This window comes from Nocardia sp. Tas62D01 (genome assembly GCF_055232035.1).
Genome location: NZ_JBUYUZ010000001.1, coordinates 7,885,924 through 7,941,370, shown reverse-complemented (window position 1 = coordinate 7,941,370; position 55,447 = coordinate 7,885,924). Strand labels below are relative to the sequence as shown.

The window sequence follows — 55,447 nt, the reverse complement described above, 5'->3', positions numbered from 1 at the left end:
CTTGCCCTGCGTGGAGGAGTAGTTGAGCGTGGCGACTGACGAGGCGTGGTAGGTACCGTACGCGTACTCGACCATCTTCTTGGCCTGGTCCTTGGCGTTCATCAGCATCGCGAAGGAATACGGCGCCACCTCCGGCGTGATCTCGCTGCCCGAGCCGTTGATGGAGGCGATCTTGGCCTTCGTCGTCATGGGCAGCGTAGCCAACGTCTCGTCGCTGGTCATCGGGCCGATGATGAGGTCGACCTTGTCCTGGTTGACGAGCCGGTTCACCACGGTGACAGCCTTCGTCGGGTTGAGCTCGGTGTCAGTGTAGATCGCCTGGACCTGGCGTCCGCCGATGCCACCGGCCTCGTTGATCTGCTTGACCGAGAGCTCGACGCCCATACGCGCCCAGTCAGCGGTGGCCGCAGCTGGGCCCGTCAGCGCCAGCGGTACACCCAGCTTGATGGGACCTTCGCCCTTGACACTCGAGGATCCACAGGCCGCAGTCAGCGCCAGCACACTGGCAAGGCCCACTGCGACCGCCGCTTGGCGGAGTCGACGATTCGTCCCCACGTTCTCACTCCCTCGTCAGGCAAATAACTAGCCATGAAGGCAATGTTAGCTATGAATGCTACAGATAATGTGAGTGACGTCAAGCACTTGTACGGGCCTTCTGTGGCGGGCGACACGTGCGCCGCCGCGGGCTACTTCAGTGCGAGCGCGTTAGCCGGCGAGCCGACGCCATGAAGGTTCCAGGGCGCCTCAACGCCGATCTCGGCGCGCTCGACCCTGGCCCAGGATCGCCGTCGACCCGAGCTCCTCGACGGAGACGGGACGGCGTCGACGCCAGTGCAGGTCCTCGCCCTGCGTCGACAGCCACCGCTCGACGTCGATCAGGACGCCGCGGCCGGCGATCCCGCGCTGCGCCCATGACACGATCCCAACCTGTTGCGACTCCAGGTGGTTGTACGAGCCGATCTCGGGATCGCCGATGTGCAGGAACCCATCCCACTGGGATGAGTTCCGGGGGAAGAGCCGGTCGACGTAGTCGTCCCGGTTGCCGAGGGCCTTCTGGTGATGTGGTGCTCGTACGGCTCGCGGTCGAACAGCGGCGGGTCCGGCCAGTTCGACGGCACCTGCATCACGATCCTTGCCTCTGCTCCGAATTGAGGCAAAGATAGAAATGAATGACGAAAGGTCAACCACGATCCCGCGGGACGATCGGCTCCGTGTCGAGCCCGTGCTCGCGCAGGTAGAAGCCATACGTCTCGATGTGTCGGTGCATGGCCTTCTCGGCACCTCGGGCGTCGCCCGCCGCGATCGCCGCCGCAATCTTGAGGTGAGCGAGGGCGGTCTCCGCCTGGTTCTCCGGCGTGATGAGGTCGTAGCGGAAGTGTCCGGCCAGCGAGCTGTGCATTGACTTCACAACGAACTCGAAGACGTCGTTGCCGCAGGCGTCTGCGATGAGGCTGTGCATGTCGGCCGTCCGAGCTGTATCCTGCTCGGACTCCGCCGCACGCACCAACGCCGCACGCTGCTCGTCGGACGCGTTCACCGCGGCCAGGTAGGCCACCCGCGGCTCGACGAGCTGGCGGAAGTCGGCGAACTCGCCCAGCGTGGTGTCGCGGAGGCTGAACAATAGCGCCAACGCCTCGCTCACCTGGCGGATATCGGCGTGCCGCACGAAGATGCCTCCGCTCGGCCCGCGGCGAACCTCGACTAGCCCCTGCCGCTCCAGGATTCGCAACGCCTCGCGGACGGTGACCCGTCCGAGGCCGTTCTCCTCCATGAGTTCGACCTCGGACGGCAGACGCGTCCCGACCGGCAACCGTTCGAAGAGGATCTTGTTACGGATCGAACTGACCACCAAGTCAGATGCTTTGGGGATTCTCGAACCGGCCGCGCCCATCACTCTCCGCATCGATTAGTACTATCATTGTCAGGATAGTGGTCTACGGTACCGGAACGGATCGGGACCGGCTAATTCATCTGTGGCCGAGGACGGGCGTTACAGCAGCTCGACGGGGTACGGGAATCGGATCCCGAGGCCTCCGTCGATAACTATTGTCTGCCCTGTGACGTGCCGAGCCATGTCCGTGCTCAGGAACGAGACGACGGAGGCGACGTCGCTCGGCTCCCCTAGCCGACCCAGAGGCGTGCCGCCGACGAACTCGTCGCGGCGCTTCTCACCGATGGCGCCACCGATGCGTTCGGTCCAGATGACGCCCGGGGCCACGGCGTTGACGCGCACGCCACGCGGACCGAGCTCCACCGCAGAGGTCTTGACCAGTGAGATAAGCGCCGCCTTGTGGGCGCCGTACGCGGCGTGCCGCTGCGCGGCGAACATGCCGCTGACCGAGGCGATGTAGACCAGGGACCCCCCACCGGCGCTCGCGAGCGCCGGTCCCCCCATCTCGGCGAGGAGAACGGCGTGGCGGACGTTGATCCGCTCGCTTCGAGCCCACAGGTCGTCGTCGTGCTCCGCCAGCGAGGCGAACGTCGACGCACCGATGATGTCGACGATCACCGCGAGGGGCTCGTCCCACGCGTCGACGGCATCCAGGATCTGCTGGACGCCCTCGCGCTCGCACGCGTCGGCGACGAGGGCGATCCCGTCGAGCTCCGCCGCGACCGCCTCGGCTCGCTGCTGGTCGGAGTCGACGCACAGGACGCGCGCCCCAGCCGCGCGCAGGGCGTGAGCACTCTGGCGACCGATCCCGTTGCCTGCCCCGACCACGATGGCGGCGCGGCCGTCCAGCGAGGCGAGGGAGCGGAAATCAGCGATCGGACTCGTGTCGATGGTCATATTTTTCCCTTCTTGCAAGAAGTAGATGATCAGTAGGTGGTCCGGCCGCCGCTGGCGTCGAAGACGGCACCCGTCGAGAATCCGCACCGCGGGCACGCCAGCCAGTAGATGAGCTCGGCGACCTCGCGCGGCTCCCCGGGACGACCCATGGGGATCTTGGCGGTGAGGCGTTGGATGTGCTCAGGCGTGGCGGCCCCGAGGAGCGGGGTCCGGATCACGCCGGGCGTCACGGCGTTGACGAGCACGCCGGAGGTCGCCAACTCCTTGCCAAGGGACTTGGTCAGCCCAATCGCCGCGGCCTTGGCCGAGGAGTAGGCGCTGCTGCCTGCGTTGCCCTCCTTGCCCGCGACGCTCGCCACGTTGACGATGCGGCCGTAGCCGGCGTCGATCATGTGGGGGACGACTTCGCGGCAGTACAGGTAGGTGGCGAACAGGTGGACGCGCCACATCTGCTCGAAGACCTCCGGGGGCGTCTCCCAGAGCGTCGTCGACGGGACGGTCGTCCCCGCGTTGTTGACCAGGATATCGATCTTGCCGTGCACGTCGATGGTCGACCGCACGGTGTCGGCGACGTCCTGCGCGGAGGTCACGTCGCCGACGCTCGCGGAGACCGAGAGGCCCTCGGCCTCCATATCGGCCACGGTGAGGTCGGCAGCGTCACGGTCCCGGTCGACGACGACGACGTGCGCGCCGGAGCTCGCGAGCAGCTCGACCGTAGTAAGCCCGATGCCGCTGGCGCCTCCCGTGACGACCGCTACCTGGCCGTCCAGCTCCGGGGCCATCACGACCACGACCACTCGGGCCGGCGCTTCTCGATGAACGCTCTCATCGCCTCGCGCGAGTCGTTGAGCCCGCGAAGCCTGTTCGTGTAGTCCCACTCGGTGCGGTACTGCTGCTCCATTTCGTCGCCCTCGATACGGACGATGGACTCCTTGGCGAGGCGGATGGCCAGCGGGCTCTTGGTGGCGATGTCGCGGGCGATGTCCTGGGCGGCCGACACGGCCTGTCCAGGCTCTACCACCCGCTCGACAGCACCCAGCCGGTACATTTCCTCGGCGCTCTGTGAACTGCCCGTGTACATCATCATGCGGGCCTTCTGCGGGCCGAGCAGCCGCAGCGCCTTGCTCGCGCCACCCAGCAGTCCCACGTTGATCTCGGTCAGTGCGAACGTGGCCGTCTGCGAGGCGATGACGAGGTCGCACACGCCAATCAGGCCGAATCCCGCGCCGATCGCGGGGCGCTCGACCGCGGCGATCACCGGGACTGCGCAGTGGCGGATGACGTGCTGGGTCAGGCGCCACTCCCAGCCGGGGTTGGTCAGCGTCCGGATCGAGGTGGCCGCCTCCTTGTCGTCGGCGACCTCCTTCAGGTCGATGCCGCCGCAGAACGCTCGATCGCCAGCGCCCGCGAGGACGACGGCACCGACGGTGCGGTCCTCGGCGAAGCTCTCGAAGGTGGTCCGCAGCTCACGCTGCATCTCCAGGTTCACCGCGTTGACCGGCGGACGGTCGAGCGTGACGACGGCGATGCCGTCCTCACGCACAACGCTCAAAGTGTTCATGCTTGCTCGGGCTCCTTTCGGGATATCCGTGCGGCGGCTGGTCACTGAAACTCGTAGTCGTCGGGGTTCAGCTGCTGTACGAGCTCGAAGTAGTGCTCGTTGCGCCAGGGCCAGTTGACGTTCTGGCGGCCGTGTTCGTTGATGTAGTAGTTGCGGTTGGCGGGGGCCTCGCGCTCCCAGATCAGGCCCTTGGTCGCATCGTCGAGCCGCTCGTTGTAGTCGGCGAAGACTCCCTCGCGCACAGCCATGGATCGGTAGCCGTGCTCGAGGAGGTACACGATGCCCTGCGCGGCGTACCGCGACCAGATCTCGATCCACGAGAGGAAAGCACCGGACCGTGCCTGCGCGTTGGGCCCGTAGAAGATAAACAGGTTCGGGAAATGCGGGACTGTCATGCCCAAGTAGGCTCGCGGCCCGTCCTTGGACCACGCGGAGTCCATCGTCACGCCGTCCCGGCCTGTGTACTTGGCGGGGAACAGGTACTTGCTGACGTCGAATCCGCCCGCGAACGCGACGGCGTCGAGTTCGATCTCGCGGTCGTCGCCGGTGCGGATACCCGAGGTGGTGAACCGCTCGATGCCCGTGGTGACGAGCTCGACGTTGTCACGCAGGAGAGCGTCGTACCAGCCGTTGTCCACGACGAGGCGTCGCGCCAGCGGGGCATAGTCCGGCACCAGCTTCGACAGCAGGTCCGGACGATGGCCGACCTTGCTTTCGATGTAGTCGGTGAGGTTCTCGCGCAGGCCGTCGTTGCGCTCGCTGATCTGGCCACCGGCCTCCTGCCACGCGGGGTCGTACTCCTGCGCGAGCTGCATGCCCGACGTCGCGACCTGGGTGTGGTAGCAGTACCAGTTCCAGTAGTGGGGCATGTTGTCGAACAACCACCGGATCTCGGGGCTGATCAACTCACGGTAGCGCTCCATGGGCGAGATCCACTGCGGCGTCCGCTGGAACGCATAGACGTGGGACGCGGACTGCGCGAGCTTCGGCATCAGCTGCACACCGGTCGAGCCGTTGCCGATCACGGCGATGCGTTTGCCGGCAAAGTCGTAGTCATCGTCCCACGCCGTTGTATGGAAGAAGGCGCCCTCGTAGTCGTCGATGCGAGGGATGTTCGGGCGGCGCGGGGTGCTGAACTGTCCGGCAGCGCTGATCACCACGTTGGCGGACACCGCCTCGCGGCGGCCGGCTTGGTCCTGGAGCTCGAGCTCCCAGCTCTGGTCGACGTCACAGAACCGAGCGCTCTCGAGCTCAATGTCGAACACGATGTGCTCGTAGATGCCGAAAGTTTTTGCCACGTGCTCGAGGTACTTCTGGACCTCTTTCTGCGAGGCGAAGTACTCGGGCCATGGGTAGTTCTTCACGAACTTGAACTGGTACAGGAAGCTGCTGGTGTCGACGCGCGCGTCGGGGTAGTGGTTCAGGTGCCACGTGCCGCCAATTCCGGACTGGCGCTCGTAGATGATGTAGGGAATGCCGAGGCGCTCGAACTGGATCGCCGCCGCGATGCCGCTGGCGCCGGCGCCGATGATCGCGACGCGGAACCCATCGGGGACCGACGGGTCGGCGACCGTCCAGTTGGCCTCACGCGGGAACTCATCGAAGGCGAGCTCTTCGCGACCGAACCGGAAATCGCGGTCGCTGAGCGGCTCGCCGGTCATCAGCGACATCAAGTGCCTCAGATCCTCGTCGCTGGGCGAGCCCGGCGCAGGCGCAGGGGCACCCGAGAGCAGAAAGTCGGCCGCCTTGCGACGGATGGTGTCAGCGTGCCGGTCGTCGACGATGTAGCCGTAGAACGCGCCGCCGCGCATCGGCACTTTGTTCACGTCCATGTTTGCGAGCTCGGGATCGCGGGTGACCTGGTACAGCGCCATCCGAAGGACACTGAGATTTGCCTGCGCCAAGGCCCCCTCGACGGTGACACGATCGCGACGAGTGTTTTCCAGCAACAAGCTCTCCCTCAATAGATAGCATTCTTAGTTATTATTACCATGAGCAGTGTCACCGTCAAGGAGATCGAATCGGATCAATCTCCCGCCCGTCGCACGACTTCGACGTTCGGGTCGCAGTCCAGATATTCACTCTGGCGATGGCCCGGAGAAGGTACGCATATGGAGATGCCGATGACGATCGGTGATTCGTCCGGCCCGTTCATCGACCCACACACCGTGCACCATGTATTCACCGCCGACAGCGGAGACGTCGAAGAAACCCGGATCGCTACGCGCCGCCAAAGGATGCTTCGCCGACTGCTGGAAGACTCCGCGTTGCTCTACGGCGACCTGTACAGCACCGCAACACCACTGATCAGGACCTTGTCGTTCCTGACCCCGGGCAACTATCCCGACGACGACCCCTACGCCGGGCTCGAGGACACGCTGCAGCTGTTCGAGTACGGCGAGGGCCTTGGTTTCGACGGTGCGTGGATCCGGCAACGTCACCTCGAGCACGCCGTCGGGTCAGCAGCGGTGTTCCTGGCCACCGCCAGCCAACGTTTGCGGCCAAATCGGCTGCGAGAACAACCGCGTCTTCCAGACTGGCCAGGTCGAACCGCCGGTTCGATCCGGGTGGCGTAGGGGCCGAAGACCGCCCGAGACGCGGGCTGTTCAGCGGCGGCTGCGTAGTCTGCCGTCGCGGGTGGGGTCTACTTCCTGCTGGCGATGTGCCTGTTCCCCGAGGTCGGGTATCGGCTGGTGTGTGCCAAGATGACCGCGGCGCTGGGCGGGCTCGCACCGGCGTGCCCGACGCCCAAAGCGCTGTGTGACCTGCGCCGCAGGGTCGGTGCCTCCCCGATGCGCGCATTGTTCGAAGTGCTTGCCGGTCCGCTGGCCCAACCGAGAACTCCGGGGGCGAGGTTCGGCCGCTATCGGAGGAGTGTCCTTCGACGGCTGCACCTCGCAGAAGGTGCCCGACACCGAACGCAACCGGGCCTGGCTCGGCCGTTCGGCCCGTGCCGGGTATCCGATGCTGGAGCTGATGACGCTGGTGGAGACCGGTACCCGGGGAATACTGGGTGCGGTGTTCGGGCCCACCGCCGCAGGCGAGACCGACTATGCCCGACGTCTGCTGCACCTGCTGAAACCGGACATGCTGGTGTTGTGGGACAAAGGCTTTGACTCCAACACCTTTCTCGCCGACGTCGTCGCCACCGGCGCTGGAGGTGCTGGGCCGGATCAAGAACAGTCGCCGCCCACCGATGCTCGAGCGACTGTCCGACGGCTCCCACCGGTCGCGGATCGGCATCGTGGCGGTGCGGATCATCCAGGCCCACATCACAGTTCTTCCAAGCCGCGCGCGACCAGTTGGTCACGGCCGCCGCCGTGGTCACCGATACCGCCGACCTCGTCGGCGCCATCGGACGCCGCCTGTTGAGTGACCTACTCGAGGCCCGCTGGCCGCGGGTCAGCACCCGCAAGGTCAAATCACCGATCTCCCGCTACCACACCCGCCAAGACGACGACAGGCCCTCCACCAGCCAAAACATCACGGCTCTCGACATCACCATCGAAGAAGCCGAACCGGAAACGGCCGGTCCACGCCTCTCGCCCACACCGGACCGCGACACCGAGCCCACACCGCCGAGCGCCGCGCCAGCGGCCCGTCCCAGCGGCACACCGCCCGAAACGCCGCTGCCACCGCCTACGGCGACCGGACGCAAGGAACGTGTCGTGGCCCTGCTCAACACCGACCCCCAACGCCACTGGCACGGACGGGAAATCGCCCAGCACCTCGGACTGACCAACATCAACAGCATGTGCGTGCAACTGTCGCAACTGTTCCACCGTGGACTGCTCCATAAGACCGGCCTCGCAACCTACACGCTCGCAACCTGAAAATCCCTCTCCCCCTTGACAAACCGCCTCAGAGCTTAACTACCCGGCATTGGGCTATGCCGACACCCCACGCGAAAGTGATGTCAGACATAGACCTTCGAGGATTATCGCTACACAGGCGACGACCTCCGCCGCAAACTCCGCCCGCCGAGCCACCCCAGCTCAAACGCAACACGAACCCGACCGCACACGGTCACTGCGGGCACAAGGCACAGCGCGGCCCCCCTGCGTGTCAGGCTGAGTTGAGTCCACTGGTTAACAGCAAATCGGCCTGACACGCAGGGCGAGATACGGATCAACTTCTTCATGACCACCAGCACGAGGACCTCAACGATCGGGGGCCACAATGGACGGATGGATTCACCGGGGCCACGAGCCGACGAGCCCAAGCGGCGCCGCGCGTTCAGCGCGGCCGAGAAGCTCGCTCATCTTCGGGCCTACGAGGCCGCTGTCGAGCACGGCGACGGCGGTGGGTATCTGCGGCGTGAGGGCCTGTACTCGTCGTTGATCAGCGAGTGGCGCAAGCAGCGTGACGCCGGGGTGCTCGCGGGCCGCAAGCCCAGCGACAAGATCGGCAAGCTGACCGCCGAGCAATCCGAGATCGCCCGGTTGACGCGGGAGAACGCCCGGCTGAACAAGCGCCTGTCGACCACCGAGGCCGCCCTGGATATTATGGGAAAAGCGCACGCTCTCTTGGAAAACCTTTCCGAGAGAGCGGATTCCGACGAGCAGCGCAAGAAGCGTTGACCGCCGCGTATACGGCGTTGACCGCCGTGGGGGTGCCCACCCGGCAAGCGGCGTCGTTGACCGGGCTGGTGCGTTCAACCGCGATCCGCCGGGGCAAGGCCGCCGCCGCGCTCACTGTGGCGATGTCCACGACACCGCCTCCGGACCCGGTTAACAAGCTGACCATCCTGGAACGAGCGGGCATTCTGGCGGTGCTCACCAGCGACCGGTTCGTCGACCTGGCGCCGCTGCAGATTTACGCCCAGCTGCTCGATGAGGGTGTCTACCTGTGTTCGGTGTCCACGATGTATCGGGTGCTGCGAGAAAACCGGCAAGTCGGCGAACGCCGACGACTGGCGCGACACCCTGCGAAGGTGTGTCCGGAGCTGGTCGCCACCGCGCCCCGGCAGGTGTATTCGTGGGACATCACCAAGCTCGCCGGCCCGATCAAAGGCCAATATTTCGATGCCTACGTGATGATCGACATCTACTCCCGCTACATCGTCGGTGTCCATGTCCATACTCACGAATCCGGTGTTCTGGCAACGGAATTGATGAAGGAGATCTTCGGTGTCCACGCCCGTCCCGCAGGTCGTGCACGCCGACCGCGGCACCTCGATGACATCCAAGACCGTCGCAGCGCTGCTCGCAGACCTCGAGGTCACCCGGTCGCATTCCCGGCCGCGGGTGTCAAACGACAACCCCTTTTCCGAGGCGCTGTTCAAAACCTTGAAATACGGGCCGGAATTCCCTGAACGCTTCGGAACACTCACCGAGGCAAGACAATTCATGGATTCATTCGCCCAGTGGTACAACCACGAACACCGCCACACCGGCATCGGCTTACACACACCCGCCGATGTCCACTACGGGCTGGCCACCGGCAAAGCAGCCGACCGGCGCACCGTGCTCGACGCGGCCCGCGCCCGACACCCGCACCGCTTCGCCACCACAACACCGCCGAAGATCCTCGACCTGCCCCACACCGTCTGGATCAACCGACCCGCCGACGACAACACCCAGGAGACCGATACCTCAGCCGCATAACACACCCAGCGGTCTCATTCGGCTTGACAAATTCCGCCCCACCGAATGGCCGCCGATCCCGAGTTGCCGCTGACGCATGTCCAGGCCGTGCTCGGCCACGCCGCGTTGACCACGACGCAGTGGTACACCCTCCCCGGCCAAGACGAGATGATCGAGCAGGTCCTAGCGGGAGTTTCCGGGCTAGCTTGAGACAGACTCCCGTTATGGCAGGTCGGAGGTGGTCTTCGTGGCGTTCGGGTGTATGACCTAACTCTTGGGGGCGATGCGGTTGAGGTCGAAGATTTCGATGAGTTTGTCCTGGGTGGTTGTTGTTTCGGTGAGCATGCGGCGGGCTTTGGGGCGGCCGCCGGTGGAGGCGTAGATCAGGACCGTTTCCTGGATGCCGGCGAGGTGGTCGAGCAGTTCGCGTACCGACATGTCGAGTCCGGCCTGGTGGGCGTGGCGGCGCATGAGGTGGGCCAGTTGCAGGGCTAGGGCGCAGGTGAACAGGTGGACGCGGATGTTGTGGTCGGTCCAGTGGTGCATCGGTGAGAACGACACGGCGTGAGGGTCTTTGAGTTGACGGAACGCGAACTCGGCGTCGGACTGGGATCGGTAGGCGGCGACCACGGCGGCGACCGGCCAGTCGTCGCGGCCGGTGATCAGAACGCGTTTGCCGAAGATCTCGGTTTCCAGTTCGTCGCGGGCGGTGGTGTTGATCTGCCAGCTCAGGTGGTGCTCGGCGGGGGTGTCGCCGGTCAGGTCCCAGTCGATGACCCGGCGCAACCACGCGTTAGCGAGGATCCGGGTGATCTCGGTGGTGACCTGGTCGCGGTCGCGGCGGGTTTTGCCGCGTGCGAGGGTGTCGGCCAGGTCGGTGAGTTTCGCTTCGGCTTTGGCGATCGTCTGGTCGAGTCCGCGTGTTTGCGCGGCGTGCAGCGTGGGTGAGTGGGTCAGGATCGTGCGGCGTTGGGTGCCGTATACAGTGCGGTGTGTCTGCAGGGCGGTCAGACCGGCGAACCGGTCGGCGTCCACGATCGTGCGGTCGGTCGCAGGCAGTGCGAGCAGGTCGGCGCAGTCCGAGGGCGGGACCGATCCGACGTAGGCCAGGCCGGATCGGTCCAGGTGGGTGAAGTTGGCGGTCGAGTTCTCCTCCGGCGTCGAACACCACGGTGATCTCGGGGGCAGTCGGGGTGCCGAGGTGGTCGGCGATCGCGGCGTGGCGGGCGGTGAGCAGGTCGATCATGGTGGCGAACTGGGTGACGTCGGGGCGGTTGCCGGGGTAGGCGTGTGAGACCAGTGGGATTCCGCCGTCGCGGGTGACGACCAGACCGAGCCCGACCAGGCGCAGGTCGGTGCGTTTCTGTTTGGCCTTGCCGCGCTGCGCGATCGGGGCTTTGTCGTTGCCGGTGTCGATGTAGGTGGCGAAGTTGGTCATGCCCAACGCCAACGCCGAGATATCCACCCCGAACTGCTCGACTATCCTTGCCGCCAAACGTCTTTCGATGACGGCGAGGTCATCGAGGTCGACGGTGTGCATCGCGTCCCAGAATCTGCGGTGATCCAACACGGCGGTCGGGATCCGGGTGAACCGGTCGGCGGCGGTGGTCTTCCACCAGTCCGCGAACCCGAGCTTCGAACACGGGTCCACCAGCCGATTCATCGCAGCCAGCAGCAGATAGGTGCCGACCGAGGCGGCCGCGTCCGACCGGCGGGTACCGACGACCTCGTCGATCGTCTCGGCGACGCCGAGCCGCCGCGCGAACGTCCATGCCGCGTATTTGGTGTGAAAGACCGGCCTGACACGCGGGTAATCCGCAGATCAGGCCGGTGTCATCGCTGATATCAAACCGTCAGGTTTCAAATAGCCCGGAAACTCCCGCTAGGGCATATGCCTTGCCATGAGCGCAGCGAGGAAACATGTGCCAGCGCGCCGCATATATGCATATAACGGAGCCGAGCGCTAATGACGCGTAGGAATGAGCGGCCTTTGGGCCCTGCGGTTCGGGACCAACGCCAGGCGTGCCGGAGGGCCTCGGATTCCTAATCTTCAGGTAGCTGATTTATCGGAACCGGAAGAGACACCGCTCATGAGCATCCAGCACCACGATGATCCACACCGGCTGGCGTCGGCCGAGATAGTGGTCGGTATCGACGGCTCGGAAGCGACCGACCTGGCCGTCTGATGGGCTGCGCTGCTCGGCTCCACTAGCAGCGCGCTCGTGCAAACCGCGCACTGCCCGGTCATGGTCGTCCACCCGCAGTAAGCATCAACCCAGCCACCCAGAAGGGCAACGAATTATATGTCCGCCAACACCATCAATCCCCCCGTACTCGTCGGCATCGACGGCTCCGAGGCCGCCGCCGAGGCCGTGCGCTGGGCCGCCGTCGACGCCGTCCACCACCGCGCGCCCCTGCACATCGTGTACGGCATCGGCGTCCCGATGGACTTCGGTCCCGGAATCGCCTTCAACCAGATCGACTACGACACCTATCGAACAGCCGGTGCCGCGGCCGTCGCCGCCGCCAGCGAATTCGCCACGGCCGCAGCCGCACCCGTCGGCGACCTCGACATCACCACCTATGTAGTCGAGGCACCACCGATCCCAGTGCTGCTCGACCGCTCCAAAGACGCGCGCCTGCTGGTCGTCGGCGCACGCGGCCTCGGCGCCTTCCGCCGCGGCCTCCTCGGCTCGGTGAGCACCGCCGTGGCCCGGCACGCGCACTGCCCGGTCGCGGTCATCCCCGAACCCGAGCACTACACACCGGACCGGGTGCTCGGGCCCGTGCTGGTCGGCGTCGACGGCTCCCCCACCAGCGTCCGCGCCATCGAGATCGCCTTCGACGAAGCCGTTCATCGCGATGTCACCCTGCGCGCGGTGCTCGCTTGGTCCGAATTCAACCGCTTCATCTCCCGTGCCGATATGCAGAAAGAAGCCGAGGGACTGCTGTCCGAGAGCCTGGCCGGTTACGCGGAGAAATATCCGGACCTCGAGGTGCAGCGCGTGATCGTCGAGGACCGACCGGCCCGACGCCTACTCGCCGAATCCACGGACGCGCAACTGATCGTGGTCGGCAGCCACGGCCGTGGCGGCTTCGCGGGCATGACCCTCGGCTCGGTCAGCCAAACCGTCCTACACGCCACCGACTGCCCCCTCATCATCGCCCGCCCCTGAATCCGACGCCGCCCCGCACTGTCCGGCCACACCTGTCGTGACCGGGCAGCTGCCCGAAGAATCCACCGGTGGCGCGTTCGCATGGGTCGGTACCGCACCGGAGACCGATCCGAACGAACGCGCGACACCACGCCTGACGTTTGCCGACATTCTTGAGATGCGGCCCCTCAGCTGAGTTCAGCTGTAGGGCCGCAGCCCTACCGGCAAAGGTTCTCCATATCGACGCCACGGCGACCCCGAGCACCGCCACCGTCCAGCGCAAGCACCCATCGGATCCGCAACCGTTCCGGGTTACTGGGTTATCGGATTACCGGTCTCCGAGGCGCAGCAGCGTCATCGGGACCAGATCGAAATGCATGCGCATCGCGCTACTCGCAGAGTCCCGCCCGAACACGATCCGGCCGGTACCGATGCCGAAGGGGTGAGGTCGACCCGAAACACCCATGGATCGGTGGGGTCGTCGGGGTACAGCGGCAATCCGCGCAGCAGGCTCGGGATGGGGGTCAACAGCCGCAGCACCGGCCTACCGGCATGGATCCGGACCTGCACGCCGATCATGGAACGGGTACGAAGATCGGTGAGCGCGCCGGGCAGGCGGTAGTAGCTGCAGATCTCGTTCCAGATCTCGGGATGGTGACCGACGTCGGTTCGAATCGCCTCAGCACACACCCCCAGGAGGTCGTTCATCAGCTCGGAAACCTCCGCGGGCAGCCACAACATCGCGCGGTGCGCGCCGTTGGTGCAGGCGAAGATCGCGAGCCCGTCGTCGGGCGCGACCCAGATCTGGGAGTCGAACCCGGGCAGGATGCCGTGATGTTCGACGATTCGACGACCGCCAGCAATACCCCTGAAAAAGGCCAGTCCCATCCCCGGGATCCGCCGGTCCGGCTGATACTGCGGCTCGAACATCGTTGCCAGCGTCCCGGGTTCGAGCACCGCGCCGAATTCGTTGGCCGCGCCGCCGGACAGCGCCGCCAGGTAGCGGCCCATGTCGCGAGGCGTCGAGTAGGCCGACGCGGCTCCGGCGGTCACCATCTCGCACAGTGCGATGACGCGCGGTCCGTTGCCGCGCAGGTGGCAGCCGGTCGCCAAGCGGGCGCGCATGCTCGGCGTGAGCTCGAGGTCGGTATCGGTCATGCCGAGTGGCCGGAAGATGTTCTCGCGCAGGTACTGCGCCAACGGGATGCCGCTGACGTCCTCGATGATCTGCCCGAGCGTGGCGAATCCGTGGTTGGAGTAGGTCCACCGGGTTCCGGGCTGCGCCCACCGCAGGCGCAGGCCGTCTCGGTAGTAGTCCGCCAGAGCTGACATCTGCGTGCTCGGATCCACGCTCTCGCCGAAATCCGGCCGCAAAACTCGTGCGGGATGGGCTGTTTCACCGATCCCCGCGGTGTGGGTCAGCAGATGGCGCACGGTGGCGGGCCGAAAATCAGGGTCGGCGGGCACGAGAGGGAATGCGCGCAAGTACCTTTCGGCCGGAGGTCGAGCTCGATCAGGCCACGCTGCACCAGCTGCATAACCCCGATCGCGGTGAACGTCTTGGTGATCGACGCGACCCGCAACACCGTGTGCTCCGACATCGGCGTTCGTGAGTCGAGGTCGGCAAAGCCGTTGCCGGAGAAGAACTCCAACTCTCCCGCTCGCACCACCGTCAAGGCCGAGCCGACCATCGGCCTGCGAGCCAGTAGCTCGTCGACTCGGTCCGCCACGGCATTTCGCTCGATTACCGACACAGCAACTTCATTCGACGACCTCGAGTACGTGGCATCAGCTTGCGACCGCCGCTGTCATCAGTGTTTTATGGCTGTGACCCCGCGCCATGCGCGTGTAGCGTCTCGAGCCGACTCACGTATTCCTTCTCATCGATCTCGCCGCGTGCGAAGCGTTCCGCCAGCAGGTGCTCCGCCGTCGGTAGCGCCGGGCCGGTCGACGCTGGGTGATCGGAGCGGGTGATCAGGCGCACGACCACCACGAACGCGGCGATCAGCAGACCCCAGAACAACACCATTCCGATGCTCATCCAGGCGTAGCCCCACCCATTGAGATCGTGGTCGTACCAATACATCATCTCGGGCATCTCCTTAAATCACGAACCGGCGCATGCTGCGGACCGGTTCGGCAGGTAGCAACACTGTCCGCTCGCGGACACCGCGTCGACAGGGCCGATCGCCCTGTCTTACGGGTACAAACGGCCCAGAAGCCGCAGCTGACGCAACAACTCCGCGAGATCGTGCCCGGCCCGGCGTCCGGCATAGGCCTCCAGCACCCGCCCGGTCGCGGCCATCAGTGCGATCAGCGAGCCCGCGAAGAACTCACTGACCGCTGCCCCTCCGACCAGCGCCACCACCGCGAGCAGATCGGCGCCGTAGCGCCCTTGCGCAGACCCGCGGCCACCCACACCAGTGCCGGAATCACCGCGACCACCACGGCCGCAAGCCACAGCAGGTCGGCGGCGGGCGCGCTGAACAGCCGCGCTATCAGCATGAAGACCCTGATACTCGAGGTCTTTCGTATTCCAGAGCCGGGCCACACACGACCTTCGGCCCATCCGCGGCACACACCGAGCGATTCCAGATCCGGCGACTCCCGGTGGACCAGGTGCGACCGTCGCAAACACAGGACTATCGCCCCGGCGGGCGGCAACCTTCGGCCCTGTGGACAGCACCATCTACATCGCAGACTGAGCGGTACGAGATCCGGAGTGCATCCAGGAGGACCAGCCATGCCGCACAACGACGATCCCTTCGCATCCGTCGTACAGACCGCGCACGAATGGGTGCGCGCGGTCGCCGACAGCCTCGACACCGACGATCGCGTCTTCGCCTACCGCGCGTTGCGCGCCTGGCTGCACACCGTGCGCGACCGCATCAGCGTCAGCAGCTCGGCCCACCTCAGCGCGCAACTGCCGGAGATCCTGCGCGGGACCTACTACGAGGGCTGGGTGCCCAGCCATGTGCCGGTCCCGCACGGCATCGACGCATTCGTCAAACAATTCGCCAGGGAGGCGGAGATCGCCCCCGACGAGGTCGGCCCCGTCACGGGCGCGGTGACCATCGCGCTGGAGGACCTCTTCTCCCCCGGCCAGCTCAACCGGATCTTCGCGGTGCTGCCTATGCACCTCCACGGTGTCCTGTGCGGTGCGCGACCCGAGGTCGATCAGCAGCAGCTCGTCCCCGCGCCGCCGAAGCCCGATCGGCTGAGCACCCTCGAGTACCGAGTCCAAGCGCTCGGCGATGCGGTGGCCGTGCTCGCGCACGGTCTGGAACGACTTCCGGTGGACGAATCCGACGACACGCGAATGACTTCGGCCGCACAGCAGGCCCACCGCCTGCTGCTGGCCGAGGGCTTGGTCGGCGCGCGCTCGCAAGAGCGCTGACATGCTACGCGGAACCATTTTCTTCGGCCGTGTCGCGGGCATCCGGATCGGCGCGCACTGGTCGGCGCTGGTCACCCTCGGCCTGTTCACCTGGCTGCTCGGACGTGCGCTCGCGGACAGCTCGACTAACACCGGGGCGGTCTGGTTCATCGCCGCCGCAGGTGCGGTCGCGCTGTTCGCCTCGTTGCTGACCCACGAACTCGCGCATTCGATCGTCGCGCGACGAAGAGGTATCCGGGTGGAGCGGATCGTGCTGTGGCTGCTCGGCGGAGTGTCCGAATTGGGCGATGAACCCAAGGATCCGCGGACGGATCTACGCGTTGCGCTGGCCGGACCGCTCACCAGTCTCGCGCTGGGCGCCTTCTTCCTCGGCATCGCGGCCGCGGTCGGCACCGCCGGGGGCGAGGCACTGCTGCGCGTATTCGTCTGGCTTGCCGTGACGAATGTCGTGCTGGCCGTATTCAATCTGCTGCCCGGCGCACCGCTCGACGGCGGCCGGGTGCTGCGCGCCATCATCTGGCGCGCGACCGGCGACCAACTGCGCGCGGCCACCATCGCCGCACGCAGCGGCCGAGTGGTCGGGCTCGGCCTGCTGATGCTCGGCGTGGCGGAGCTGCTGCTGACCGATAACGCGGGCGGGATCTGGCTGATCGCGGTCGGCTGGTTCCTGTACGCGTCGGCCAACGTCGAACTGGTTTCCGCCGGACTTCGACATCAGTTGGGCGACATCCGCATTCGCGACGTGATGACCGAGCAGCCGGTGGCGATTCCGGCCACCTGGACGGTGGCCGAACTGCTCGGCTCGGCGGTGACCCACACCGACCATCGGGTGTTCCCCGTGACAGATCGCGCCGGGCGACCGATCGGCGTGCTGTCCTGGTCGGATCTCACCGCACTGCCCGCTGGCACGCGCATGTCGGCCAGGGTCGCCGCGGTGGCCCGGCCGCTGCCCGCGGCCGCCACGGTCATCGAGGACGAGTTGCTCAGCGCCGCGGCGTCCCGGGCGGTGCTGCGCCCCGAGCTCGATCTCGTGGCCGCGGTGGATCCGCTCGGGCGGCTCACCGGTGTGGTCACGGCGACGGACCTGGCCCTGGCCTGTCATCGCAGCGCCCTCGGCCTGCCGGTCCGGCGATCGCACCGACGGCGGCCACCGACGATCGCTCGATAACCAGACAACCGGCCCACCGGCCACATTCCTAGGAGCTGCACGATGACCAAGGCGGAGCCGAAACACGATGTGCCACCGCGGATCTTCCGTGATCGGCACGAGGCGGGCCGGGTGCTGGCCGAACTGCTCGAACACTACCGAGGCGATCGGAATGTACTGGTGCTCGGCCTGCCGCGCGGCGGGGTTCCCGTCGCGTGGGAGGTCGCCGCGGCACTCGGCGCGCCGATGGACGCCCTGGTGGTGCGCAAGCTCGGCGCCCCCGGACATCCCGAATTCGCCATCGGCGCGCTGTCATCCGGCGGCCGCATCGTCCTCAACGACGACATGGTGCGCGCCCTGCGACTCACCGCCGACCAAGTACGCCGGATCGCCCGCGACGAGGCACAGGAGATGGCCCGGCGTGAGGCGAGCTATCGAGCCGATCGCGGCCCGATCGAGGTGGCCGGGCGAACCGTGATCCTGGTGGACGACGGACTCGCCACCGGCGCGAGCATGCTCGCCGCCATCGAGGCCATCCGGGCGGGTGAACCGGAGCGGATCGTCGTCGCGGTGCCCGCCGCACCCGAATCGACCTGCCGGGAGCTCGGCGCAGCGGTCGACGAAATGGTTTGCGCGACAATGTCTTCCCCGTTCCATGCGGTCGGCGAGTCGTTTTGGGACTTCACCCAGGTCACCGACGAGCAGGTGCGGACCCTGCTGGCCATGTCGACCACCGGCACCGCCGTCCCCCGCATCGACGCCGCGGCGACCATCCGCGCCGCCGTGATCGACGCGCCCGCGGGCATCCCGCCCGAGGATGTCCTCGACGACCTGATCGGGGACGCCCACATCGTGCTGATCGGCGAAAGTTCGCACGGCACTCACGAGTTCTACACCGCCCGCGCGGAGATCACCAAATGGCTGATCGAGAAGAAGGGATTCACCGCCGTCGCCGCCGAGGCCGATTGGCCCGACGCCTATCGGGTGCACCGCTTCCTGCACGGCCGCGGCACCGACCACACCGCCGAGGAGGCCCTGCGCGGGTTCGAGCGGTTCCCGGCCTGGATGTGGCGCAACACCGTGGTCCGCGACTTCGTGACCTGGCTGCTGGCGCACAACGACGAACAACTGCGCAACCACGCACCGCGCACCGGCTTCTACGGGCTAGACCTCTACAGCATGCATCGCTCGATGCAGGAGGTCGTGCGCTACCTCGACCGCGTGGATCCGCAGGCGGCGCATCGGGCCAGGACCCGCTACGGCTGCTTCGACCACGTCGCGGGTGACAATGGCCAGGTCTACGGTTTCGCCGCCGCGTTCGGCGCGGGCAAATCCTGTGAGGCACAGGCGATCCGGCAACTGATCGAGCTGCAGCGCCACGCCCTCGCCACCGGTGATCTCGCGCCGTTCGCCGCCGACCAGCAGTTCGACGCGCTGCGCAACGCGTGGTCGGTCCGCGATGCCGAGGCCTACTACCGGGCCATGTTCGGCGACCGGGTGTCCTCATGGAACTTGCGTGACCAGCATATGGCCGACACCCTCGACGCACTGATCGGCCACCTGTACCGGTATGGCGAGCAGTCCATCGACGGCGCGGGCCCGGCGGCTCGAATCGTAGTCTGGGCGCATAATTCCCACGTAGGCGATGCCCGCGCCACCGAGATGGGCGGCGAGGGCCAGCTGACCCTCGGCCAAGTTATTCGTGAGCGGCATGGTGCCGGCTGCCGGTCGGTCGGATTCAGCACCTGCACCGGCACGGTCACCGCCGCGCAGGACTGGGGTGGACCGGCGATTCGCGAAAATGTCCGTCACGCACTGCCTACCAGTGTGGAGGAGTTGCTGCACGACATCGGAAACCCGGAATTCCTGCTCCGCATGGACACCCCGGGCGAAGCCGTCGACATCCTGCGCCACCCCCGGCTGCAACGAGCCATCGGCGTCATCTACCGCCCCGGCACCGAACGCCAGAGCCACTACTTCTATACCCGCCCGGCCGATCAGTTCGACGCGCTCATCCACATCGACCGCACCACCGCACTGGAACCACTCGAGCCGACAAGTCACTGGATCGAGGGCACCATCCCGGAGTCCTACCCCACCGGACTGTGAGGCGCACGATCGCACCCGACCTGTGCCTCGCCGTCGGTGGTGTGGCGCTGACCGCGCTGTGCGTGCTCACCACCAGGTCCGCGCTGATCGACCGTGCCGACCGCGCGCTGTTCGTTCGCCTCAATTCGCTGCCCGATCCGTTCTACCGCCCGCTGTGGGCGATTCAGTTGCTCGGCGTGCTCGGCGCTCCGTTGATCGTGGCGGTCGCGGCACTCGTCGTGGGCAGATTCCGGCTCGCGACCGGCCTGGTATTGCTTGTGCCCGCCAAACTCGTGGTGGAACGAGATGTCTTGAAGGAACTCGTGGTTCGTGGTCGGCCAGGTGCGGTGATACCCGGGGCGATCTTGCGTGACGTGCCGACCGCGGGCATGTCGTTCCCCTCGGATCACGCGGTGATCCTCTTCGGTATGGTCGCCCTGCTGGGCCCGTATCTGAGTCGTCGCCTGTGGCTGGTCGTCGTCGTGGCTGCGGAGGTGGCGGCGGCCGCGCGGATCTATCTGGGCGCGCACACGCCGCTGGAAGTGCTCGGTGGCGCGGCGGCCGGTCTCGCACTGGGTGGGGCTGGTCAATGTCGTGCTGGGCGTGGCACCGAGGCGACGGCCGACAACGTGACCGCGTGGGGTCCATCCTCCCAATTTTCCGAGCCGAACTCCCCTGGTCGACATAACGAGAGACGATGACGGCCGAAACGATATCCGCTGTCGCCTCGCAGGCGACGGGTGCGGACGATGAACCGCGCTATCCCGGGATCGTCGAGCGGCACATGGGCGACGCGATCCGAGTAGTGCTCGGCCTGGTGGCATTGTCGGTTTCGGCGCTGATCGCCCGGCACACCGAGGTACCCAGACAGGATGTGGACCTGTTCCGGGTGATCAACGATCTGCCCTCCTGGGTCATGCCGGTGCTGTTCGTCATCATGCAGTTGGGCACGATCGGCGCCGTCGGTGTCGCGGCAGTCGCGGCGCTGGTGGCGCGGCAGGTCCGGCTGGCTCGCGATATCGCCGCCGCCGGGTGCTGTCCTACGTGCTCGCCATTCTGGTGAAGTCGCTGATCGGGCGGGCGCGTCCCGACGTCCTGCTGAACGAGCTCAACTTGCGCACACACAGCGCGGGCTCGGCTTCGTATCCGGGCACGCCGCGGTCGCTGCGGCGATGGCGGCGGCTGCGCGGCGACGGTCTTCGCGACCTATGTGTTGCTGCCACAGGTCGGTCAGCTCGGCCGGACCATCGCCACACTCGATGACGCGCAATGGCAATGGTTCGCGGGGGCGGTGGTGATGTCGGCCGCCACCTATGCGGCTGCCACTCTCGCCTTGATGGGTGCCAGTCCGCGTCGGCTGGCATTCGGCCGCACGATGAACGTGCAGTTGGCGACGTCGTTCGCCAACCGATTGATGCCCTACGGTATCGGCGGAACCGCCGTCAACGAGCGCTATCTCGAGCGATCCGGGCTGTCGAGAGCCACCGCCATGGCCGCTGTCGCCCCGCTGGTGGCCACGGGTGCGGTCCTGCATCTCATCGATTCGAAGATCGGAGTCGAAATGGGCGACTATGTCGCGGGATTCGACGAGTTGCGGCTCGCCGACGCGGACAAGGCCGGAGGCAAGGGAGCGAATCTGGGTGAGCTGGTGGCGGCCGAACTGCCGGTGCCACCGGGTTTCGTGATTCTGCGCTCGTTCTACGAACAGGTGATCGCCGACGGGCCCGACGACGCGGAGCTGGATCGCCTGCACACCGCAGCCCTGGCAGCGAGCGGCGATGCGACGCAGATGACCGAACTGTGCCGCAGCATGCGCGAACTCGTACGAACCCGGACTGGCTGCCCGCCCTGACCCGCGCCGCGGCCGTCGTCACCGACAGCGGCGGCATGACCTGTCACGCCGCCATCGTGGCGCGCGAGCTCGGCGTGCCCTGCGTCGTCGGCGCGCGCACAGCCACCACCGCGCTCGGCAACGGCACCATCGTGACCGTCGACGGTTCGGCGGGCGAAGTCCGTGTCGGAGAACCGGAATCGAGCTCGGCCCGCGCCACCGTCGCGGCCGTTTCGGCCCCCGGCCCGCTGCCGTTTCGGAGACCACCGCCACCCGGGTCTACGTCAATCTCGCACTGCCCGAGGCCGCCGAGCGCGTCGCCGCGAGCGACGTCGACGGCGTTGGCCTGTTGCGCGCGGAAACCCTACTGATCCAGGCGCTCGGCGGTCGGCACCCCCGGGACCTTATCGCGCGCGGCCAGCAACGCCTCTTCGTCGACCACATGGCCGAAACACTGCTGCGCATCACCACGGCATTCCAGCCCCGACCGGTCGTCTACCGGGCAACCGATCTGCGCAGCAACGAATTCCGCGCCCTCGAGGGCGGCAGCCGCTACGAGCCGGTCGGACACAACCCGATGATCGGTTACCGCGGCTGCTACCGCTACGTCCGCGAACCCGAGATGTTCGCACTCGAACTCGCCGCTCTCGCCCGGGTCCGCGAGCGAACCCCGAACCTGCACTTGATGATTCCCTTCGTGCGCACCCGCTGGGAGCTCGAAGCGTGTCTGGAACTCATCGACAAGAGCCCGCTGGGCCGCCAGCGCGGCCTGCACCGCTGGTCGAAGTCCGCGCAGCTGGTCGTCGTCGGCAGCCGCGGCCGTGGCGGATTCCGCGGACTGCTGCTCGGCTCCACCAGCAACACACTGATCCAGCGAGCCTATTGCCCGGTCATGGTCGTCCACCCACACTGAGCTCGCTCCCGTCTCACACGGCATCGCGCTGCGCAACGATATGGACGGCGCGGCACTCGCCAGCCCCGACATCGCCCCGACAAGGAGTTCACCTACCGCTTCTCGGTCGCCGACCGCTACACCGAGGAACTGAAGTTCCTCGACGACCAGCTGCTCGCCGCGGCCGACTCCGGTGACGACAAAGGCTTCGCACTGACGCTGCACCAACTGCTCGACACCGTGCGCTACCGCGGCGTCGCACTCGCCGACGATGCCCTGATCGCCTCCGATCTCGTCCTACCCGCCGCCGATACCCCGCCCAGGTACAGGCGCTGCTGCGAGGCGACAGCCTGATCCCGGGATAGCCGATCATGCGCACCCGATTCCGCCCCGATTACCGCGCACATGGCGCTCACCATGTTCCTGTTCGGGCTGGTCTATGTGGTATTCATCGCCGCGGAGACCTATCCAGACTGGCGATCGACGACACCCGTCGGGAAGGTTCCGACGTCTCTGATTACAGGGCCGTTGTTCCACGCCCGCGAGCCGCGTCATCGGCCGAATCCCTTGCTTGGCCGCAGCACTGCCAACAGGTTGTCAGGTCTGCCGGTGCGGGTCCGGAAACGGTGGGGATCGAGCTGGGCGAGTCTTGCCGCGGCGCTGCATCGGTACGACATGCTGTACCAGACCGAATTGCGCTGGTGGACCGGGCATTCCCAGCTGCCCGAGGGTGTTCCGCGCTCAGCCATGATCTCCGATGCCGAGGCCGCCCGGGTCGGAGTCGCGCGCACGTTTCCATCCGTCGCGCACTCGATGCGCCGCGCTGACCTCCGAGACTGCGCCCGGGTGGTGGTACTCAGCTCACCCGGTGAAACCGTGCCGGAATGGCTGCATACCGGAGAAGCGCTCTCAGCGTTCCTGTTGGAATGCGCCGTGTTCGGGCTGACCACCTGCGCGCTCACCCACATTACCGAGACAACCGCGGGCCGAAAAGTTCTGGCACGTCTGATCGCTCACCCGGGCGTGCCGCAGGTTCTCATCCGTGTCGGCACCGCACCGGCCGAGCAGGAATCACCGCCCACTCCGCGACGGCCACTGATCGACATGTTCACGGTGCGCCGACCTGGTTGACCGCCGGCCGCGAGGATAACCGGCCTCCGCCACAGGCGATCAGGTCAACTGGATCGTGCGCCGATACGCGTCAATGGCGTGCCGCAGCTCGGTTCGTGACAGTTCGAGCATGCCGCACCCGCAGTGAGCGGGAACCAGGTCCGTGGTGAAGCGGTCGCCGCGCAAGATGTCGGTGTAGCGGGTGCCGTGCCGACTCGCGCGATGCGCCTCGTCGATGAAATCGCGCTGCCCATGGGCATGCGGGCCGACCGACGACTCGTATACCTCGCCCAGCGCTGTGTCGAAAACCGTTGCGACGTGGTGACTGCGGCCGCAGCGAACGCGCAGCAGGGTGTGGTCGTCGCGGGCCGAACCGAGGTCGTCCACGGCCTTCCTGGCGATGAGCCGACGTTCGGTCGGGCTGAGATCAGAGAGCCTGCCCATTATTCCTCCAACGGTGGGTACTCGAACGACGACCGGGATGTGGCCTGCGCCAGCGCGGGCGCGGTCAGGTGCTCGGCGAACCACAGGGCCGCCAGGTAGGCCGCCCACTCCGACCGCCGCCGTTCGATCGAGACGGGGCCGGGCGCGGCCAGTTCGGTGATGCGGTGTTCGCACCGCATCACTGCTGCCGCTCGATAATTCAGCGCACGCACGCGCCGATCGTGCCCGCCGACGAGGAACAGCGTTCGTGCCATCACATCGACCAGCCGCTCTCCCGCCAGATCCGGCCTACCGCCGCGCACGACGACAGCGCGGATGCCGTCCCCGGGTTCGGCCGCAGCCCATAGGGCCACCGGCGCCTCCGACCCGGCGCCGAAGTATCCGACGGCAGCCCGGAACAGACCGGTACGGTCCGCAGCGCCCGCCACGCCGGGGCGAGCCGACCGCCCAGCAGTTCGACATCGAAGACCGTCGCACGGTCGGTCGACTCGTGCGGCGTCAGCAGATCGATCGACAGCGTTGCCAGGCCCTGACTTGCCAGCATTCCGGCGACCAATCGGTTGTGCTCGCTGTGCCAGTTGCTTCCGCTGCCGTGCGCGAAGACCACGGCTCCGATCGGCTGCGCGCCACGAGTTCGACATACTCCGCGCGGATCACCATCTGCACATCGCACAGTGGCCGTGGCACCGCGATTTCGACCGTCGCCAATGGGAACTCCGTCCAGGATTGGGATCAAGTCTCGACTGGCCGCAGACATCGACAGAAGTGCCACAAGTCGCTCACGGCAGGGCCCTACGACCGCCGTTCGATCCACTGCGGGCGGGCCACACGATTCCAACGTCGCCGACAGGCTGCGGCTAGCCACTGATACAGGTGGAGTCGAGGTGGAAATCGATCGGGAACGCAGCCGTTCGGCGAGCATCTCGGTGGCGATGGTGGAGATATCGGTACCTGCGTGGACCACCTGCACCGGTACGGCCATCACCGCGACCTCTACTCGGGTGACTTTGGGCCCGAATGAAACCCGGTGCGGAGGCCTCGGATGGGGCCGCTGGACTCGGCAACGCGGTGACCTTTGTCTCTGCCGAGCGAGGGCGCCGAGCGAGATGCTCGAACCAGGAGTCGGCCACGATTTCACCGAGGTGGCGGCGCCGTCGAGAAGAGGTGACCCGGGTGTCGCAGTACCCGTCGCTGTTGGTCCGCGCATGGCAGGCGCGACCGTGGAATACCAATCCGCTGATGCGTGTATCGGATCGAATCGAGGCGCTGGTCTGGATGCTGGCCGCCGTGGTGATGCTGGTCGCCGTTCCGGTCGCGGGTGCGGCGGGGACTGTGGGCTATACCGCCGCGGCGGCGCGGACCAGCTCCGATAATGCGGCAAAAGTCGCTCTGACAGGCACAATTACGGGGGAATCGAAGCGGATTGTGGTGGTGTCGGCGCGGTCGGAGATGACCGAGGACCACTCCGAGGCGCCGGTGCGGTGGAATCAGGACGGCCGATCCGGCACGGCGACGATCGAAGTCCCGGCTACCGCGACCCGCGGCGACGAGGTCACGGTGTGGCTCGCCCCGGACGGCAGTCCGACCGGTCCGCCGCAGAGATCCAGCGTTGCCGTCGGCAAAGGGATCGGGGTCGGCCTGGCCGTTCTGATCGAAATCTGGGGCAGCGCCCTAGTACTGATCTCGGCCATCGCCTGGGTGCTGGGAACTCGCCGCCGCACCCGCTGGGAACAGGAATGGCGGCAGATCACGCAGCGGACCGGCAAAGACCGGCGGTGAGGACGTTGGGGGCCAACGACCCTCGCATCGGCGACACCAGGACCTATCGGTGGGCGCGACCCGAACCCGAGTCTGAATAGATCGAACAGGCGGTCTCCCGATGGCGTTCACCGATCGGCTCGATGCGGGGCGTCAACTGGGGCTGCGCCTGCGGTCCCTGCACGGGCAAGACACCCGCTGCGCAGATGTCGGCGGTAGAACATCAGATGCGCGACGAACTGCACAGCCAGGTCGACCGAGTTCGGGAAGGGTGCCCGCGAATTCCGTTGGCCCGGCGTACCGCGGTCATCGTCGTCGACGCAATCGCGACCGGTGCCACCGATAGAGCCGCCAGCCAGATCGCCAAAGCCCACGGCGCCACGCATCGTCTTGGCCGTCCCGGTGGGGGCACGCGCGGTAATGGCCGAACTGTCCGGGGTAGCCGACGACGTGATCTGCCTGCGGACACCATCGAATCTTTCCACTGTCGGCGAATGGTATTCGCAGTTCGGTCGAACCTCCGACGACGAGGTCCTCGAGCTGCTGCACCGGGCCGCCGGGGCCGAATTGCTACGTCGGGCCGCCACCGCGGATCTCCCGGTGCAGCCAACCGGCTCGAATTGACCGCCCAACGGCAGATAGGTGGGTGAGTTGACCGAACATCGAATCGTACCGATAGCACGGTCGGCAGGGCTGTCGTCGGAGGAGGCAGCCGGCCCGCCTCGCGCGGGATGGTCCCAATGTCTTGCCGCAGCCGACGCCGGTACGGCTGTGGCAGCGTGTGATCGTCCAGTTTCGGGACCCCCTGATCGTGGTGCTGCTGGTAGCGGCGGCACTTACCATCGGTACCGGCGACTGGACCGATATGGCGGTGCGCGCCGACCACGCGATCACCGCGTTGTGGGGCCCGAGTTTCCGATATGCCCTCGACGAGGACCTATTGCCCTAGCACCGAACGGGCGCTTCGAGGGCAACAGCCGCAGCGGGCTTTCGGCAGCGGATTCGGTCACCTCGTGAAAGACCGTCGCCGCTTCCCGCCACCGGATGCCTTTTGGGCGCTCGCCGCCGCGCTGGTGATCTACCTGCTGGTGCCGCGATGAGTCCACCACAGCCATTCGGACTCTGCCCCACAGCGACGTCGCACCATCGGCCGATGAAACGGTGGAGTGGCTGACCCGCGCCGAGCATGCCTATCGTGAAGCCATCGTGAATCTCGAGCACGAGACCGACCTCCGCCGCGAACTACGGGGTCGCGAGCAGTATCACCGCGAACTCCTCGCCGAAGCGATCCAACGCGTGGCCCGCCCGCACGTGGTAATTCAGTTCTTCAAATCCAGAAGGCTTGCCGGGCTTCTTCGCCCCCGGCGACGAAGTACCCAGCGGGCGGTGCCGTTCGGCACTGTGAAATCGGTGTACGCGGGCCGCATTCTGAAGATGGCGAGCTGCGATCGTCGTGAGTATCCGCGTCGAGCCGGCCGCTGGTGGTCGCCACGTCGGCATTGTCGGTAACACTGTCAATCCCCCGTTTTCAGATGCCGACCCGAATTCGAGTCGATAGGGAGAAGTTGTGAATGCACTCGTGATTGCTTTCGCAGTGCTCATCGTGGCACTGATCGTGCTGTGGCTGTCGGTTCGGGTAGTGACCCAGTATGAAAAAGGAGTGTTGTTCCGTCTCGGACGCGTGATCGCAGTCCGCGACCCGGGGCTGCGGTTCATCATCCCGGTGATTGATCGGCTGTGGAAGGTGTCGATGCGCATCATCACCATGCCGATTCAATCCCAAGGCATCATCACCCGCGACAACGTCAGCGTAGACATCTCCGCCGTCGCCTACTTCCGTGTCGTCGACGCCGAGAAATCGGTCGTCGCCATCGAAAACGTCTACGCCGCCATCGACCAGATCGCCCAAACCACGCTCCGCAAAGTCGTCGGGCAGCACACCCTCGACCAAGCACTGGCCGAGACCGACACCATCAACGCCGACATCCGGCAGATCCTCGACACCACCATTCTGGAGTGGGGTGTCGAAGTCACCCTGGTCGAGCTGAAGGACATCCAACTGCCCGACACCATGAAACGGGCCATGGCCCGCCAAGCCGAAGCCGAACGGGAGAAGCGAGCCAAAATCATTGCCGCCGAAGGCGAATCCATGGCCGCAGCAGCACTCGGCGACGCCTCCGACACCATGATGGCCCACCCGCTGGCCCTGCAACTACGCAACCTGCAGACCCTCCTCGAACTGGGCGTCGACAAGAACACCACCGTCGTGTTCCCGGCACCACTGATGAGCGCGATCGGCGACATAGGCGCCTTCTTCGCCCGCGAAACCACCGCCTCCACGACCCTGACCCCTACCGCCCATACGCCGCCGACGACCCCGACGGTGTCGACACCGATACACAACGGGACGGCGAGCGCTGCGGTCAAGGCGCATACGCCGGACTGACCCGCCGCAGATCCACCAGACCTTGCGGCTCAGGCAGTGTGGAACACGCCGGATATCAACGGCGCCAAGGATTTTCGTCCGATGATATTCGCGAACTACGTGTTGGAGCGGGAGCGGCATGCCGCATAGCGTCCGATCGGACGGTGCCGAAAGTCCCTGGATCGAGAGACCGGCGACCCCGACATGCTGGACGTTGCGCCCTTCCGACCGGATAGAGCTACCGGCGATTCTCGATGTGGACCAGCTCGCTTTTTGTGGTGGCCGGAAAGCAGAACCATTCGTGACGCTGCAGCCTCGAACTGAACAGCGACACAGTCGAGACGTCAGGAGTTCAGATGCCGCAGTGCCGAGACTTTCTCCAGCGCTTCCGGCCTGCCGGAGTTCCCGTCGCCGCGGCGGTCCCGGGCGTGCCTGCCGATCGAACCGTCGACGCCGCAGCCGGACTGGCGCCACTGTTCTCACTGCTCGAGTTCCGGGGACTCGCTTCACCCGATCTCCGTGTGCCGGAAGGTACGAACGCGAAACGGTCACCACGCCACCGCTCTGAACGACTGCGGTGGCGGTCGATCCTGGTCGAGGGCCGCACCGCCCGCTACGCGGTCGGCGGGCGCGGCCCTCGTGTGCTTTTCCTGCACGGCTGGGGACTCGGCGGATCAGCCTATGCCCGCCCGCTCGAACAGCTCATCCGAATGGGAATGGGCGTGTACACCCCGGCCCTTCCCGGGTTCGGCGGCACCGCCAGCCTGCCGGCCGAGCAGCGAACCCTCGCCGGTTACGCCCGGTGGGTCGGCCACTTCGCCGACGCGATCGGCCTACCCCGGCCGGTGACCGTGGTCGGGCATTCCTTCGGCGGTGGCGTCGCGATCAAAGCCGCCCACGATCTACCCGACCTCGCCGAGCGGCTCGTACTCGTAAACTCCATCGGCGGTTCGGCGTGGACCGACGGCCGTGGAGTGGTACGCGCGCTGCGCGAACGTCCGCTGTGGGACTGGGGCCTGCACCTGCGGGCCGACCTGCTCCCCGGCCGCCAACTGACCCGGGTCCTGCCGGTCATCTTGCGCGATGCGGTGCCGAACATGCTGCGGAACCCGACCGCGGTACGGGAAGTCGCCCACCTCGCCCGAACCGCCAACCTGGCCTCCGAACTCGCTGCGCTCGCCGAACGCCGGCTCCCCATCTTCGTGGTCTGGAGCAAGCGAGACACGGTCATCCCCGAATCCACCTCGATGTCACTGCAGACCGCCCTCGGCGACCCGCACACCATCACCGTGCCCGGCGGACACACCTGGCTCATGGACGACCCCCACGCCTTCGGCGAACTCATCACCAACGTGATCCGCGAACCAGTTACCAGACCCGACTCCACCGCCACCCGACCCAACGGCACAACGATCACGGACATCACACCGTCAAGGACACAAAGTCCGGGGCCCCACGGCGTCTAACGACACCGGCAGCGGACATCACAGAACTTCACGGGCGAGGTCTCCAGACCCTACGCTGTTCTGCCGATCGCCCGCGTCCGAGACGGGAGGGGAGATTACTCCCGGCGGGGCGGTGGTTCGACAATCGGCGTCGTGTCTTGGCGTCCGCTTCAGGCCGGTGCCTGCTCGTGTCACGTCAGCGGAGCGGACCTACCCCGGAACCCGTCCCGAGGACCCTCGTCCTCGAGGGAAGGACTCTCGGCCCTACTGCCGCGGCACAGTGAGCGAGTCCAATTCGAAGGGTCATCATTTGTTCCCTTCTTGTTGGAGTTGAATATGAGCACCCTTTCTCCCCGCCGCCCACGCCAGTCCTGGTTCTCGAATCTGCCTGCCATGCCCGATTGGCCGGATCTGATGGCCAGATTCGAGTCGATGCCCCCGTGGACATCGCTCGAGGGCCACATGATCCGTGTGGAAGAACACGTCGAGAGCGGCCGTTACACCCTGCGCGCCGAACTACCCGGTGTGGACCCGGCCAAAGACGTCGACGTCAGCGTCTGCGACGGACAACTCACGATCAAGGCCGAACGCAGCGAAGAAAAGAAGGAAGGCACCCGATCGGAATTCCGATACGGCAGCTTCTACCGGTCGATCCCGCTGCCCACCGGCGCGAAGGAAGACGACATCGACGCCACCTACACCAACGGAATCCTCACGGTGTCGATGCCGATTACCGAATCGCAGATGACCGAAAAGCATGTCGAGGTACACCAGGTCACCGCAAACCAAGCGGAAGCCACCCGCGAGGACACCAGCACGAGCCCGCCGAGGAGATGAGCACAATGTCGACATCTGCACACACCCCGATCCACACCCACCCCGACATCGTCGCGTTGCGTGAGCGCTACGACCAAGCAGCCGAACAACCCACCGCGCAGGTCGCCGACGGGCTGATGCTGCTGTCCGGACTGTACGCAGCGGCGTCCGCCTGGATCGTCGGTTTTGCCGGCCAGACGTCGCTGACAGCGACGAACCTGGTCGGCGGTATCGCGATCGCATTGCTGGCGTTGGCATTCGGGTCCGCATACGGCCGCACCCACGGCATGGCATTCGTCGCACCGCTGCTCGGGGTCTGGATGATCGTCTCCCCCTGGATCGTCGCCGGTGTCCATACCACCACCGCGATGATCTGGTCCAACGTCGTCGTCGGGGCGGTTGTGTGCGTGCTGGGCTCAGGCACCGCCGCTCTGGGGATGGGTCGCCCCACCCGGCTGCGGCCACCGCGATGACCGACCGCTCAGGCACAGGCGGTCGAACCCGTCGCTGCGATCACCGGTCGAGGGAGACTCTGCCGAGGAGACGCACATGAGCGCACACAAGAATCCGGGAGTCGTGGTCACCGTCGACCAATCCCCGATCGGACATGACGCGGCCCTGTGGTCGGCCGCCCTCGCCGAACGCCTGCACTGCCCCTTCCCATCGTCTACATCGCACCCGAGGCCCACACCGTGCTGGCGGACATCGTCCGGCCCTACCGCGTCCCGATCCTCGCGTCGGCGCACACGCGTGCGACAGCGGTCGTCGACGCAGCAATCGCGGCCGTCCGTCGACGTTCCCCCGATCTCGAACTGATCGGTGAGCTGATCGAGGGACCGGCCACGCAGGTGTTGGCCACCGTCGGGAAGGGTGCCCGGATGCTCGTACTCGGGCACCCCGACGCGGGAACCACTGATGTCCTCGCGGCCACCTCGCGCGCCAACACCGTCACCGAACACACCACATGTCCGGTCACCGTCTGGCGGGGAGAACCCGGACAGCTACCGGATCGGCAGCCCGTGGTCCTCGGTGTCGACGAAGACGCCGACAGCGCCGAAGCCACCCGCATGGCGTTCGCCGCACCACTCGTCGCGGTGCACTCCCGATTCGCCGCCACCAGACCTGACGTCGCGCGCCCGCCTCCGCTACCGACTGATGGGCGGCCCCCGCTATGGGGATCTCCGCGACTGGAGCGCGATCGGCGTGTGGACCGATACCATCGCACGCAGTCTCGGGCTGCCGCAGGCACGATCCACCACGATCCACCCGTGAAAGGCGCTGATGGTGCGTCAGACGTTTCCACTCGGCCGGATTGCCTGGATCCGCGTTGGTGCGCACCGGTCGGTGCTGGTGACGGTCGCGCTGTTTCGCCTGGATTCTCGGCTCCGGACTCGCTGGCACTTATCAGGGGTTCCGAGCGGTGTCCGCAAGCGGGTGCCGAGCAACAGCCCACGTCGCATCCGCGCGACACGACGCCGTACAAACGTCCGATCGGTTCACGCGGGCCCTGGTCGAGCCGGAACGTCGGGTACTCGTCTCGCAGCAGCGCCGCGTAGGGCCAGCACACGGTATATCCGGGCGATGCTGACGATGACGTCGAACAACCGGCACGGATACCGCCCGGTGAACAGCAGAGCCACCGCGGCAATGAGCATGAGCACGCCGATCAACGGAATCGCGGTTGCCGTTGTCGCCGCCGAGCACCACGGCCCCACATCGCCGTGACGATAGACCGGTCGATCTCAACCCGAGGACCGGAGTCCTCGGAGGAAGGACCATAGGCCCTACTGCTCGGGAGCGGGCGCCGCGTGGAATCAAAGAGTTATCAACAACCACTCTCTCCGCTGGAGTCACGCTATGAGCATCCTTTCCCCCCGCCAGGCATTGCTACCGACCTGGCCTGCCCTGCCCGATTGGTCCGATCTGATGGCCCAGTTGGAGTCGAGGCCCCTCTGGACGTCGCTCGAGGGCCACATGATTCGAGTCGAGGAGCATATCGAGAAGGGCCGGTACACGTTGCGGGCCGAGTTGCCCGGGGTGGACCCGGCCAAGGACGTCGACATCAACGTCCGGGACGGGCAGTTGACAATCAAGGCCGAACGCACGGAACGGCAGGAAGAAGGCACCCGCTCGGAATTTCACTACGGCAGCTTCTACCGGTCGATTCCCCTGCCGGCCGGCGCGAAGGAAGACGACATCGACGCCACCTACACCGACGGGATCTTGACGGTGACCGTGCCGGTGTCCGAATCGGATACCCCGGAGAAGCACATCGAAGTCAAGAAGACCGAGACCGGAAACGGACACAACTGACCTCTCTGGAACCCGAGGCCGGCACAGCCACACAGGCGGTCGATGGACCGTCACAGACAACGCGCCAATCGCGGGTGCAATGGCCTGAACCTTCGGCGGCCCGCGGGTGAGCAGGTCGCGCGACGCTCGGCATACCGACCGCTACTGCGGGTCAGCGTAATTCCGGGCCTGCGGACAGTCCGTTGGCCAGAGGTGGGACACACACCCAGCACGCTCGAGGACATCATGCCCAAGAGATCCATCCCCGTGGTTGCGGCACTGTGGCTCACGCTCGCAGCGATCGCACCGCCACCTTGGCCGCCGCCGGGCTGGGCATCTACTTGCTGACCCGCGCAGTCGCCAAGGCGGGCGAGTGCTGAACAAGATCGGCGGAATGCCGGAATCGCACCGACACCACCCCGGGCCACATCACTGCGGAGATGGCACTCGCGGTCACCGCGCACGACCAGCGACACGGCATCGGCACATTGCTCGTCCGGCGACTGGGCACCACCGCCTACCTGCACGGGGTGGCACATCTGACGGCCGATATACTCGCGGAAAACACCCTGATGCTCGCGATCATCACCGAACAAGGATGGAGCGACGCGCTCCGACACGACGGTGCCACCATGCACTTCGATCTCGAACTCGTCGCCGACAGCCAGGTACACCCGGACATACCTGTACTCCCGCAAGAGGGAAATGGCGGCGGAGCAATCCGCAAGAGCCGACGGGAAACGTAGCGGATCACCTCGAGCTTCACCGTCTCGCCATACCAGGCGGACCTGTTCTCGTGGACTGCCGCCTCTGTATCACGCGTCCGTCCCGACCGCGAGCGTGGAACCGGTCGCCCGGCCGGCTGTGGCATCGTCTGCCGTGGTTGCTGGTGGGTTTCATCGGTGCGATGCTGGCCGCGGGCATGGTCGACGCGTTCCATGCCCAGTCGGAGCGCGAGGTGCACTCGATCCTCGTGTACCCCGCTGTCACCACGGTTGTCGTGGGGTGAAGTGCCACGGACCGGCTATGGACTCGATGGCGCCGCGGACGACCCCGCCGGTGAATCCGGCTGTTCCTCGCCGGAGTGGTAAGTGTGGCTGCCAGGCTCGCCACTCTGGCGAGGAACAGCACCGGGGAGGTGGTGCGACAGTCCCGGCGATGAGCAGGCCGCCGGGACCGACCGGTCGGCATCCGAATATCGGCGCCGAATAACTGGCTCAGTCCCGGAGTCTCGGGCACATACGGACACCCCGGACAGCATCGCGTCGAGGGCGTCGTCATCGAGGCGGTCGAGCTCAAGCCGCGACCGTCGGGACACGCAACGCATCCACTGCGGTCACCGGAGCGCGCAGCGCTTTCTCGAGATACCCAACCAACATCAAGGCCTCCGTTATCGGATCCCGCCGGTTCGAGCCGACTGACCGGCCGGTAGCAGCGGCCGGGTTCGGGCGGCGAACGGGCAACGGTCGCACGATCTGCACTCCCAACGGTCCGCGTCGCTGAGCGCGGCTGGTAGAGACCAAGTGCCCTTCCGGCACATCTGAAGGTCCCTACCCCCGACGGGTATCACCGCGCAGACTCGACGCACACGCCGCCGACCTGCTGCCACCGCCCAGCGGGACAGCGGGTCGGCGAGTACGGACGTGGTGCATAAACGCGGGATCGCCGACGAGAGCAGCGAGTCGATCAGCTTGTCGATCTGGACGGCCGTGAGCGGAACTGTCTGCGGTATCTGCTCCATTCGGCTTGGGCAATAGCCTTTTCGGCTTGCGCACGTCGACCAGGGCGAGCGGGTCCACTCTCCTGCCTCGATGGCGGTGCGATGCCGCGTCAGCTTGGTCTCGGCCGCACTGATCTTGGCGCGCAGCATCTCCCGGCGTAGGTTGCCGTCATCGTGGTACTGGGCGTCCACCAGCATCGCAACCGCGCGAGCCCGGTTGCCCGGTTGAACAGCCCGCTCAGCCACTCATCGAGTGGTCTAATGATGTGGGATTCGCGCAGGTTCACCGTCTTTGGTGCTCGGCACGCGCCGGGCTTCCCGGTGCCAGAGTGCGGGCGATACACCGGTAGTAGATGTCGCCGTGCACCAGCTCCGCCTGCACCTTCCTGCCGTAGCAGTCGTGGCGGATCCGCCCGCGCAGCTGATGGGGCCGTGGAGTGTCGTTCGCCGGGTTCGTTCCAGCTGACCGCGCGACCGGTTACCGGTGCCCGCCTTCAGTGCCTTGGTACTGTCGGCCGCCTGTGGCGATTTTCTTTCGAACGGCGACGTGAAGTGAGGTCCCGCAAGATCCGGTCACACCTGTGGAGTTGGCGCGCCCCCAACCGGACGTATGAGAGGCGACCGTCATCGATCGACCTCAGTCATAGAGGGCGTCGATGCGGTCCGCGAGATTATCGACGACTACCCTGCGGCGCAGCTTCATACTCGGTGTGAGATCACCTGCCTCGACGGACAGTTCGCGGTCGATGATGCCGAATCTCTTGATCTGTTCCCAGCGATTGAGTTGGGCGTTCAGGTCATCGATGTAGCTGGCGATCACGTCGTGGGTCTTCTCGTCCCGCGCGATTTCGGCGAGCGGCGTGTCGGCCAGGCCGTGCTTGCCGGCCCACTCGGTGACAGCCTGGGAATCGAGACCGACCAAGGCGACGCAATAAGGTCGTGTCTCTCCGAAGACGATGAATTCTCCGGCATACGGACACATTCCCTTGAACATCGCGGCAATCGCGGAGGGCGCGACGTACTTGCCTTGCGAGGTCTTGAACAAGTCTTTCTTGCGATCTGTGATGTGCAGGAAGCCGTCGGCGTCGATCTCGCCGATGTCGCCGGTGCGGAACCAGCCGTCCGCGTCGAAAGCCTCGGCGGTGGCGTCGGGGCGGTCGTGATAGCCGCTCATCACACCCGGGCTTCTGAGCAGGATCTCGCCGTCCTCGGCGATCTTGACCTCGGTGCCGGGGAACGCTTTGCCGACGGTACCGAACCGGTACGCATCCGGGCGGTTGATGAACGAGGCGGCGGCGGTCTCGGTCAGGCCGTAACCCTCGAGCACGATGATGCCGATCGCGTCGAACCACTGCGCGACATCGCGGTCCAAGGGAGCCGCTGCCGAAACGAAGTACCGCAGCCGACCACCGAAGCGTTCACGGATGGTGGACAGCACCAGCCTGTCCGCAACTTTGTGCTGCAATGAAACGAGCAGCGACGGGTCCTCGCCGGCCTGTCTGGCACGCGAGACTTTCAGGCCCACCCCGATCGCCCAGTCGAAGATTTTCTTCTTGATCCCACCTTCTGCGGCCACCATGCCCTCGATACGGGCATGCGCCTTCTCGAAAATGCGAGGGGCGGCCCCCACGATGGTGGGGTGCAGTATCGCAAGGTTCTCCACGATCTTGTCCACCCGGCCGTCGATTGCCGTGGGAAAGCCGATCAGCGGTGACAGCGCCAACATCACCTTGCCGAACGCGTGGGACAGCGGCAGCCACAAGAAGTTCAGGTCGTCCGGGCCGAGGACGTTAAGGGCATCGATCGCGGCGGCGCTGTAGGTCCATGCGGAATGCGGCAGCCGAACCCCCTTCGGGGTTCCGGTCGTCCCGGAGGTGTACATGATGCTGCCCAGGTGCTCAGGCCGGATCCCGCGGATGCGGTCGACCACCGCATGAGGGGATCCGGCGAGCAGTTTCCGTCCGCGCTCTTCGAGGTCGTCAAGAGTGATCACCCAGTTTCCGTCGCCCTCGCCGTCGAAGATCACTACCTGTTGCACGTCAGGCAGTTCGGCGCGGTGCTCGATCAGCTTGTCGACCTGGGTCTGATCCTCGGCAACAACGACACGGCTGCCCGAGTTGGCGACGATGAACGTGACGCCGATGGCGTTGGTGGTGGGGTACACGGTGGTGGTGGCCGCACCGGCGCACATCACGGCGAAGTCGACGAGCACCCATTCATACCGGGTGGACGACACGAGCGCGATCCGGTCCTCGGCCTCGATTCCCAGCGCGATCAATCCGGCGGCGAGGATGTTGATTCGGTCACCGACCTGCTGCCAGGACACGCTGGTCCAGCTCTCGCCGCCACGAAATCGGAACGCCTCCGCGTCTGGAGTCGCGGCAATGCGGTCGACCAGTATCTGGGCGACCGACGGTGCCCGATTCTCGATCTTGCTGAGGTCGGAAGGTTCCTCGGGTTCTCGGAGGAACATCATGATTCGATTCTAGGAGTCCCCGGCCGATCGCTGGGGCGTTCGGACGAGAAACATGGGCACGAGGACAGCCCGGCACGATCCCTGGAACCAGTCCGGCAGGTGAAGACGGGGAGGCTGCGGCTGGCTACTCATGCAGTGGCCGGTTGACGAAGCTTTCCGGAGTCACCAGCGCGAGCAGATCGCGGAGTCGCGTGCTGGCCGAGGCGCACGGCGAAACAGCGCAACCCCGCAGCAGCGGTGATTCCCGACCCGCCAGGCGCCCGAAGAGAGGACAAAGGGCCTCGCCATAAGGGTCTTCGTGATCGGGTGCCTTCGGCCGGGACCGAGCAAGGTTGGTGGCATGGATACCGCCGAGCATGCCGCCGTTCGGGCCCGCGAGATCGAGCGCAGGCTGTTCGGCGTGGGATCTGATGTCCGCTGGTCGCCACGGGATTCGGCCTATATCGCGTTCAGCGTCGAGTTCCCGGAACTGCCGTGCGCCAATGCCTGGGTCATCGCGTGCGGCGATCGACGGTTTGGAAGACAAGATCCGCGCGACACTCTCGGTGGAACAGAGCCGGACCGTGAAGGTCTGAGGAAGCGGAAGCACAGCGGTACGACGTAATACGGCGAAGACGAAGGCAGCAGGCGATGGGCCCCCGCGAATGCCACATGTCGCAATCGGACCTGTTCTCGTGGAACATGGAGCGAGATCCGGTCCTGCGTTCAACCATCGTCTCGGTTCTGATCCTAGATACCGAACCGGACTGGGATCGCTTGGTGGAGACGATCGATCGCGGCACCCGCGTCGTGCCGAGGTTGCGGCATCGGCTGGTCACCGCGCCGTTCGGTCTCGCCCCGCCCAGGTGGGCGCTCGATCCGGGCTTCGACCTGTCCTGGCACCTGCGACGGGCCGCGCTGCCGGAACCGGCGACCATGTCCGCGGTACTCGAATTCGCACGCACCGAGGCGATGACCGCCTTCGATCCGGCTCGTCCGCTGTGGCGCTCGACGTTGCTCAGCGGTTTGTCGGATGGAGGATGCGCGCTGGTGATGACAGTGCACCACAGCCTCACCGATGGTATCGGCGGCATTCAGATCGCCACAGCGCTGCTCGATTTCGATCGTGCGGGCACCGATCGCGGCCAGCCGCCCGAGCCGCCGTACGACCAAGACGGCGCGCTGCGCGATATCGTGGCATGGAACTGGTCGGTCGGCTCAGATCTCCTTCGCGGCGGTATCCGGGCGACGCCGCAAACCGCGTGGCGAGCTGTCACTCATCCCGCGCGGGCGGTACGCGACAGCGCCGCGCTCGCGACCTCGCTGGTCCGCCTGGCCAAGCCCGTTACCGCGACGCTGTCGCCAGTGATGACCGACCGCAGTCTCGGTCGCCGACTGGCGGTGCTGGATGCACCCGTCGAGCAAATGCGCCGCGCCGCGCGTGCTGTGGGCTGCACGATGAACGATGCCTTCCTGACCGCGGTGGTCATCGGACTGCGCAGGTATCACGACCGGCACGGGGCGAAGGTCGACCATCTGCGGCTGACCATGCCGATCAGTCTTCGGACGGCCGATGATCCGCTCGGCGGCAACCGGATCACCCTCGCTCGTTTCGCGTTGCCGGTCGACATCGCCGAGACCGAAGACTTGATGCGCGCCGTGGACGCCGCGGTCGGCGGTTGGCGCCGCGAGCCAGCCATACCGCTGTCCGGTGCTGTCGCGGCGGCGTTCAACCGGTTGCCGGTCGGAGTGGTCACCGAGATGCTCAAGCATGTCGACTTCGTCGCCTCCAATGTCCCGGGCTCCCCGGTGCCCCTTTATCTCGCCGGGGCACGCATCGACCGTATGTACGCTTTCGGCCCCACCATCGGCACGGCCGTCAACGTGACATTGACCTCGCACGTCGGAACCTGCTACGTCGCGATCAACGCGGACACCGCTGCGATCCCCGACCTCGCGACACTGACCGAATGCCTCGCCGCAGGCTTCGCTACCGTGCTCCGCCTCGGCGGCGAGTGCGCACCGCAAGCCGCCGCCGCATCTCGATCGACACCGGACTGATCGGTTCCCGAGCGACCAGAACACGAGGCGTATCGGAGCAAGAGTCTCCTGGGTACCGACGAAAGACCCTGGCAGCATGGGAAATCCGGGCCCGAGCCCGGAACAGTATCGGCTGCGGCGCCGCGATGATGCGGCTGTGTTCGCGCATTCGACCGGGCCCGGCTCGTGGAAGCAGTTCCTGCATCCGCCACACCGCAAGGTGTGGCGGATGGGACCTGACCTGAACGAGCAACGCGCCGAAGACTCCACACAACGGTTTGCGTTTGTCGGCGTGCGTGGGTGTGATCTCGCCGCGATCACGATCCTGGGCCGCGTATTCGCGGTGGGACATATCCCGATACCGGATACACCGGTCGCCGCGCGGGCCTGTTCGTGGTCGCGGTGAACTGCACCGAGCCGGGAGGCGTGTACTTCTGTGTCTCGATGGGCACAGGGCCCGGCGTCTCCAAAGGATATGACCTCGCGCTCACAGATCGACGACGCCGGGCATCGCTTCCTGGTCGACATCGGCAGCGAGACCGGAGCAGATGTAAGTCACTGATGTATTCGCAGTGAGGGACACATCCAGATCGTCGCTGCATTGTCGCACCAGTTTGCGCGGAGCTCAGTGGGCACGAACGATGGTGATCGGGCACTCCACCGAGTGCGGTAGCGCCATGCTCGTCGAACCGAGCAGCATGCCGTGTGTGCCGACCACCACCAGTCGGGCGTTGCCCGATTCTCGCATCACCGACTCCCCGCCGATCGTGCTGTGCCCCAGTGTGTTACACGGAGTCCTATCGAGATCCCATCGGCATCGGAACGCATCTGGCCGGACTGGCAATAGGCTACGACATAATCCTGCGTGAGCGAGGCCTCACCTGGGGTGCTACCGACGGCGAGGTGGCGCGCGTTATGCCGGGGCGATGACTTGCTCACCGCCCCGGATATCCCTGTCACCAGGGCTATCACGATAGTCGAACCGTTCGGCCGATGACCATGTGCCCTCGAGAACAGGCGTAAGTCCCATATCGACCGGCATGGCGGCGGTCGACACTCGAAGCTATGACCGACAGTAACCCCTCTCCCGCCCCTTTCGTGCCCGACCATCCGACGGTGTTGGCGGCCATGCGGCTGGCCAGCCGGGCGCCGTCGGTGCACAACACCCAGCCATGGTTATGGGAGTTCGACGGCACTCGGCTGCACCTGCGCCGCGATAACGACCGGCTGCTGAGCGTGACCGACCCGCTGGGCAGGCAGTTGGTGATCAGCTGCGGCGCGATGCTGCATCATGTGCGCACCGCGTTCGCCGCGCAGGGTTGGCACACTGACACCACACGCCTGCCCGATCCAGAGCAACCCGGCTACCTGGCGGTCATCGACTTCCGGCGGTGGCCCGACCCACCGGACAGCGTGCGCGCCCGCGCCCGCGCCATCGATCAGCGGCGCACCGACCGGCTCCCGATGCTGCCGCCGACCGACTGGCCGCAAGTCGTGCACACCGCACGGATGCTAGTGACACCCCACGACCTGGAGCTGACCGTCCTCGACGACAGCGTCCGCTCCCGGCTCGCCGCCGCCTCCGAACACGCCACCGCGACGCGCCGCTACGATATGGAGTACCAGTCCGAATTGCATTGGTGGTCTGGACATTCCAGCGGACCGGAGGGTATTCCGCGCAACGCGCTGGTCTCCGATGCCGAATCCGCCCGCGTCAGTGTGGGACGCAAATTCCCATCCGCGCCGCATTCGGCCCGCCGGGGCACGCTGGAGGACCAGTCGCGACTGCTGGTGCTCAGCTCGAATACCGAATCCCAAACCGACTGGCTGCACACCGGCGAGGCGCTGTCCGCCTTGCTGTTGGAGTGCACCGCCGCTGGGTTGGCGACCTGCGCACTGACCCATATCACCGAATTGCCCACGGGCCGAAAGGTCCTCGCGAGCCTGCTCGCCCATCCCGGCGTGCCGCAGGTAGTGATCCGTATCGGCACAGCGCCCGACGACGAGGCCGAAACCCCGCCGTCGCCCCGCCGCCCCCTCGTCGACATTCTCACCACGCGCCACTGAGCCGCACCGCCCGCTCACCGACATCCTCACGACGTAACACGAGAAGGCCGACTTCCGCCACGGCGATGGATCACACTGCCGCGATGTCGCAGCGGTCGAAGACCGGCAGGGCGGCCACCAGCGCCACCGCACCCGCCAGCACCAGCCAGCCGTACGCCGCGGGCAGCCCGGCACCGAGTGGGCGCGATCGCCTGATGGAAGGGCGACGCCGGTCCCCATGGCCGCACAGCCTCGACCAGTTTGCTTGCGATGTAGAGCACATACGCGCCGACCGCGAGCACCGACGTGATGGCAAGTGCCGCAGTCCGTTTACCGGTGGCCGCGCCGACAGCCAGTGAGCCAGCCGAATTCGATGCCGAGCAGCACCATCGACAGTGCTCCGGTCAGCGCGGCGCCGATTGCGGAGGGCGCGCTCACCGAGGACGTTCGTCCCCGCTCCCCACGCGGCGCACCGATCGCCCCTTCCAACGGGTACCAACGACCCCGAAACGGCGGGATCTCCGCACGAGGAATGGACCTCACCGAGGGCGGCCGTCCGGCACTGTCCGCTGAGAGGCAGCTCCGCACCGCAGGTTTCGCCGGTCTTGCCGATACGGTCGGTCAGCTGGACGAGTGATGATCGTCGCGGGCGGGATCGGGCACCATCACGGGATGGGTTGTGTGGCAACGAAACATCGGTCATCTGCCACCAATCGTGGCGTCGTCGTCATACTGCCGCAGGTTCGATTCGAGCACGTCACGGCGACGGAGTCCGGGCACGATGTGGTAGCCGATCGAACCGGGCACGCTGACGAGGGCCAGGACTCGCCATAGCGCGCGGGCGTAAGCGTCGGCCGCGGCAGGTCCGTCCCATTCGTAGAGACCGCGGTAGACGCCGTGTTGGTCGTGGGCGATCCATAGTTTGGAGACCAGCCCCGGAAAGCCGGCGAAGAGCAAGGTATTGAGCAGACTCTCCCGCCGGAACAGGGCATGCCCGCGCCCGCGCACCGCCCGCAACCGGAACTTCACCACTAACACGCAGGGGTCGCGGGGCGGGACAGGCCGGTCGATGCGCGTTTCACCGCGGGTCAGGGCATTCGGCGCGGCGTGGACGAGAAGTGAGCTACCACAGCGTTTTCCCGTGCGTGCAACTCCTCGGCGGTGATCACATGGGAGTCCGGGCCAGGGAAGATCAGCGCGCGGTGCCCGTTGTCGGTCCAGTGCACCCGATACGGTGGCGAGCCGTCGGCCGAAAGCACCTCCTCGATCAGTCCGCGCCGAGGAGTGTCATCAATGTGACGCCCCTCGACGATCAGCCAGTTGCCGGGTTCGGCGTGCATGATCCAATCCTCCTCAGCCGACCGACTCATCGACATCGCCGTACCGGGTCAGTCCGGCGGCGGGAGCCAGATGTGCCCTCAACTGCTCGGCGAACCACATGGCCGCCACATAGGCGGCCCGCCGCGATATCTGTGGATCCGCCGACCCGAGACCATGCCCGGCCAGCACGGTGACCCGGTGCTCGCACCGCATTGCCGCGGCCGCACGATGGTTTACGGTACGCACGCGGATGTCGAGGCCACCGACAAGGAAAAGCGTCGGTGCCATGACCTCGCCCAGCCGCGCACCAGCCAGGTCGGGCCGGGCGCCCCGCACAACCACGGCGCGGACCTTGTCGCGCGGTTCCGCCGCCGCCCAGAGCGCGGCGGGCGCTTCGGAGCCGGCACCGAAGTATCCGACCGGAAGCTCCCGGCAGATCGATGAACTCAGCAAGCATCGGCGAGCGATGGCGAGGCGACTGCCGAGCAGTTCGACGTCGAAGACCTTGGCGCCATCGATCGCCTCGGCCGATGTCAGCAGATCGATCGACAACGTCGCCAGGCGATGTCCGGCGAATACCTCGACCACGGAGGTATTACGTGGGCTGTGCCGGTTGCTTCCACTGCCGTGCGCGAAGACGACAATGCCGATGGGGTGATCCGGTATCCGCAGATGTGCGGCGAGTTCGACCGCGCCAACGGGGATCGCCACCTCTTGGTCGCACACCGAGTGCGGTGCGGCGATTTCGACTGTTGTCATGACGGGCCAACCTCTCTGTGCCGCTGCTCATTCGGCGCCGGATCGCAATCGCGGGCCGATGCGAGCAGGCGGGCACGATACTCGAACCGACCGATCCGGCCCGCCCGAAGTTCGGCGAGTAACGCGTTGTCCACATCTGGCGCCCGCCAAACCTGTCCCGGATCGGCCCACTCGACGATCAGCCGCGCGGGGAGCCGCGGCGGCGAATCATCGACCTCGCCCGATGTGCCCAGACCGGCGCTGCGGGCAGCTGTCCGCCCCGACCAGGCGCCGTGCTCACCGCCGCCGGAACCGGCAGCCCACCACAGCGCCAGCAACACCGTCGGGAACCCGATCATGGCCACGACACCTGCGATCATCATGAACCTCCCGGTCCTGCCCACCGTCCCTACGCCCAGTGCGGGAGCCATTCGGCGGACATCACCTGACACCGTCGATTCCACCTGCTGGCCGAGCATCCGAGTAGGGCATCCCGTAGTCCTCTGCATCGACTGTCGGCCTGTCCTGAGTGACCAAAAGTCCCTTGGCCGCGCGGAGTTCCAGCGAGGTGACCAAGGACCTCCGATCGCGTGCGCAATGCCTGTCGCGGCAGGCACGCACGCGCTGCATACTCGGCGTGAACGCGGGCGCTGGTGCGGACGTACCCGATCTCCAGACTGTGCGGGCGGGCTTGCGGCGGGCCTGCCGAACCCCGGCTGTGCACAACACCCAGCCCTAGCGTTGGGTGTTCGACGGCACCCGGCTCTACCTGCACAGCGATACCGATCGACGACTGCCGTTCGCCGACCCACCGGTCAGCAAGTATGTCGGTGTCCGGCTCGTAGTGCCGCAAGACCATCGCAGACAAGGGCTTTGGGCCCTGGGCAGCCCAGTAGTCGCAGCGCAGGCTGAGACGGTACCGACATCGCGGCATCCGAGGAGCCCGTCATGCGGGGTTACGACAACTATCTACGCTGGCTGTATCGCACCGGTCGGCCGAATTGGTTCGCTCGACTACAGAATCGCTGGTCGGCATGGATCTTCGCGGCAGGGATCGCACCGCGGCGGGGTCGCCGCCCTCAGACGTCCGCGGGCGCCGCAGCGGGCGGCTGATCTGGTTTCAGGTAGTGCTGACAGATCTCGACGGCGCCCGCTATGTGGTGTCGATGCTGGGGCAGAACGTGAACTGGGTGCGTAACCTGGCCGCCGCCGACAGCCAGGCCGAGTTGCGGCACGGTGCACGCGAGCGCGTGCACCTCGTGGCAATCGAACCGCAGCAGCGGGCGCCCGAACCGCAGCAGCGGGCGCCGATCCTGCGGCGGTGCGTGCACATCGCACCCGGAGCCCGCCCACACATCCCGGTGTCGCGGCACGCCGCGTTGGCAGACTTCGAGCGGGTCGCCGAGAAGTACCCGGTGTTCCGGATCGAATCCGAGCCGGTACCCGGCTGACCGAGTGGGCGCCGGTCACACCTTGTCGACCGCGTCCTCGTCGTTTTGCTCATCGAACGGTCCCGTGTTGACACCGAACAGCAGGTTGCGCAGATCGGCCGGGAATACCGCGGCGACTCGGTCCAACTGACCTGGGGAGCAGAGGTCGCGCAGTGCGTCGGTCACCAGCCAGGCCAGACCGACCGCCTCGTCCTCGGTTACCCCCGCTTCGGCCGCGAACTGCTCGAGGAACTCCGAGACACGATGCGAGACCGGCACTTTGGCGGGCATCCAACCCTCGAAGAAGATGCCGCGCAGCAATTCGGGCAGTTGCGCGCTCAGATGCGCGGCATCGCCAACCTCGAGTCGATCGCGCACGGTGTGCAGCCAGGCGCGAGTCACCCGGTAGGCGAAGGCGCGATCCTCGGTCGCCAGGTCATCAGTGATGCGGCGCAGCCACACATGCGCGGTGTGCACGGCGTGCGCGAAGGGATCATCGGAGTTAGACATTGTCACCACCTAATCGGGATGTACGACCATGACCGGGCACAGTGCGTGCTGCACAAGCGAATTGCTGGTGGAACCGAACAGCAGTCCACGGAACCCCCCGCGGCCGCGGCTGCCGACCACGATCAGCTGCGCGGTCTTCGACCACTCCATGAGATGCGTGCGGGCATCGGACGGATAGACCTCGCGGGTCACCCGCACATCCGGGAACTTCTCATGCCATCCGGCTAGCCGCTGAGTCAGTAGTGCCGTCTCGGCGGCCGTCATCTCCTCGTCGGGAATGTCGAGGAAGTTGTATCCGGCGAACTCGCCGAAATCGAGGTCGCTCCAGGCATGCACCGCGACCAAATCGGTTGCGCGGTCGGCCGCTTCGGCGAAAGCCGCGCCGACGGCGGCCTCGCCCGCCGCGCTGCCATCGACGCCGACGACGACCGGACCGGCACGATGTGGTCGGGCCGGACCAGCGGCTCGCACGACCACAACGGCACCCCGGCCGTGGGCGACCACCGCCAGCAAGGTCGAGCCGAGATGACGTAGGGTGCCGACACCGGGCGTCACCCCGAGCACCACCAGATGCGCTGTGCGCGAGTGCCGTACCAGCAGTTCGGCCGGATTCGCCTCTGACACCTCGGTGGTGATGCTCAATTCCGGGGCCACCTCGTGCGCGAGCCGCCGCGCCGCGGCGACGAGATCGGTACCACGCGCACGAAATTCGTCGATCAGCGACGACAACGCAACCCCGTGTCCGTGCACCGCCGAGGGCATCGCGCTCAGGTCCAAGCCGTATGTTATGAGCAGGCCCCGCCCCCGCCCCCGCCGCGCCGCGGTGTCGGCGGCCCAGCGCACCGCGCGGTCCGCGGCCTCGGTGCCGTCGATACCGACGACCACCATCGCCGAGGTCAGCCGGTGCGGGTCGGCGGCGGGTGAACCGTCCGGGCCGGGACCAGAGGGATTATTGCTGTCGGACATGGGATTTCGTGCCTCTCTAGCGCTGATGGGCGACCGCGGGAGCGGCGGCCCCGGGGGCCGTCACTATGGCGTGCCGCCCTCGGAGTGGTCCGGGACAATCGGACCCAGTTGGGCGACGAACCAGTCGCGAGCCAGCACCGCGACCTTCTCCAGCGCACCCGGTTCGGCGAACAGGTGAGTGGCGCCGGGCACTACCGCCAGCACGGTCTCGCATGACATCGCCGCTTGCGCAAGCTGATTCAGCTCCAGCACGACGTTGTCGTGACCGCCGACGATGAGCAGTGTCGGCGCCTGGACATCGGCGAGCCGGTCGCCCGCCAGATCGGGTCGGCCGCCACGGGACACCACCGCGGCGACCTCGACCTGCGGATCGGCCGCCGCCGACAATGCCGCACCGGCCCCGGTGCTGGCCCCGAAGTAGCCGAGCCGCAAACCGGCGACATGCTCCTGGCGCGTAAGCCATTCGGTGACCTCCACCAGTCGCCGCGCCAGCAGGTCGATATCGAAGACCCGCGCGCGATGGATTTCCTCCTCGACCGTGAGCAGATCGAACAACAGTGTCCCCAGACCCGCCCGATTCAGCACGCTCGCCACGTAGCGATTGCGCGGACTGTACCTGCTGCTGCCGCTGCCGTGCGCGAATACGACCATCCCGATCGGCTGCTCCGGAATGGTGAGATGTCCGTCGAGTTCGACCTTTCCGGCGATCACCCGCACTTCGTCGTCACGCAGTGGCGGATCACCCGTCAGAACCGTCAACGGCGCGGCCACCCGCTCGGCGGCGCGGCGCAGCAACTCGGTCACCTCGCTATCGGAGGTCTGACCGAAGCGGTAGTACCACTGGCCGACCGCGTAGAACCGCGACGGCTGTTCGAGACAGATCACCTCGTCGGCCTCCTTCGACAGGGCGGCCAGCGCATCCGGGGCGCCGACCGGAACCGCCAGCACGATCCGAGCCGCACCCTGTGCCCGCACCATTTGGCAGGCCACACGAGCTGTGGCCCCGGTGGCGACACCATCATCGACGATGATCACATTCCGTCCCGCCAACGGAATTCGCGGGCGCTCGCGCCGGTAACGTTCGCCCCGGCTTCGAAGTTCTTCGCGCTCACGGTCTTCCACGGCCGACCTTTCCGCGGTGGTGACCCCCGCCCCCTCGATGACGGGTTCGTTGAGTACCTGGACACCCGCTTCACCGATGGCGCCGAACGCCAACTCCGGCTGATGCGGAACCCCGAGCTTGCGCACCACGATCACATCCAGCGGCGCACCCAGGGCGCGCGCGACTTCGAACGCGACCGGCACACCGCCGCGCGGCAAGCCGAGCACGACGGCATCCGTATCGTGTAATCGCCGCAGGCGCGCCGCGAGTCGTCGGCCAGCGTCGCGTCGATCGAGAAATACCATCGGAACCTCCTTGCCGGACCACTCCAGATTCGCGAACCAGCACGCCCACCGAAAGATCCCGACGTCGCCCACACAAGGGTCGTTGGTCCCTTCGGCCGACCGCCACCCTCGCAGCCGGTACTCGAGTATCCGTCGCCTGCCCTCAGCCGCTCCGGCGGATGACATTGGTCAACGCCGCCACTACCCGGTGGCCCTACCCCCGTGCACACGGCTCGGCGGACAGCCGATGTGTCGCTGCCGCCCTCCGCGCTGGTCACGTCGCTCATCGCGGCGGGTCGCGCCCAGGGCTACGGCTCACTGGATCACTCGGCGCTGCTCAAGGTGATCGAGAACCTCAACGGCCACGGCGAGAAGTAGTCCGGGCAATTCCAGAAGGGAAAAGCACACCTCGGGCGGCTCGGGTCGGTGTAACTCCGGCGACGCGACGCCGAACATCCCCGGCGCAGTCATCGCGAATGTGGGGAGGGCCGTGTCACATTCGCGGTCCCACCCCACTGCGCGATGGTATCGGCGAACGTCGGCGTCCGCCCATAGGAAATCCTGTTCCGGCACCCTGACGCCGATCGCCACATCCCGAACTATCGGCATCGTTAGCGCGCAGCCACCACGTGTGTGCGCTCCGCGGGCACCCGGGGATACGACCACGCGCCTCGTGGCGCACAGAGAGCGTGCGCTTTTCCCATGATGTCCAGGGCGGCCTCGGTCGTCGCCAGGCGCTTGTTCAGGCGGGCGTTCTCCCGCGTCAACCGGGCGATCTCGGCCTGCTCGGCGGTTAGCTTGCCGACCCTGTCGCCGGGCTGCTTGCCCGCGAGCACCCCGGCGTCACGCTGTTTACGCCACTCGCTGATCAACGACGAGTACAGGCCCTCACGCCGCAGATACCCACCACCGTCGCCATGCTCGACAGCGGCCTCATAGACCTGAAGATGAGCCAACTTCTCGGCCGCGCTGAACGCGCGCCGCCTCTTGGGCTCGTCGGCTCGTGGCCCCGGTGAATCCATCCGTCCACTGTGGGCCCTGCCCGTCGAGGTCCTCGTACTGGTGCTCATGAAGAAACTGATCCATATCTCGCCCTGCGTGAGCCGATTTGCTCTGAACTACCGGTCTCAACTCACCCGATCATCACGCGAAAGCGACTGCCGTGGCGATGATGAACGTCAACGCTCAACTCCTGACACAGTTGCGCCAAGGAGATACACCCGATGACTGACTGCGTGGTAACGCCGATACAGATAATCCCGCCGTGCCGACTCGAAGGCAAGTGTTGCGATCTCGGTGTCCGCCACGTTCAGCCTTTCATCAGCTCGCGGACATGGGCGCTGACCGAATCCGCAAGACCCTGAAGGTCGTAGCCGCCTTCGAGGACCGCCACGAGGCGGCCTTGGCAGTTCGTCTCCGCTGATTTCATCAATTCGCGCGTCACCCAGGCGAAATCGTGCGCCGTCATTTGCAGCGAACCGAGCGGATCGCGTTCATGGGCATCGAATCCGGCGGAGACGATGATGAGCTCAGGCTCGAACGCGTTGAGCGCCGGCAGAAGCTTTTCCTCGAAAGCTTCGCGCAGTTCGGCGCCACCGTCGCCGGCCGCGAGAGGTGCGTTGAAGATATTGCCGACGCCGGTTTCTCGCGCTGCGCCCGTGCCGGGGAAAAGCGGCATTTGGTGGGTCGAGGCGTAGAGCACGCTCGGATCGGAGTAGAAGATTTCCTGCGTGCCGTTGCCGTGATGGACATCGAAATCGACGATCGCGACACGCATCAGCCCGTGCTTCTTTTGCGCATGGCGCGCGCCGATGGCGATGTTGTTGAACAAGCAGAACCCCATCGCCCTTTCGCTTTCGGCGTGGTGGCCAGGCGGACGGCAAGCGACGAAGGCGTTCTGCACTTCGCCGTCGAGCACCTTGTCGACCGCCTGGAGGGTGGCACCGACGCCGCGCAGCACGACCTCCCACGTCGAGGGCTCCATCATCGTGTCGCCGCCATCGAGATAAACGTAGCCTTCGTCCGGGCGTGCTGCTTCGAGCGCGTCGACATAACGGTTGGTGTGGACGTAGCGCGTTGTATCGAGATCGGCGACTTCGGCCTCTTCGCGCACCAGCGCGTCGAAGTGCGACTGACCGAGCACCGCCTCCACCGCATGGTAGCGGTCAGGCCGCTCCGGATGGCCGGCGGAGGTCTTGTGGTTGGCGAAGATCGAATGGTGCAGAAGCAGGGTGGCCAACGGCTTGTGCCTCTTTTCGGGTCATGAATCAGGACGGAGCGAACCCGGCCCGGATACTGTATGCAAACTGCAACAATAACTTATGTGACGGGTTCGCTTGCAGGGTGATGTCTCGGGATCGGCTCGGCCCCGCAGCATCTGGGAAATGTCGGGACGATGAGCCCACCGAATTCTGAGCGAAAGATGCACGCTGAACGTCGAACGCGGACACGCTGAAGCGGAGGTGGTGGAGGGCCGCCGACGCCAACGCACTCGTTACACGATCACCCTGCTGGGCCGTGCGGCACTGGAGGACTGGCTGCGCACCGAACCGGCCCCGCCTACCGTGCGGTGCACTCCAGCGCGGCGCGCAGATCCTTGAGCATCGACCCGTTGATTGCCGAGAGCTGGGGACAGAGCACGCGACGCACTCGGGGAGAGAACACCATACCGCGCATTCCCGAACAAGTCCTGGGGCCGCTGCTGACCTGGTGCCTGCGCATCATCGATGTCTTCGGCCCCGAGCCCTTGTTGCCCAGTCACGGTGGCGCGCCCAGCACGACACCCTTCTCGGCGGCCGCGATCTGGCGGTGCCGCTGCTGACCGAGGCGGCGATGATCGGCGCGAGCGTGGATCTGCGCACTGCCAATGCGGCAGCGAAAGTGTGGTGCGCGGAAGTGAATTCGCTGGGCATTCGGAGATTCGCGCGGTCCCCGACGAACGCCTCACGGTCGAGCGGGAACTGTTGGCGCCCTTGCCGTCGCTGCGTTTGGAGATCGGCGCACCGTCGGTGACCCGCAAGGTCGACCGATTGTCGTGTGTGCGTTACGGTTCGGCCCGCTACTCGGTGCCCACCCGCCTGATCGGGGCCACCGTCGACATCGTGATCGACTGCGGCGCACTGCTGGTGCTCGAACCCGCGACCGGCGCGATCGTCGCCGAGCACGAACTCCTCGCACCAGAGGCCGCATCGATCCTCGACAGCCACTACGACGTCCCGGCCCGCGCCCAGCCGCGGGCCGCGACCGAAACGACTGCCGAGCACCAGTTCTGCGCGCTCGGGCAAGACGCCGAAGCCTTCCTCGTCGGTGCCGTCGCGATGTGCAACGACGTCAGGTTTGCTCTGGCACGAGGACTCCTGGCAGGTCTGTCCCGCGGTCACGTGCATCGAATCCGCCTGCGGAGGCGGATGGTTCGACAAGCTAGACCGCACCATCGCCGCGTTTGATTCATGGACATCTGCCTCCCTGGCAACTCGTCCGTACACGGGGAGCTGGCCGAGGAATTCCTCCACCATTGTCACGGCCCCATATGGCCTCCCCTACGCTACGGGCGGGTAACACCCGCATGCTGTACGCATAAATGGAATAAGGGTGCACACTACGCGGGACCGAGAGTCGCAACCCTCGCCCGTCGACCGGGCCAGCGCTCTGGAGAGGAAGGAGTCGGCGAGTGTTCAGCCGCATCGCCATCGCGAACCGGGGAGAGGCCGCAATGCGTCTCATCCACGCCGCCCGAGACTTGGCCGCAGAAACCACGCGACCGATCGAAACCGTCGCCCTGCACACCGATGTCGACCGGAATGCGACCTTCGTGCGCGAGGCCGACATCGCCTACGACCTCGGTCCGGCGTCCGCACGCCCGTACCTGGATCTGAAGGCGCTCGAGCGTGCGCTGGTGGAGACCGGAGCCGACGCCGCCTGGGTCGGCTGGGGTTTCGTCGCGGAAGACCCGGCCTTCGCGGAGCTGTGCGAACAGATCGGAGTCACCTTCATCGGCCCCAGCCCGGAGGCCATGCGCAAGCTCGGCGACAAGATCGGCGCGAAGCTGATCGCCGAGGAGGTCGGTGTGCCGGTCGCGCCGTGGAGCCGCGGTGCGGTCGAGACTTTGGAGGCCGCCCTGGTGGCGGCGGCCGAGATCGGCTACCCGCTGATGCTGAAGGCGACCGCCGGCGGCGGCGGGCGCGGTATCCGGGTGATCACGAACGAGGCCGAGCTCGTCGATGCCTACGAGCGCACCCGCCAGGAGGCCGCGCGGGCGTTCGGCAGCGGCGTGGTGTTCCTGGAGCGGCTGGTCACCGGCGCCAGACACGTCGAGGTCCAGGTGATCGCGGACGGCCAGGGCACCGCGTGGGCGCTCGGCGTCCGCGACTGCTCGGTGCAGCGGCGCAACCAGAAGGTCATCGAGGAGTCCGCGTCACCGGTACTGCACCCTGAGCAGGTAGCCGAGCTCAAGGCATCGGCCGAGCGGCTGGCGATCGCCGTCAATTATCGCGGTGCGGCGACCGTCGAGTTCCTCTACCATCCTGGCGACAAGCTGTTCGCGTTCCTCGAGGTCAACACCCGCCTGCAGGTCGAACACCCGATCACCGAGTCTACAACCGGGTTCGACCTGGTCAAGGCGCAGCTGTTGGTGGCATCCGGTGGCCGGCTCGAGGGCGATCCGCCAGCCGAACGCGGGCACGCCATCGAGGCCCGGCTCAACGCCGAAGACCCCGACCGCGACTTCGCGCCCGCCCCTGGCCGCATCGCGCGGCTGGACCTGCCGGCCGGGCCCGGCATCCGCGTCGACACCGGCGTCAGCGAGGGCGACACCATTCCCGCCGACTTCGACTCGATGATCGCCAAGATCATCGCCTACGGCCGTAACCGTGAGGAAGCGCTCGGCCGACTGCGCCGGGCAATGGCACAGACCAGGGTGATCATCGAGGGCGGAGCGACGAACAAGAGCTTCGTGCTCGACCTGCTGAACCAGCCCGAAGTGATCGACGGCAGCGCGGACACCGGCTGGATCGACCGCGTCCGCGGTGAGGGTCGGCTGGTCTCGCACCGACACTCCGCCATCGCGCTGGCCGCCGCCGCCATCGCCGCCTACGAGGAGGAGGAACGCGTCGAGCAGCACCGGCTGCTGTCCACGGCCTCCGGCGGACGTCCTCAGGTGCAACACGCAAGTGGCCGACCGCTCGACCTCAAACTGCGCGGCGTCGGCTACCGCGTGCGCGTCGCACGCGTCGGTGCGCATCGGTTCCGCATCGGTATCGAGGCGGGTGGCGACATCCGCACCGCCGACGTCGATCTCGAGCGCTTCGATCGCCACACCGGGCAGATTCTGGTCAACGGCACCCGATATCGCCTGATCACCGGCACACATGGGCCGATCCACCTCGTCGATGTCGACGGTGTGACACATCGGATCAGCCGCGACGAGGGCGGCGTCGTCCGCTCACCCGCGCCCGCGCTGGTGGTCGCCACGCCGCTGGAGGTCGGCGCCGAGGTCGAGGCGGGCGCGCCGGTGCTTGTACTGGAGAGCATGAAGATGGAGACGGTGCTGCGCGCGCCGTTCAAGGCACGGCTCAAGGAATGCACCGTGTCCGTCGGCACCCAGGTGGAGACCGGTGCACCGCTACTGTGGCTCGAGCCGCTCGCCGATGAGGACCAGGCCGAGGACGCCGCACCGGTCGGGTCCGTCGAGCTGGACCTGCCCGTCGGGTCCGCGCAGGTCCAACCGCACGAGCGAACGACCCGCGGCCAGGAGGACCTGCGCAGCCTGCTGCTCGGCTTCGACGTCGACCCGCACGACGACCGCCGAGTGCTCGACGACTACCTCACCGCGCGCCGGGCTGCCCTCCAGGACAGCCGCCGACCGCTCGCCGAGGAACTCGAACTCGTGGCGGTGTTCGCCGACCTCGCAGAGCTGAGCCATAACCGCTCGTCGGATGACGAGGGCAGCCACAGCCACGTGCACAGCGCCCGCGAGTACTTCCACACTTACCTGCAAAGCCTCGACGTCGAGCGGGCCGGGCTGCCGGAGTCGTTCCAGGCCAAGCTTGCCAAGGCGCTCGGGCACTACGGTGTCACCGAGCTGGAGCGTTCCCCCGAGCTCGAAGCCGGGGTGTTCCGGATCTTCCTCGCCCAGCAACGCCCAACCGACACGGTCACCGTCATCACGACGCTGCTGCGCGAGTGGCTGCGGGAGCCAATGCCGGATGGGGCGCTACGCGAGCCTGTCGGTCTGGCGCTGGAGCGGCTGGTGGCCGCGACGCAGGTGCGCTTCCCCGTGATCGCCGACCTCGCGCGCGGCGTGGTGTACGCCTGGTACGGCCAGCCGTTGCTGCGGCGTAATCGGGCCCGCGCATACACCAATATCCGCAGGCACCTGCGCCACCTGGACGCACACCCGGATGCGCATGACCGCGCCGAGCACATTGCCGACATGGTGCGCAGCACCGAGCCGCTGGTGCGGCTGCTCGGCCAGCGGCTGGTGCGCGGCAAACTGGACAACACGGTCATGCTGGAGGTGCTGACCCGGCGGTACTACGGCAACAAGGGCCTCGCCAGCGTTCGCACCCAAGACATGGGCGGTTGCACATTCGTGATCGCCGAGCGCCGCGGCCTGAGCCTGGTGTCCGCGGCGGTGAGCTTCGATACGCTCGATACCGCGCTGCGCGGACTCACCAAACTGGCGACCGGAGCCTCGTCCATCGACGCCGACATCTACCTCAGCTGGGAGCGGCAGCCAGCGGACTTCGACGCGATGGCAGCTGCGTTACACGATGCCCTCAGCGCGCATCCGATGCCGAACCAGGTGCACCGGATCACCGCCACCGTGGCCGGTAGCGGCGGCGCGGTGATGCACCACCACTTCACCTTCCGCCCATCCGCCACCGGCATGGCCGAGGAGCGACTGATCCGCGGTCTGCACCCGTACATCGCGCAACGGATGCAGATGCAGCGGCTGCACAAGTTCGACCTCACCCGGCTGCCGTCCTCCGACGACGAAGAGATCTACCTGTTCCGATGCGTCGCCAAAGAGAACCCGTCCGACGATCGCCTCATCGCGTTCGCACAGGTACGTGACCTGGCCGCACTGCGCGAGAACGACGGTCGGCTGCTCGCGTTGCCGACGGCCGAGGCCACCATCGCCACCTGCCTCGACTCGATCCGGCGGGCACAGGCGCTGCGACCGTCGGCCAAACGCTTCAATACCAACCGCATCGTGATGTACATCTGGCCGCCGATCGACGTCACCACCGCCGAACTGGAGACGGTCATCCAGCACGTGCGCCCGACTACCGCGGGTGCCGGGCTGGAGGAGATCCTGCTCATCGCGCGTCAGCGTGATGCCGACACCGGCGAGCTGGTCAAGGTCGCCGTGCGCATCGGCTTCGACGCCACCGAAGTGACCGTCGGCGACCGGTCCGACGAACCGGTCGAGCCGCTCGACGCGTACCGGCAGAAGGTGCTGCGCGCCAGCAGCCGCAACACCGTGTACCCCTACGAGCTGACCGGTCTGCTCGGTGAGTTCGCCGAGTACGACCTCGACGCCGGCCACGCGCTGGTGCCGGTCGACCGACCCAAGGGACGCAACACCGCGGCGATCGTTGCAGGCGTGGTCACCACACCGACCCCGCAGCACCCACAGGGCATCACCAGGGTGATCCTGCTCGGCGATCCGACGAAGTCGCTCGGCGCACTGTCGGAAGCAGAGTGCCGCCGCGTGATCGCGGCGTTGGATCTGGCCGAACGGATGCGGGTACCGCTGGAGTGGTATGCGCTGTCCTCCGGCGCCAGGATCTCCATGGAGTCGGGCACCGAGAACATGGACTGGGTGGCGGCAGCGCTCAAGCGGATAGTCGAGTTCACCCAGGACGGCGGCGAGATCAACATCGTGGTCGCGGGCATCAACGTCGGTGCACAGCCGTACTGGAACGCCGAAGCGACAATGCTCATGCACACCAAGGGCATCCTGGTGATGACGCCGGACTCCGCGATGGTGCTCACCGGCAAGCAGTCACTCGACTTCTCCGGTGGCGTGTCGGCCGAGGACAACTTCGGCATCGGCGGCTACGACCGGGTCATGGGTCCGAATGGGCAAGCGCAGTACT

General features: G+C 66.5%; 61 protein-coding genes and 5 pseudogenes (2 of these 66 running past the window's edge). 38 read left to right on the top strand and 28 right to left on the bottom strand.

The window, feature by feature from the left end; all coding sequences use genetic code 11:
* The 7 genes from ACV7NQ_RS38150 to ACV7NQ_RS38120 form a co-directional block, all read right to left on the bottom strand.
* On the bottom strand, nt 1–555 hold the 5' portion of the coding sequence (locus ACV7NQ_RS38150; protein ID WP_463363981.1) for an ABC transporter substrate-binding protein. The gene continues 324 nt to the left of window position 1, outside the view; only the first 555 of its 879 coding nucleotides appear in the window; the start codon lies at nt 553–555; the stop codon falls past the left edge of the window.
* A 189-nt stretch (nt 556–744) separates the two neighbouring features.
* A complete protein-coding gene (locus ACV7NQ_RS38145) occupies nt 745–918 on the bottom strand; it encodes a hypothetical protein (protein WP_463363980.1) in 174 nt (57 codons plus the stop codon).
* Nucleotides 919–1,180: 262 nt separating this feature from the next.
* Nucleotides 1,181–1,849, bottom strand: coding sequence for a FadR/GntR family transcriptional regulator (locus ACV7NQ_RS38140; protein WP_463365982.1), 669 nt, complete (start codon nt 1,847–1,849; stop codon nt 1,181–1,183).
* A gap of 141 nt (nt 1,850–1,990) precedes the next feature.
* Entirely contained in the window at nt 1,991–2,788 is a 798-nt protein-coding gene (locus tag ACV7NQ_RS38135; protein WP_463363979.1) for an SDR family NAD(P)-dependent oxidoreductase, read from the bottom strand.
* A gap of 29 nt (nt 2,789–2,817) precedes the next feature.
* Nucleotides 2,818–3,570: an SDR family NAD(P)-dependent oxidoreductase gene (locus tag ACV7NQ_RS38130; protein WP_463365981.1), complete on the bottom strand. Its 753-nt coding sequence runs from the start codon at nt 3,568–3,570 to the stop codon at nt 2,818–2,820.
* On the bottom strand, nt 3,570–4,349 hold the full coding sequence (locus tag ACV7NQ_RS38125) for an enoyl-CoA hydratase-related protein (RefSeq protein ID WP_463363978.1): 780 nt from the start codon (nt 4,347–4,349) through the stop codon (nt 3,570–3,572). Before ACV7NQ_RS38125 ends, ACV7NQ_RS38130 begins: the two co-directional genes overlap by 1 nt.
* Nucleotides 4,350–4,390: 41 nt before the next feature.
* Nucleotides 4,391–6,298 (bottom strand): flavin-containing monooxygenase, encoded by a 1,908-nt coding sequence (locus tag ACV7NQ_RS38120; protein ID WP_463363977.1) that lies wholly within the window; start codon nt 6,296–6,298, stop codon nt 4,391–4,393.
* A 174-nt stretch (nt 6,299–6,472) separates the two neighbouring features.
* On the opposite strand from ACV7NQ_RS38120, the gene ACV7NQ_RS38115 reads away from it, so the two are divergent.
* The 6 genes and pseudogenes from ACV7NQ_RS38115 (at nt 6,473) to ACV7NQ_RS38090 (ending at nt 10,144) form a co-directional block, all read left to right on the top strand.
* Nucleotides 6,473–6,925, top strand: a complete 453-nt coding sequence (locus ACV7NQ_RS38115) for a hypothetical protein (protein ID WP_463363976.1) — start codon at nt 6,473–6,475, stop codon at nt 6,923–6,925.
* Between the two features lie 75 nt (nt 6,926–7,000).
* Nucleotides 7,001–7,147 (top strand): annotated as a pseudogene (locus ACV7NQ_RS38110) (transposase domain-containing protein); the annotation flags it as partial.
* Nucleotides 7,148–7,223: 76 nt separating this feature from the next.
* A complete protein-coding gene (locus ACV7NQ_RS38105; protein WP_463363975.1) occupies nt 7,224–7,721 on the top strand; it encodes a hypothetical protein in 498 nt (165 codons plus the stop codon).
* Nucleotides 7,718–8,182 (top strand): hypothetical protein, encoded by a 465-nt coding sequence (locus ACV7NQ_RS38100; protein ID WP_463363974.1) that lies wholly within the window; start codon nt 7,718–7,720, stop codon nt 8,180–8,182. The genes ACV7NQ_RS38105 and ACV7NQ_RS38100 overlap by 4 nt, the downstream gene beginning before the upstream one ends.
* A 354-nt stretch (nt 8,183–8,536) precedes the next feature.
* Nucleotides 8,537–9,955: pseudogene (locus tag ACV7NQ_RS38095) on the top strand (IS3 family transposase).
* 45 nt (nt 9,956–10,000) lie between these two features.
* Entirely contained in the window at nt 10,001–10,144 is a 144-nt protein-coding gene (locus ACV7NQ_RS38090) for a hypothetical protein (RefSeq protein ID WP_463363973.1), read from the top strand.
* A gap of 57 nt (nt 10,145–10,201) precedes the next feature.
* On the opposite strand, the gene ACV7NQ_RS38085 is transcribed toward ACV7NQ_RS38090, so the two are convergent.
* Entirely contained in the window at nt 10,202–11,044 is an 843-nt protein-coding gene (locus ACV7NQ_RS38085; protein WP_463365980.1) for an IS1634 family transposase, read from the bottom strand.
* Nucleotides 11,045–11,063: 19 nt separating this feature from the next.
* On the opposite strand from ACV7NQ_RS38085, the gene ACV7NQ_RS38080 reads away from it, so the two are divergent.
* Nucleotides 11,064–11,228, top strand: a complete 165-nt coding sequence (locus tag ACV7NQ_RS38080) for a hypothetical protein (RefSeq protein WP_463363972.1) — start codon at nt 11,064–11,066, stop codon at nt 11,226–11,228.
* Here the strand turns inward: ACV7NQ_RS38080 and ACV7NQ_RS38075 are convergent.
* Nucleotides 11,148–11,669 (bottom strand): annotated as a pseudogene (locus ACV7NQ_RS38075) (IS1634 family transposase); the annotation flags it as partial. The gene ACV7NQ_RS38080 and the pseudogene ACV7NQ_RS38075 sit on opposite strands and share 81 nt — an antisense overlap.
* A 460-nt stretch (nt 11,670–12,129) precedes the next feature.
* Here ACV7NQ_RS38075 and ACV7NQ_RS38070 point away from each other — a divergent pair.
* Both ACV7NQ_RS38070 and ACV7NQ_RS38065 read left to right on the top strand, forming a co-directional pair.
* Nucleotides 12,130–12,201, top strand: coding sequence for a universal stress protein (locus ACV7NQ_RS38070; protein WP_463365979.1), 72 nt, complete (start codon nt 12,130–12,132; stop codon nt 12,199–12,201).
* A gap of 36 nt (nt 12,202–12,237) precedes the next feature.
* A complete protein-coding gene (locus ACV7NQ_RS38065) occupies nt 12,238–13,110 on the top strand; it encodes a universal stress protein (protein WP_463363971.1) in 873 nt (290 codons plus the stop codon).
* 333 nt (nt 13,111–13,443) lie between these two features.
* Here the strand turns inward: ACV7NQ_RS38065 and ACV7NQ_RS38060 are convergent, their stop codons facing one another.
* The 4 genes from ACV7NQ_RS38060 to ACV7NQ_RS38045 form a co-directional block, all read right to left on the bottom strand.
* The gene (locus ACV7NQ_RS38060; protein WP_463363970.1) at nt 13,444–14,556 is read right to left on the bottom strand and encodes a serine hydrolase domain-containing protein; all 1,113 of its coding nucleotides are present in this window, start codon (nt 14,554–14,556) and stop codon (nt 13,444–13,446) included.
* On the bottom strand, nt 14,508–14,843 hold the full coding sequence (locus ACV7NQ_RS38055; RefSeq protein WP_463363969.1) for a serine hydrolase domain-containing protein: 336 nt from the start codon (nt 14,841–14,843) through the stop codon (nt 14,508–14,510). Before ACV7NQ_RS38055 ends, ACV7NQ_RS38060 begins: the two co-directional genes overlap by 49 nt.
* A gap of 65 nt (nt 14,844–14,908) precedes the next feature.
* The gene (locus ACV7NQ_RS38050) at nt 14,909–15,178 is read right to left on the bottom strand and encodes an SHOCT domain-containing protein (protein ID WP_463363968.1); all 270 of its coding nucleotides are present in this window, start codon (nt 15,176–15,178) and stop codon (nt 14,909–14,911) included.
* A 108-nt stretch (nt 15,179–15,286) separates the two neighbouring features.
* Entirely contained in the window at nt 15,287–15,508 is a 222-nt protein-coding gene (locus ACV7NQ_RS38045; protein ID WP_463363967.1) for a hypothetical protein, read from the bottom strand.
* Nucleotides 15,509–15,832: 324 nt separating this feature from the next.
* Here ACV7NQ_RS38045 and ACV7NQ_RS38040 point away from each other — a divergent pair, with 324 nt between their 5' ends.
* From ACV7NQ_RS38040 to ACV7NQ_RS37995, 10 genes and pseudogenes are all read left to right on the top strand, one after another.
* Nucleotides 15,833–16,486 (top strand): DUF2267 domain-containing protein, encoded by a 654-nt coding sequence (locus ACV7NQ_RS38040; RefSeq protein WP_463363966.1) that lies wholly within the window; start codon nt 15,833–15,835, stop codon nt 16,484–16,486.
* 1 nt (nt 16,487) lies between these two features.
* Nucleotides 16,488–17,654 (top strand): site-2 protease family protein, encoded by a 1,167-nt coding sequence (locus tag ACV7NQ_RS38035; protein ID WP_463363965.1) that lies wholly within the window; start codon nt 16,488–16,490, stop codon nt 17,652–17,654.
* A gap of 42 nt (nt 17,655–17,696) precedes the next feature.
* A complete protein-coding gene (locus ACV7NQ_RS38030; RefSeq protein WP_463363964.1) occupies nt 17,697–19,742 on the top strand; it encodes an erythromycin esterase family protein in 2,046 nt (681 codons plus the stop codon).
* Nucleotides 19,739–20,422 (top strand): phosphatase PAP2 family protein, encoded by a 684-nt coding sequence (locus ACV7NQ_RS38025; protein ID WP_463363963.1) that lies wholly within the window; start codon nt 19,739–19,741, stop codon nt 20,420–20,422. Before ACV7NQ_RS38030 ends, ACV7NQ_RS38025 begins: the two co-directional genes overlap by 4 nt.
* On the top strand, nt 20,419–20,784 hold the full coding sequence (locus ACV7NQ_RS38020; protein ID WP_463363962.1) for a hypothetical protein: 366 nt from the start codon (nt 20,419–20,421) through the stop codon (nt 20,782–20,784). Before ACV7NQ_RS38025 ends, ACV7NQ_RS38020 begins: the two co-directional genes overlap by 4 nt.
* Before the next feature lie 147 nt (nt 20,785–20,931).
* Nucleotides 20,932–21,573: a lysylphosphatidylglycerol synthase domain-containing protein gene (locus tag ACV7NQ_RS38015; RefSeq protein ID WP_463363961.1), complete on the top strand. Its 642-nt coding sequence runs from the start codon at nt 20,932–20,934 to the stop codon at nt 21,571–21,573.
* Nucleotides 21,546–22,333, top strand: a pseudogene (locus ACV7NQ_RS38010) (putative PEP-binding protein); the annotation flags it as partial. The gene ACV7NQ_RS38015 and the pseudogene ACV7NQ_RS38010, both read left to right, overlap by 28 nt.
* On the top strand, nt 22,322–22,465 hold the full coding sequence (locus ACV7NQ_RS38005) for a universal stress protein (RefSeq protein WP_463365978.1): 144 nt from the start codon (nt 22,322–22,324) through the stop codon (nt 22,463–22,465). The pseudogene ACV7NQ_RS38010 and the gene ACV7NQ_RS38005, both read left to right, overlap by 12 nt.
* A gap of 129 nt (nt 22,466–22,594) precedes the next feature.
* Nucleotides 22,595–22,798 (top strand): PspA-associated protein PspAA, encoded by a 204-nt coding sequence (gene pspAA, locus ACV7NQ_RS38000; protein WP_463365977.1) that lies wholly within the window; start codon nt 22,595–22,597, stop codon nt 22,796–22,798.
* 51 nt (nt 22,799–22,849) lie between these two features.
* Entirely contained in the window at nt 22,850–23,575 is a 726-nt protein-coding gene (locus ACV7NQ_RS37995) for a hypothetical protein (protein ID WP_463363960.1), read from the top strand.
* Between the two features lie 39 nt (nt 23,576–23,614).
* Here ACV7NQ_RS37995 and ACV7NQ_RS37990 read toward each other — a convergent pair whose 3' ends face one another.
* The 3 genes from ACV7NQ_RS37990 to ACV7NQ_RS37980 are packed head-to-tail and all read right to left on the bottom strand — an operon-like array spanning nt 23,615 to nt 24,605.
* Nucleotides 23,615–23,998, bottom strand: coding sequence for a hypothetical protein (locus tag ACV7NQ_RS37990; protein WP_463363959.1), 384 nt, complete (start codon nt 23,996–23,998; stop codon nt 23,615–23,617).
* Entirely contained in the window at nt 23,998–24,252 is a 255-nt protein-coding gene (locus ACV7NQ_RS37985; protein ID WP_463363958.1) for a hypothetical protein, read from the bottom strand. Before ACV7NQ_RS37985 ends, ACV7NQ_RS37990 begins: the two co-directional genes overlap by 1 nt.
* Nucleotides 24,252–24,605 (bottom strand): hypothetical protein, encoded by a 354-nt coding sequence (locus ACV7NQ_RS37980; protein WP_463363957.1) that lies wholly within the window; start codon nt 24,603–24,605, stop codon nt 24,252–24,254. Before ACV7NQ_RS37980 ends, ACV7NQ_RS37985 begins: the two co-directional genes overlap by 1 nt.
* Nucleotides 24,606–25,171: 566 nt before the next feature.
* Between ACV7NQ_RS37980 and ACV7NQ_RS37975 the strand changes: the two genes are divergently transcribed.
* From ACV7NQ_RS37975 to ACV7NQ_RS37925, 11 genes are all read left to right on the top strand, one after another.
* Entirely contained in the window at nt 25,172–25,777 is a 606-nt protein-coding gene (locus tag ACV7NQ_RS37975) for an Rv1733c family protein (protein ID WP_463363956.1), read from the top strand.
* Between the two features lie 399 nt (nt 25,778–26,176).
* Nucleotides 26,177–26,380 carry a hypothetical protein gene (locus ACV7NQ_RS37970; protein ID WP_463363955.1) on the top strand — a complete coding sequence of 68 codons (204 nt, stop codon included), beginning with the start codon at nt 26,177–26,179 and terminating at the stop codon, nt 26,378–26,380.
* Between the two features lie 121 nt (nt 26,381–26,501).
* Nucleotides 26,502–26,705 (top strand): cation-transporting P-type ATPase, encoded by a 204-nt coding sequence (locus tag ACV7NQ_RS37965; RefSeq protein WP_463363954.1) that lies wholly within the window; start codon nt 26,502–26,504, stop codon nt 26,703–26,705.
* A 618-nt stretch (nt 26,706–27,323) separates the two neighbouring features.
* Entirely contained in the window at nt 27,324–28,202 is an 879-nt protein-coding gene (locus tag ACV7NQ_RS37960) for a slipin family protein (protein WP_463363953.1), read from the top strand.
* A gap of 335 nt (nt 28,203–28,537) precedes the next feature.
* Nucleotides 28,538–29,647 carry an alpha/beta fold hydrolase gene (locus ACV7NQ_RS37955; RefSeq protein ID WP_463363952.1) on the top strand — a complete coding sequence of 370 codons (1,110 nt, stop codon included), beginning with the start codon at nt 28,538–28,540 and terminating at the stop codon, nt 29,645–29,647.
* A gap of 315 nt (nt 29,648–29,962) precedes the next feature.
* Complete coding sequence (locus ACV7NQ_RS37950; RefSeq protein WP_463363951.1) at nt 29,963–30,463, top strand: Hsp20/alpha crystallin family protein; 501 nt, start codon at nt 29,963–29,965, stop codon at nt 30,461–30,463.
* A 5-nt stretch (nt 30,464–30,468) separates the two neighbouring features.
* Nucleotides 30,469–30,915 (top strand): SPW repeat protein, encoded by a 447-nt coding sequence (locus tag ACV7NQ_RS37945; RefSeq protein WP_463363950.1) that lies wholly within the window; start codon nt 30,469–30,471, stop codon nt 30,913–30,915.
* Between the two features lie 147 nt (nt 30,916–31,062).
* Complete coding sequence (locus tag ACV7NQ_RS37940; RefSeq protein ID WP_463363949.1) at nt 31,063–31,998, top strand: hypothetical protein; 936 nt, start codon at nt 31,063–31,065, stop codon at nt 31,996–31,998.
* A gap of 34 nt (nt 31,999–32,032) precedes the next feature.
* The gene (locus ACV7NQ_RS37935; protein WP_463363948.1) at nt 32,033–32,167 is read left to right on the top strand and encodes a hypothetical protein; all 135 of its coding nucleotides are present in this window, start codon (nt 32,033–32,035) and stop codon (nt 32,165–32,167) included.
* A gap of 132 nt (nt 32,168–32,299) precedes the next feature.
* Nucleotides 32,300–32,755: an Hsp20/alpha crystallin family protein gene (locus tag ACV7NQ_RS37930; RefSeq protein ID WP_463363947.1), complete on the top strand. Its 456-nt coding sequence runs from the start codon at nt 32,300–32,302 to the stop codon at nt 32,753–32,755.
* Nucleotides 32,756–33,174: 419 nt separating this feature from the next.
* On the top strand, nt 33,175–33,480 hold the full coding sequence (locus ACV7NQ_RS37925) for a GNAT family N-acetyltransferase (RefSeq protein WP_463363946.1): 306 nt from the start codon (nt 33,175–33,177) through the stop codon (nt 33,478–33,480).
* Between the two features lie 1,611 nt (nt 33,481–35,091).
* On the opposite strand, the gene ACV7NQ_RS37920 is transcribed toward ACV7NQ_RS37925, so the two are convergent.
* Nucleotides 35,092–36,930 carry an AMP-dependent synthetase/ligase gene (locus ACV7NQ_RS37920; RefSeq protein WP_463363945.1) on the bottom strand — a complete coding sequence of 613 codons (1,839 nt, stop codon included), beginning with the start codon at nt 36,928–36,930 and terminating at the stop codon, nt 35,092–35,094.
* 124 nt (nt 36,931–37,054) lie between these two features.
* Entirely contained in the window at nt 37,055–37,456 is a 402-nt protein-coding gene (locus ACV7NQ_RS37915) for a hypothetical protein (RefSeq protein ID WP_463363944.1), read from the bottom strand.
* A gap of 125 nt (nt 37,457–37,581) precedes the next feature.
* Between ACV7NQ_RS37915 and ACV7NQ_RS37910 the strand changes: the two genes are divergently transcribed.
* Together ACV7NQ_RS37910 and ACV7NQ_RS37905 are read left to right on the top strand one after the other, a co-directional pair.
* The gene (locus ACV7NQ_RS37910) at nt 37,582–38,970 is read left to right on the top strand and encodes a wax ester/triacylglycerol synthase domain-containing protein (protein WP_463363943.1); all 1,389 of its coding nucleotides are present in this window, start codon (nt 37,582–37,584) and stop codon (nt 38,968–38,970) included.
* A gap of 136 nt (nt 38,971–39,106) precedes the next feature.
* Nucleotides 39,107–39,355 carry a hypothetical protein gene (locus tag ACV7NQ_RS37905; RefSeq protein ID WP_463363942.1) on the top strand — a complete coding sequence of 83 codons (249 nt, stop codon included), beginning with the start codon at nt 39,107–39,109 and terminating at the stop codon, nt 39,353–39,355.
* Nucleotides 39,356–39,574: 219 nt separating this feature from the next.
* Here ACV7NQ_RS37905 and ACV7NQ_RS37900 read toward each other — a convergent pair whose 3' ends face one another.
* The gene (locus ACV7NQ_RS37900) at nt 39,575–39,697 is read right to left on the bottom strand and encodes a universal stress protein (protein ID WP_463363941.1); all 123 of its coding nucleotides are present in this window, start codon (nt 39,695–39,697) and stop codon (nt 39,575–39,577) included.
* 317 nt (nt 39,698–40,014) lie between these two features.
* Between ACV7NQ_RS37900 and ACV7NQ_RS37895 the strand changes: the two genes are divergently transcribed.
* Both ACV7NQ_RS37895 and ACV7NQ_RS37890 read left to right on the top strand, forming a co-directional pair.
* Nucleotides 40,015–41,016: an Acg family FMN-binding oxidoreductase gene (locus tag ACV7NQ_RS37895; RefSeq protein WP_463363940.1), complete on the top strand. Its 1,002-nt coding sequence runs from the start codon at nt 40,015–40,017 to the stop codon at nt 41,014–41,016.
* 352 nt (nt 41,017–41,368) lie between these two features.
* A complete protein-coding gene (locus tag ACV7NQ_RS37890; RefSeq protein ID WP_463363939.1) occupies nt 41,369–41,632 on the top strand; it encodes a hypothetical protein in 264 nt (87 codons plus the stop codon).
* Between the two features lie 62 nt (nt 41,633–41,694).
* Here the strand turns inward: ACV7NQ_RS37890 and ACV7NQ_RS37885 are convergent, their stop codons facing one another.
* Genes ACV7NQ_RS37885 through ACV7NQ_RS37870 form a run of 4 tightly spaced genes read right to left on the bottom strand, consistent with a single transcriptional unit; the run spans nt 41,695 to nt 43,484 of the window.
* The gene (locus ACV7NQ_RS37885) at nt 41,695–42,024 is read right to left on the bottom strand and encodes a hypothetical protein (RefSeq protein WP_463363938.1); all 330 of its coding nucleotides are present in this window, start codon (nt 42,022–42,024) and stop codon (nt 41,695–41,697) included.
* Nucleotides 42,025–42,083: 59 nt separating this feature from the next.
* On the bottom strand, nt 42,084–42,365 hold the full coding sequence (locus tag ACV7NQ_RS37880) for a DUF1918 domain-containing protein (protein WP_463363937.1): 282 nt from the start codon (nt 42,363–42,365) through the stop codon (nt 42,084–42,086).
* A complete protein-coding gene (locus ACV7NQ_RS37875) occupies nt 42,349–43,074 on the bottom strand; it encodes a hypothetical protein (RefSeq protein WP_463363936.1) in 726 nt (241 codons plus the stop codon). The genes ACV7NQ_RS37880 and ACV7NQ_RS37875 overlap by 17 nt, the downstream gene beginning before the upstream one ends.
* The gene (locus ACV7NQ_RS37870; protein WP_463363935.1) at nt 43,071–43,484 is read right to left on the bottom strand and encodes a hypothetical protein; all 414 of its coding nucleotides are present in this window, start codon (nt 43,482–43,484) and stop codon (nt 43,071–43,073) included. The genes ACV7NQ_RS37875 and ACV7NQ_RS37870 overlap by 4 nt, the downstream gene beginning before the upstream one ends.
* A 603-nt stretch (nt 43,485–44,087) precedes the next feature.
* Here ACV7NQ_RS37870 and ACV7NQ_RS37865 point away from each other — a divergent pair.
* The gene (locus tag ACV7NQ_RS37865) at nt 44,088–44,504 is read left to right on the top strand and encodes a nitroreductase/quinone reductase family protein (RefSeq protein ID WP_463363934.1); all 417 of its coding nucleotides are present in this window, start codon (nt 44,088–44,090) and stop codon (nt 44,502–44,504) included.
* Nucleotides 44,505–44,519: 15 nt separating this feature from the next.
* Here ACV7NQ_RS37865 and ACV7NQ_RS37860 read toward each other — a convergent pair whose 3' ends face one another.
* The 3 genes from ACV7NQ_RS37860 to ACV7NQ_RS37850 all read right to left on the bottom strand — a co-directional run bounded on the left by ACV7NQ_RS37860 (nt 44,520) and on the right by ACV7NQ_RS37850 (nt 47,366).
* Nucleotides 44,520–44,993 carry a DUF2267 domain-containing protein gene (locus ACV7NQ_RS37860; RefSeq protein WP_463363933.1) on the bottom strand — a complete coding sequence of 158 codons (474 nt, stop codon included), beginning with the start codon at nt 44,991–44,993 and terminating at the stop codon, nt 44,520–44,522.
* A gap of 9 nt (nt 44,994–45,002) precedes the next feature.
* A complete protein-coding gene (locus ACV7NQ_RS37855; RefSeq protein ID WP_463363932.1) occupies nt 45,003–45,959 on the bottom strand; it encodes a universal stress protein in 957 nt (318 codons plus the stop codon).
* A 63-nt stretch (nt 45,960–46,022) separates the two neighbouring features.
* Nucleotides 46,023–47,366 (bottom strand): phosphoribosyltransferase family protein, encoded by a 1,344-nt coding sequence (locus tag ACV7NQ_RS37850; protein WP_463363931.1) that lies wholly within the window; start codon nt 47,364–47,366, stop codon nt 46,023–46,025.
* Nucleotides 47,367–47,594: 228 nt separating this feature from the next.
* On the opposite strand from ACV7NQ_RS37850, the gene ACV7NQ_RS37845 reads away from it, so the two are divergent.
* The gene (locus tag ACV7NQ_RS37845; RefSeq protein WP_463363930.1) at nt 47,595–47,723 is read left to right on the top strand and encodes a hypothetical protein; all 129 of its coding nucleotides are present in this window, start codon (nt 47,595–47,597) and stop codon (nt 47,721–47,723) included.
* Nucleotides 47,724–47,956: 233 nt separating this feature from the next.
* Here ACV7NQ_RS37845 and ACV7NQ_RS37840 read toward each other — a convergent pair whose 3' ends face one another.
* Nucleotides 47,957–48,367, bottom strand: coding sequence for a hypothetical protein (locus ACV7NQ_RS37840; protein WP_463363929.1), 411 nt, complete (start codon nt 48,365–48,367; stop codon nt 47,957–47,959).
* Between the two features lie 287 nt (nt 48,368–48,654).
* Nucleotides 48,655–49,584 carry a histone deacetylase family protein gene (locus ACV7NQ_RS37835; protein WP_463363928.1) on the bottom strand — a complete coding sequence of 310 codons (930 nt, stop codon included), beginning with the start codon at nt 49,582–49,584 and terminating at the stop codon, nt 48,655–48,657.
* 560 nt (nt 49,585–50,144) lie between these two features.
* Here ACV7NQ_RS37835 and ACV7NQ_RS37830 point away from each other — a divergent pair.
* Together ACV7NQ_RS37830 and ACV7NQ_RS37825 are read left to right on the top strand one after the other, a co-directional pair.
* A pseudogene (locus ACV7NQ_RS37830) lies at nt 50,145–50,725 on the top strand (Mu transposase domain-containing protein); the annotation flags it as partial.
* 290 nt (nt 50,726–51,015) lie between these two features.
* Nucleotides 51,016–55,447: the 5' portion of an ATP-binding protein gene (locus tag ACV7NQ_RS37825; protein WP_463363927.1), read on the top strand. It continues 1,022 nt past the right edge of the window; the window shows 4,432 of its 5,454 coding nt (coding positions 1–4,432); it begins with the start codon at nt 51,016–51,018; its stop codon lies off the right edge, out of view.

What these genes read in the sequence shown, in the direction of transcription:
- ACV7NQ_RS38135 (WP_463363979.1), bottom strand. Translation starts at nt 2,788, where the DNA reads ATGACCATCGACACGAGTCCGATCGCTGATTTCCGCTCCCTCGCCTCG.
- ACV7NQ_RS38130 (WP_463365981.1), bottom strand. Translation starts at nt 3,570, where the DNA reads ATGGCCCCGGAGCTGGACGGCCAGGTAGCGGTCGTCACGGGAGGCGCC.
- ACV7NQ_RS38125 (WP_463363978.1), bottom strand. Translation starts at nt 4,349, where the DNA reads ATGAACACTTTGAGCGTTGTGCGTGAGGACGGCATCGCCGTCGTCACG.
- ACV7NQ_RS38115 (WP_463363976.1), top strand. Translation starts at nt 6,473, where the DNA reads ATGACGATCGGTGATTCGTCCGGCCCGTTCATCGACCCACACACCGTG.
- ACV7NQ_RS38090 (WP_463363973.1), top strand. Translation starts at nt 10,001, where the DNA reads ATGGCCGCCGATCCCGAGTTGCCGCTGACGCATGTCCAGGCCGTGCTC.
- ACV7NQ_RS38065 (WP_463363971.1), top strand. Translation starts at nt 12,238, where the DNA reads ATGTCCGCCAACACCATCAATCCCCCCGTACTCGTCGGCATCGACGGC.
- ACV7NQ_RS38050 (WP_463363968.1), bottom strand. Translation starts at nt 15,178, where the DNA reads ATGATGTATTGGTACGACCACGATCTCAATGGGTGGGGCTACGCCTGG.
- ACV7NQ_RS38040 (WP_463363966.1), top strand. Translation starts at nt 15,833, where the DNA reads ATGCCGCACAACGACGATCCCTTCGCATCCGTCGTACAGACCGCGCAC.
- ACV7NQ_RS38035 (WP_463363965.1), top strand. Translation starts at nt 16,488, where the DNA reads ATGCTACGCGGAACCATTTTCTTCGGCCGTGTCGCGGGCATCCGGATC.
- ACV7NQ_RS38030 (WP_463363964.1), top strand. Translation starts at nt 17,697, where the DNA reads ATGACCAAGGCGGAGCCGAAACACGATGTGCCACCGCGGATCTTCCGT.
- ACV7NQ_RS38020 (WP_463363962.1), top strand. Translation starts at nt 20,419, where the DNA reads ATGACGGCCGAAACGATATCCGCTGTCGCCTCGCAGGCGACGGGTGCG.
- ACV7NQ_RS37995 (WP_463363960.1), top strand. Translation starts at nt 22,850, where the DNA reads ATGGCGCTCACCATGTTCCTGTTCGGGCTGGTCTATGTGGTATTCATC.
- ACV7NQ_RS37990 (WP_463363959.1), bottom strand. Translation starts at nt 23,998, where the DNA reads ATGGGCAGGCTCTCTGATCTCAGCCCGACCGAACGTCGGCTCATCGCC.
- ACV7NQ_RS37985 (WP_463363958.1), bottom strand. Translation starts at nt 24,252, where the DNA reads ATGGCACGAACGCTGTTCCTCGTCGGCGGGCACGATCGGCGCGTGCGT.
- ACV7NQ_RS37970 (WP_463363955.1), top strand. Translation starts at nt 26,177, where the DNA reads ATGGCCGAACTGTCCGGGGTAGCCGACGACGTGATCTGCCTGCGGACA.
- ACV7NQ_RS37955 (WP_463363952.1), top strand. Translation starts at nt 28,538, where the DNA reads ATGCCGCAGTGCCGAGACTTTCTCCAGCGCTTCCGGCCTGCCGGAGTT.
- ACV7NQ_RS37950 (WP_463363951.1), top strand. Translation starts at nt 29,963, where the DNA reads ATGAGCACCCTTTCTCCCCGCCGCCCACGCCAGTCCTGGTTCTCGAAT.
- ACV7NQ_RS37945 (WP_463363950.1), top strand. Translation starts at nt 30,469, where the DNA reads ATGTCGACATCTGCACACACCCCGATCCACACCCACCCCGACATCGTC.
- ACV7NQ_RS37935 (WP_463363948.1), top strand. Translation starts at nt 32,033, where the DNA reads ATGACGTCGAACAACCGGCACGGATACCGCCCGGTGAACAGCAGAGCC.
- ACV7NQ_RS37930 (WP_463363947.1), top strand. Translation starts at nt 32,300, where the DNA reads ATGAGCATCCTTTCCCCCCGCCAGGCATTGCTACCGACCTGGCCTGCC.
- ACV7NQ_RS37925 (WP_463363946.1), top strand. Translation starts at nt 33,175, where the DNA reads ATGGCACTCGCGGTCACCGCGCACGACCAGCGACACGGCATCGGCACA.
- ACV7NQ_RS37920 (WP_463363945.1), bottom strand. Translation starts at nt 36,930, where the DNA reads ATGATGTTCCTCCGAGAACCCGAGGAACCTTCCGACCTCAGCAAGATC.
- ACV7NQ_RS37910 (WP_463363943.1), top strand. Translation starts at nt 37,582, where the DNA reads ATGTCGCAATCGGACCTGTTCTCGTGGAACATGGAGCGAGATCCGGTC.
- ACV7NQ_RS37900 (WP_463363941.1), bottom strand. Translation starts at nt 39,697, where the DNA reads ATGCGAGAATCGGGCAACGCCCGACTGGTGGTGGTCGGCACACACGGC.
- ACV7NQ_RS37895 (WP_463363940.1), top strand. Translation starts at nt 40,015, where the DNA reads ATGACCGACAGTAACCCCTCTCCCGCCCCTTTCGTGCCCGACCATCCG.
- ACV7NQ_RS37890 (WP_463363939.1), top strand. Translation starts at nt 41,369, where the DNA reads ATGCCGAGCAGCACCATCGACAGTGCTCCGGTCAGCGCGGCGCCGATT.
- ACV7NQ_RS37880 (WP_463363937.1), bottom strand. Translation starts at nt 42,365, where the DNA reads ATGAGTCGGTCGGCTGAGGAGGATTGGATCATGCACGCCGAACCCGGC.
- ACV7NQ_RS37875 (WP_463363936.1), bottom strand. Translation starts at nt 43,074, where the DNA reads ATGACAACAGTCGAAATCGCCGCACCGCACTCGGTGTGCGACCAAGAG.
- ACV7NQ_RS37870 (WP_463363935.1), bottom strand. Translation starts at nt 43,484, where the DNA reads ATGGCTCCCGCACTGGGCGTAGGGACGGTGGGCAGGACCGGGAGGTTC.
- ACV7NQ_RS37865 (WP_463363934.1), top strand. Translation starts at nt 44,088, where the DNA reads ATGGATCTTCGCGGCAGGGATCGCACCGCGGCGGGGTCGCCGCCCTCA.
- ACV7NQ_RS37860 (WP_463363933.1), bottom strand. Translation starts at nt 44,993, where the DNA reads ATGTCTAACTCCGATGATCCCTTCGCGCACGCCGTGCACACCGCGCAT.
- ACV7NQ_RS37855 (WP_463363932.1), bottom strand. Translation starts at nt 45,959, where the DNA reads ATGTCCGACAGCAATAATCCCTCTGGTCCCGGCCCGGACGGTTCACCC.
- ACV7NQ_RS37850 (WP_463363931.1), bottom strand. Translation starts at nt 47,366, where the DNA reads ATGGTATTTCTCGATCGACGCGACGCTGGCCGACGACTCGCGGCGCGC.
- ACV7NQ_RS37840 (WP_463363929.1), bottom strand. Translation starts at nt 48,367, where the DNA reads ATGGATTCACCGGGGCCACGAGCCGACGAGCCCAAGAGGCGGCGCGCG.